The organism is Pontibacter rufus (genome assembly GCF_015694705.1).
Classification (GTDB): Bacteria; Bacteroidota; Bacteroidia; order Cytophagales; family Hymenobacteraceae; genus Pontibacter; species Pontibacter rufus.
The window spans coordinates 57,672-115,342 of the sequence record NZ_JADQDR010000011.1; the positions used below are offsets into that span (position 1 = coordinate 57,672).

38 protein-coding genes (2 of these 38 cut by a window edge) are annotated in these 57,671 nt (G+C 47.4%); 22 read left to right on the forward strand and 16 right to left on the reverse strand.

Going from position 1 to position 57,671, the window contains the following annotated elements:
* From I2I11_RS17350 to I2I11_RS17360, 3 genes are all read left to right on the forward strand, one after another.
* Nucleotides 1-1,162: the 3' portion of a glycoside hydrolase family 88/105 protein gene (locus tag I2I11_RS17350; RefSeq protein ID WP_230680392.1), read on the forward strand. It extends 161 nt beyond the left edge of the window; the window shows 1,162 of its 1,323 coding nt (coding positions 162-1,323); its start codon lies beyond the left edge, outside the window; its stop codon occupies nucleotides 1,160-1,162.
* A gap of 361 nt (nucleotides 1,163-1,523) precedes the next feature.
* Nucleotides 1,524-3,323: a rhamnogalacturonan lyase gene (locus I2I11_RS17355; protein WP_230680393.1), complete on the forward strand. Its 1,800-nt coding sequence runs from the start codon at nucleotides 1,524-1,526 to the stop codon at nucleotides 3,321-3,323.
* A 23-nt stretch (nucleotides 3,324-3,346) separates the two neighbouring features.
* Nucleotides 3,347-4,225, forward strand: coding sequence for a rhamnogalacturonan acetylesterase (locus tag I2I11_RS17360; RefSeq protein ID WP_230680394.1), 879 nt, complete (start codon nucleotides 3,347-3,349; stop codon nucleotides 4,223-4,225).
* 222 nt (nucleotides 4,226-4,447) lie between these two features.
* Here I2I11_RS17360 and I2I11_RS17365 read toward each other — a convergent pair whose 3' ends face one another.
* Together I2I11_RS17365 and I2I11_RS17370 are read right to left on the reverse strand one after the other, a co-directional pair.
* A complete protein-coding gene (locus tag I2I11_RS17365) occupies nucleotides 4,448-5,599 on the reverse strand; it encodes a glycoside hydrolase family 88/105 protein (RefSeq protein ID WP_196269006.1) in 1,152 nt (383 codons plus the stop codon).
* Nucleotides 5,600-5,667: 68 nt separating this feature from the next.
* Nucleotides 5,668-5,976 carry a hypothetical protein gene (locus I2I11_RS17370; RefSeq protein WP_196269007.1) on the reverse strand — a complete coding sequence of 103 codons (309 nt, stop codon included), beginning with the start codon at nucleotides 5,974-5,976 and terminating at the stop codon, nucleotides 5,668-5,670.
* 326 nt (nucleotides 5,977-6,302) lie between these two features.
* Here I2I11_RS17370 and I2I11_RS17375 point away from each other — a divergent pair, with 326 nt between their 5' ends.
* The 6 genes from I2I11_RS17375 to I2I11_RS17400 all read left to right on the forward strand — a co-directional run bounded on the left by I2I11_RS17375 (nucleotide 6,303) and on the right by I2I11_RS17400 (nucleotide 15,837).
* Nucleotides 6,303-9,392, forward strand: a complete 3,090-nt coding sequence (locus tag I2I11_RS17375) for a SusC/RagA family TonB-linked outer membrane protein (RefSeq protein ID WP_196269008.1) — start codon at nucleotides 6,303-6,305, stop codon at nucleotides 9,390-9,392.
* A 50-nt stretch (nucleotides 9,393-9,442) separates the two neighbouring features.
* Nucleotides 9,443-10,945 carry a RagB/SusD family nutrient uptake outer membrane protein gene (locus tag I2I11_RS17380; protein WP_196269009.1) on the forward strand — a complete coding sequence of 501 codons (1,503 nt, stop codon included), beginning with the start codon at nucleotides 9,443-9,445 and terminating at the stop codon, nucleotides 10,943-10,945.
* A 136-nt stretch (nucleotides 10,946-11,081) separates the two neighbouring features.
* The gene (locus tag I2I11_RS17385) at nucleotides 11,082-12,140 is read left to right on the forward strand and encodes an aldose 1-epimerase family protein (RefSeq protein WP_196269010.1); all 1,059 of its coding nucleotides are present in this window, start codon (nucleotides 11,082-11,084) and stop codon (nucleotides 12,138-12,140) included.
* A 19-nt stretch (nucleotides 12,141-12,159) separates the two neighbouring features.
* On the forward strand, nucleotides 12,160-13,383 hold the full coding sequence (locus I2I11_RS17390) for a cupin domain-containing protein (RefSeq protein WP_196269011.1): 1,224 nt from the start codon (nucleotides 12,160-12,162) through the stop codon (nucleotides 13,381-13,383).
* Between the two features lie 172 nt (nucleotides 13,384-13,555).
* Nucleotides 13,556-14,620, forward strand: coding sequence for a sugar phosphate isomerase/epimerase family protein (locus tag I2I11_RS17395; protein WP_196269012.1), 1,065 nt, complete (start codon nucleotides 13,556-13,558; stop codon nucleotides 14,618-14,620).
* A 17-nt stretch (nucleotides 14,621-14,637) separates the two neighbouring features.
* Nucleotides 14,638-15,837 (forward strand): Gfo/Idh/MocA family protein, encoded by a 1,200-nt coding sequence (locus I2I11_RS17400; RefSeq protein ID WP_196269013.1) that lies wholly within the window; start codon nucleotides 14,638-14,640, stop codon nucleotides 15,835-15,837.
* Between the two features lie 786 nt (nucleotides 15,838-16,623).
* On the opposite strand, the gene I2I11_RS17405 is transcribed toward I2I11_RS17400, so the two are convergent.
* The 9 genes from I2I11_RS17405 to I2I11_RS17445 form a co-directional block, all read right to left on the reverse strand.
* Nucleotides 16,624-17,862 carry an MFS transporter gene (locus I2I11_RS17405; RefSeq protein WP_196269014.1) on the reverse strand — a complete coding sequence of 413 codons (1,239 nt, stop codon included), beginning with the start codon at nucleotides 17,860-17,862 and terminating at the stop codon, nucleotides 16,624-16,626.
* Nucleotides 17,863-18,165: 303 nt separating this feature from the next.
* Nucleotides 18,166-18,969, reverse strand: a complete 804-nt coding sequence (locus I2I11_RS17410) for an alpha/beta fold hydrolase (protein WP_196269015.1) — start codon at nucleotides 18,967-18,969, stop codon at nucleotides 18,166-18,168.
* A 9-nt stretch (nucleotides 18,970-18,978) separates the two neighbouring features.
* Entirely contained in the window at nucleotides 18,979-19,806 is an 828-nt protein-coding gene (locus I2I11_RS17415; protein WP_196269016.1) for a sugar phosphate isomerase/epimerase family protein, read from the reverse strand.
* 32 nt (nucleotides 19,807-19,838) lie between these two features.
* Entirely contained in the window at nucleotides 19,839-20,720 is an 882-nt protein-coding gene (locus I2I11_RS17420; protein WP_196269017.1) for a sugar phosphate isomerase/epimerase family protein, read from the reverse strand.
* 14 nt (nucleotides 20,721-20,734) lie between these two features.
* Entirely contained in the window at nucleotides 20,735-21,745 is a 1,011-nt protein-coding gene (locus I2I11_RS17425; RefSeq protein WP_196269018.1) for a ThuA domain-containing protein, read from the reverse strand.
* Nucleotides 21,746-21,886: 141 nt separating this feature from the next.
* On the reverse strand, nucleotides 21,887-25,126 hold the full coding sequence (locus tag I2I11_RS17430; RefSeq protein ID WP_370583007.1) for a PVC-type heme-binding CxxCH protein: 3,240 nt from the start codon (nucleotides 25,124-25,126) through the stop codon (nucleotides 21,887-21,889).
* 335 nt (nucleotides 25,127-25,461) lie between these two features.
* On the reverse strand, nucleotides 25,462-26,970 hold the full coding sequence (locus tag I2I11_RS17435) for a RagB/SusD family nutrient uptake outer membrane protein (protein WP_196269020.1): 1,509 nt from the start codon (nucleotides 26,968-26,970) through the stop codon (nucleotides 25,462-25,464).
* Nucleotides 26,971-26,996: 26 nt separating this feature from the next.
* Entirely contained in the window at nucleotides 26,997-30,086 is a 3,090-nt protein-coding gene (locus I2I11_RS17440) for a SusC/RagA family TonB-linked outer membrane protein (protein ID WP_196269021.1), read from the reverse strand.
* A 962-nt stretch (nucleotides 30,087-31,048) separates the two neighbouring features.
* The gene (locus I2I11_RS17445) at nucleotides 31,049-33,748 is read right to left on the reverse strand and encodes a c-type cytochrome (protein WP_196269022.1); all 2,700 of its coding nucleotides are present in this window, start codon (nucleotides 33,746-33,748) and stop codon (nucleotides 31,049-31,051) included.
* Nucleotides 33,749-34,642: 894 nt separating this feature from the next.
* On the opposite strand from I2I11_RS17445, the gene I2I11_RS17450 reads away from it, so the two are divergent.
* The 8 genes from I2I11_RS17450 (at nucleotide 34,643) to I2I11_RS17485 (ending at nucleotide 45,733) form a co-directional block, all read left to right on the forward strand.
* Complete coding sequence (locus I2I11_RS17450; RefSeq protein WP_196269023.1) at nucleotides 34,643-35,455, forward strand: 3-keto-disaccharide hydrolase; 813 nt, start codon at nucleotides 34,643-34,645, stop codon at nucleotides 35,453-35,455.
* A gap of 344 nt (nucleotides 35,456-35,799) precedes the next feature.
* Nucleotides 35,800-36,540: a (Fe-S)-binding protein gene (locus tag I2I11_RS17455; protein WP_196269024.1), complete on the forward strand. Its 741-nt coding sequence runs from the start codon at nucleotides 35,800-35,802 to the stop codon at nucleotides 36,538-36,540.
* Nucleotides 36,533-37,927: a lactate utilization protein B gene (locus tag I2I11_RS17460; protein WP_196269025.1), complete on the forward strand. Its 1,395-nt coding sequence runs from the start codon at nucleotides 36,533-36,535 to the stop codon at nucleotides 37,925-37,927. Before I2I11_RS17455 ends, I2I11_RS17460 begins: the two co-directional genes overlap by 8 nt.
* Nucleotides 37,920-38,513, forward strand: coding sequence for a LutC/YkgG family protein (locus I2I11_RS17465; RefSeq protein WP_196269026.1), 594 nt, complete (start codon nucleotides 37,920-37,922; stop codon nucleotides 38,511-38,513). Before I2I11_RS17460 ends, I2I11_RS17465 begins: the two co-directional genes overlap by 8 nt.
* Before the next feature lie 347 nt (nucleotides 38,514-38,860).
* On the forward strand, nucleotides 38,861-40,282 hold the full coding sequence (locus I2I11_RS17470; protein ID WP_196269027.1) for a purine-cytosine permease family protein: 1,422 nt from the start codon (nucleotides 38,861-38,863) through the stop codon (nucleotides 40,280-40,282).
* 410 nt (nucleotides 40,283-40,692) lie between these two features.
* Nucleotides 40,693-42,819 carry a bifunctional aldolase/short-chain dehydrogenase gene (locus I2I11_RS17475; protein WP_196269028.1) on the forward strand — a complete coding sequence of 709 codons (2,127 nt, stop codon included), beginning with the start codon at nucleotides 40,693-40,695 and terminating at the stop codon, nucleotides 42,817-42,819.
* A 163-nt stretch (nucleotides 42,820-42,982) separates the two neighbouring features.
* Nucleotides 42,983-44,266: a sugar isomerase gene (locus tag I2I11_RS17480; protein ID WP_196269029.1), complete on the forward strand. Its 1,284-nt coding sequence runs from the start codon at nucleotides 42,983-42,985 to the stop codon at nucleotides 44,264-44,266.
* A 102-nt stretch (nucleotides 44,267-44,368) separates the two neighbouring features.
* Nucleotides 44,369-45,733: an FGGY-family carbohydrate kinase gene (locus I2I11_RS17485; RefSeq protein ID WP_196269030.1), complete on the forward strand. Its 1,365-nt coding sequence runs from the start codon at nucleotides 44,369-44,371 to the stop codon at nucleotides 45,731-45,733.
* A 172-nt stretch (nucleotides 45,734-45,905) separates the two neighbouring features.
* On the opposite strand, the gene I2I11_RS17490 is transcribed toward I2I11_RS17485, so the two are convergent.
* Both I2I11_RS17490 and I2I11_RS17495 read right to left on the reverse strand, forming a co-directional pair.
* On the reverse strand, nucleotides 45,906-46,922 hold the full coding sequence (locus I2I11_RS17490) for a GntR family transcriptional regulator (RefSeq protein WP_196269031.1): 1,017 nt from the start codon (nucleotides 46,920-46,922) through the stop codon (nucleotides 45,906-45,908).
* 828 nt (nucleotides 46,923-47,750) lie between these two features.
* The gene (locus I2I11_RS17495; RefSeq protein ID WP_196269032.1) at nucleotides 47,751-48,575 is read right to left on the reverse strand and encodes a DUF481 domain-containing protein; all 825 of its coding nucleotides are present in this window, start codon (nucleotides 48,573-48,575) and stop codon (nucleotides 47,751-47,753) included.
* A 311-nt stretch (nucleotides 48,576-48,886) separates the two neighbouring features.
* Between I2I11_RS17495 and I2I11_RS17500 the strand changes: the two genes are divergently transcribed.
* On the forward strand, nucleotides 48,887-50,101 hold the full coding sequence (locus I2I11_RS17500) for a sensor histidine kinase (RefSeq protein WP_196269033.1): 1,215 nt from the start codon (nucleotides 48,887-48,889) through the stop codon (nucleotides 50,099-50,101).
* A 71-nt stretch (nucleotides 50,102-50,172) separates the two neighbouring features.
* Here the strand turns inward: I2I11_RS17500 and I2I11_RS17505 are convergent, their stop codons facing one another.
* Complete coding sequence (locus tag I2I11_RS17505) at nucleotides 50,173-50,577, reverse strand: hypothetical protein (protein WP_196269034.1); 405 nt, start codon at nucleotides 50,575-50,577, stop codon at nucleotides 50,173-50,175.
* An 87-nt stretch (nucleotides 50,578-50,664) separates the two neighbouring features.
* A complete protein-coding gene (locus tag I2I11_RS17510) occupies nucleotides 50,665-50,976 on the reverse strand; it encodes a hypothetical protein (protein ID WP_196269035.1) in 312 nt (103 codons plus the stop codon).
* 137 nt (nucleotides 50,977-51,113) lie between these two features.
* Here I2I11_RS17510 and I2I11_RS17515 point away from each other — a divergent pair, with 137 nt between their 5' ends.
* Complete coding sequence (locus I2I11_RS17515) at nucleotides 51,114-54,401, forward strand: sensor histidine kinase (RefSeq protein ID WP_196269036.1); 3,288 nt, start codon at nucleotides 51,114-51,116, stop codon at nucleotides 54,399-54,401.
* 27 nt (nucleotides 54,402-54,428) lie between these two features.
* Here I2I11_RS17515 and I2I11_RS17520 read toward each other — a convergent pair whose 3' ends face one another.
* The gene (locus I2I11_RS17520) at nucleotides 54,429-54,614 is read right to left on the reverse strand and encodes a hypothetical protein (protein ID WP_196269037.1); all 186 of its coding nucleotides are present in this window, start codon (nucleotides 54,612-54,614) and stop codon (nucleotides 54,429-54,431) included.
* A gap of 417 nt (nucleotides 54,615-55,031) precedes the next feature.
* On the opposite strand from I2I11_RS17520, the gene I2I11_RS17525 reads away from it, so the two are divergent.
* From I2I11_RS17525 to I2I11_RS17535, 3 genes are all read left to right on the forward strand, one after another.
* Nucleotides 55,032-56,369 (forward strand): sensor histidine kinase, encoded by a 1,338-nt coding sequence (locus tag I2I11_RS17525; RefSeq protein ID WP_196269038.1) that lies wholly within the window; start codon nucleotides 55,032-55,034, stop codon nucleotides 56,367-56,369.
* Between the two features lie 116 nt (nucleotides 56,370-56,485).
* Complete coding sequence (locus I2I11_RS17530) at nucleotides 56,486-56,863, forward strand: response regulator (protein ID WP_196269039.1); 378 nt, start codon at nucleotides 56,486-56,488, stop codon at nucleotides 56,861-56,863.
* A protein-coding gene (locus I2I11_RS17535; protein WP_196269106.1) for an adenylate/guanylate cyclase domain-containing protein crosses the window boundary here: on the forward strand, nucleotides 56,860-57,671 show its 5' portion. The gene runs 235 nt beyond the window's last position; only the first 812 of its 1,047 coding nucleotides appear in the window; it begins with the start codon at nucleotides 56,860-56,862; the stop codon falls past the right edge of the window. The genes I2I11_RS17530 and I2I11_RS17535 overlap by 4 nt, the downstream gene beginning before the upstream one ends.

Sequence of the window (57,671 nt, forward strand, 5' to 3'; positions counted from 1 at the left end):
AGAGGCTACTACTCCTCCTGAATTAGTAGATAAGCAAACAGGACAGGAAATAAAGAATTATAAAAATCCCGGCGACAACGCCATTCTGAAGCCCGGCGATTACAGGCTTATCAGTTACGAGTGGGGTGTAACCTATGCTGGTATGTTGTCGGCAGGAGAGGCGACCGGCGATTCGCGCTTTACAGAATATACAGCCCGCAGACTCAAATTTATTGCCAGTCTGGCCCCCTACTACTGGGCACGAATGAAAGTTAAAGCGCTGGCCGAATCGCCGCTCCGCTCCGTGCTGGAGCCGCACGCCCTCGATGATGCCGGCGCTATGTGCGCTGCCATGATCAAAGCCGAGCGTGCCGGCGTTAAAGCAAATCTAGAACCACTCATCAACAACTACATCGACTATATCAGCAATAAACAACTGCGCTTATCCGGCGGCACCCTCGCCCGTAATCGTCCGCTGCCAAATACGCTTTGGCTCGATGACCTTTTCATGAGCGTACCGGCACTGGCCCAGATGGGAAAGCTGACAGGTGAGCGCCGCTACTATGATGACGCCGTGAAACAGGTGCTGCAATTTTCGGAGCGCATGTTCAATAAGGAAAAAGGCCTTTACATGCACGGCTGGGTGCAGGGCATGGAGCCGCACCCACAGTTTCACTGGGCCCGCGCCAATGGTTGGGCCGTGATGACGATGGTAGAATTGCTGGATGTGCTGCCGAAAGATCATCCGGGTTATAACAAAGTGATGACGCAGTTGCAGGCGCATGTGAAGGGATTGGCCGCTTACCAATCTGGCGAAGGCTTCTGGCACCAGCTGGTTGATCGGAACGATACCTATCTTGAAACATCCGCCACGGCTATTTATACTTACGCCATTACCCGTGCCATAAACCGGGGCTGGCTGGACAAGCAAGCTTATGGCCCAATGGCGCTGCTGGCCTGGAATGCAGTGGCCACAAAAGTAAACGACAAAGGCCAGGTAGAAGGGACCTGCGTGGGAACAGGAATGGGCTTTGATCCTGCCTTTTACTTCTACCGCCCGGTGAATGTGTACGCCGCCCATAGCTATGGCCCGGTGCTGCTGGCAGGTGCCGAAATGATTAACCTGCTGAAAGGAAACAAGTATAAAATTAACGACAGCTCTGTTCAGTTTCCGTCACGTTAGGACTTCTGCTTATGCCACTCTTCAGGCCTTTCTCCTATACCTGACTCTTAGCTCTGCCGTTGGTTTTTAGTATGAAGGTGGCAAGCATGGCACAGGGGAAACGCAGCTATAAATTTTTCGGTTTCCTTCTGAATACCTGCGGAACAATGTGCAGCCCTTCAGCCCGGTACACCCAAACCCTCTCGGAAACTGGCTGCTGCCATGAGAATTACAGTGTAACGCCCAGAGCAGCACCAACATTTTGAAATTTAAGAATGCAACATCAATCTAAAGCGTGATGAGAAAACCAGCCGCTTATACTATACTTCTTACAGGAGTTTTATTTCTCCTGAGTCATGTATCAGCTATAGCTCAACGGCAAATGGAGTACCTTGACCGTGGCGTGGTAGCCGTGCATACAGGAGGAAATTCTGTGTATGTAGGCTGGCGTATGCTCGGAACAGAACCGGACGGAATAGCCTTCAACCTGTACCGGAAAACGGGCAATAAAAAGCCTGTAAAGCTCAATCATAAGCCTGTCATCGGGAGCACAAACTTTGTAGATGCCAAAGCGGATCTAAGCCAGCCCACAATCTATTTTGTAAAGCCTGTGCTGCAGGGAAAAGAGCAGCGCGCTTCTAAACCGGCGCAAGTATGGGAACAGAATTATCTTTCTATCCCCCTGCAGACACCTGAAGGTTACACCCCAAACGACGCCTCAGTGGGTGATCTGGATGGTGATGGTGCCTATGAAATTATTGTGCATATGACCGGGCAAAGCCGTGATACACCTTCCAATGGCTTTACGGATGCACCTATTTTTCATGCCTATAAAATGGACGGAACATTACTCTGGCAAATTAACTTGGGCAAAAACATCCGCGAGGGAGCCCATTACACCCAATTTGTTGTCATCGATATGGACGGTGATGGCATAGCAGAGTTTGCCTGCAAAACCGCTGACGGTACTATAGACGGCAAAGGCATGGTAATTGGCGATACTCTAAAAGACTGGCGCAACGGCAACGGCAAAATTCTGGAGGGGCCGGAATACTTTACTGTATTTAATGGGGAAACGGGCGAAGCGATGGCCACAGCACCTTACATCCCTGCCAGAGGCGATCTGTGCGGCTGGGGTGGCGTGGGAGGCAATGGCGGCAACGACTGCAGCGGCAACCGGGTGGATCGCTTTCTGGCCGGTGCCGCCTACCTGGATGGCAAATTGCCCAGCGTGCTGATGTGCCGTGGATATTATGGCCGTACCGTCGTTGCTGCATGGGACTGGCGCGACAACAAGCTTACCTCCCGCTGGGTGTTCGACTCTAAAAACGGGGAAAATCTTTACTCGGGTATGGGCAACCATAGCCTCAGCATCAGCGATGTGGATAATGATGGCAAAGATGAGGTTGTGTATGGCGCTATGGTGGTGGATGATGATGGCACAGGGCTCTTCTCCACCGGCCTTCGCCACGGCGATGCTTTACATGTCAGTCACTTTGACCCGTCGAGCCCGGATATGCTGGCGTTTGGCATACACGAAAATGAAACCAATACAACGGGGTATGGAGTTGCTCTTTACGATGCCCGTACAGGCAAGGTGCTTTGGGGTGCCGAAGAAGGAAAGGATATTGGCCGTGGCATGGCCGCCGACATTAACCCTCATAGTCCCGGGGCAGAAATGTGGTGGAACGGGAGCGATGGTCTCTATAATGTGAAAGGCGAGCGCATCAGCAAGGGTCCTTCCTCCACCAACTTTGGCATCTGGTGGGATGGCGACCTGTTGCGGGAGCTCCTCGACAAAAACCACATCAATAAATGGGATTATACGAACGAAACAGAAGTCCGCTTGTTTACAGCAGAAGACTGCACCTCCAACAACGGCACAAAAGCTACACCTGCTTTAAGCGCGGATCTTTTCGGCGACTGGCGTGAGGAGGTCGTCTTCCGGACGAAAGACAATAAGAACCTGCGCATCTATACTACTACCATCCCTACCAAACACCGCGTTTATACTTTAATGCATAACCCGCAATATAGGCTGAGTATTGCCTGGCAGAATGTAGGCTATAACCAGCCACCACATACCAGCTTCTTCTTTGGTGAAGGTATGCAGCAACCCCCACGGCCAAACATCACGCTTGTTCAAAATCATCAGAATGATAAAGTAAAGGTTAATCAGTAGTAACTCTTTTAAAGATAAATTCTATGGCAACATCAAATTCGCCAGCAAAAGGCAGCAACCAGCCTTTGCTCTCTAAATTCAGAAAGAAGCATGCAATGAGCCTTTTGTGCCTTTTCCTGCTTTCCTGCCTGGCTGTTAGCAGCTTTACCAGCTACCACAAACCAGACAAAGCCACGCTATACATTATCGGGGACTCAACTGTGAAGAACGGGAGTGGCACAGGCGAGGGCGGCCTGTGGGGATGGGGCGACTTTATCTCGGCTTATTTCGATTCAACAAAACTTAACGTGGAAAACCATGCCATTGGAGGCCGCAGCAGCCGTACCTTCCTCACCGAAGGACGCTGGGACAAAGTACTGGATAAGCTACAACCGGGAGATTTCGTGCTGATGCAGTTTGGCCATAACGACGGTGGCCCCATGGCCACCGGCAGAGCCAGAGCCTCCATAAAAGGAAATGGCGATGAAACGCAGGAAGTAACCTTAGAGGCAACAGGCAAAAAAGAGGTTGTGCATTCTTACGGCTGGTACATGCGCAAGTATGTGCGGGAAGCCAGGGCAAAGGGCGCCATTCCGATTGTGCTTTCCCCGGTTCCAAGAAACATCTGGAAGGATAGCAAAGTAGTTCGTGCCGCCGAAGACTATGGCAAATGGGCTGCCGAAGCTGCCAAAGCAGAAGGCGGTTATTTCATCGACCTGAATGAAATTGTAGCCCAGCATTACGAAAAGCAGAAACCGGAAGAAGTAAAAGCAAACTACTTTCCCGGAGACCACACGCATACGAACCTGGCTGGCGCCGAGCTCAATGCTGCCGCCGTGATAGAAGGTCTGCTGGCAAACAAAGAGATTCCGTTAAACGATTACCTGGTTTCTGATGCCCGGAAAAAAGTATCCGCCTTTTAATCAGCTGGCGAAGCTTCTGTTTAAACGGCGACAGGCTGCTTATACCAGCGTCTTGCATTTTGCCTACGGGTGGTGAAAGAAAATACTGAAGAGAAGACAGAAGGTTAAAGCTACTCCTGCGGTGAAAAACCCTTTCTACCAGCAGGTAGATTTTACGTTACCTGATTAAAGTACAGCAGCAATGCCCGCACACTAAAGGACTAACATTGCTGCTGTATACTTTTATTTCATCTTGAGAATTTCTGTACCGGCAAGCAGGAAGCAGCCAAGGCCATAATCTTCGAAATCCGGTTGGCTGTTGTACGTTACCGGCTGCCCGTCTTTGGGTTCTTTACCCGTGCCTTGCAGGTAACCCAAAAAACCATCCGGATGCAAGGCGTCTGTTACCATGCCATTCCAGGCTTTTACAACGACAGGCTTATACTTCCCGGCATCCAGCAAGCCATTGTTTACACCCCAGGCCATACTATAAGTAAATAAAGCCGTTCCGGATGTTTCTTTGCCTCCGAAGTGGCCTGGGTCGTGTAAGCTAACATTCCAGAAACCGTCTTCCCGCTGAAGCGGCGCCAGCGCCTCCATCATCTCCAGATACGTTTTCTCGTACTCCTCGCGGTGAGGCGCATCTTTGGGCATAATATCCAGCACCCTTGCCAGTGCTGCCGCTACCCAGCCATTGCCCCTGGACCAGTAACTGTCTTCACCATTTGGTTCTGTATACGGGGGCACGAAATCAGCATCCCGCCACCACAAGCCATCCTCAGGATTGTATAAACCACCGCCTATCTCAGTTTTGGAAGCATGAAAGAGATCATACATCTTTTCATAATAGGCATTGTCGTTGTATAGGACGCCAAGCTTTGCATACACAGGCATCGCCATTTGCAAGGCATCTATCCAATCCCAATCATCGGCCTTCTCGCTGTTCACCATGTTATCAATGGAGGCTTTTATCGCCTGTATCCGCTCCGGCTTTTGCTCCATATTATACAAGTCGATGTACGTCTGGCCGGCAGCCTGATTGTCGGCATTCCGGGTTTCTACACCATCGCGAAGTCCCCAGTTGTGCTTTTCGCCCCATTCCACTGCATAATCATAGTACCGCTGCTGCGGATCGGCCTCATACAGCGCCATCAGGCCTTCGTAGTAAACGGCGCGGGTCCAGATGTTGCTGGGCCGGGTTTTGTTGGTGGTGATCGCTTTGCCCGGATCAGGCCACTTCTGCATAAAGTAGTTGTTGGCCAGGGTCAGGGTTTTCAGGATTTCCTCCTTCTCCGGCAAACGGCCCTTAACCTTAGATGCCGCACAGGAAACTCCGACGCAGGCCACGAGTCCAATCAAAAACACATTCCGAAGTAAAATTGCTCTATGTATCATTTTATACTTGTTGTTTAGTATGATATGCTTCTATAGGTGTTATACATGCATTTTAGTGATACCTGTTTTTACTTCTTCCCATACGTCCCGGGCGGCCAGGTATCGGCCTGAAAGGGTGATGCCGGCAGCCCGGCTTTGTTAAACAGGTTTGGCTCCGGTATCCACGTACGCCCGCGGGCCAGCGGCAACGGCATTGACATTGGCTTCTCTTCCTGCATACTGGTGCAAAACAGCGGCATCGACTGCTCAATAATAGCTTCTGTCTGAAAGCCGATGATTTGTGCAAACTGCCTACCGGGTACGTCCTTATTCGCGCCTGCATCTCGCGCAAAAGATGCGGTTTCATAACTAACGTTTAGCTGCGAAATCTCCGGCAATATCTGACACGCGCTGTCAAATAACCTGAAGGCAAAGGGAGCGCTATGATTTGATACAAAAATCCTATAAACCCTTCTATAGAATAAATTATTGTTTAAAAATTTTAAGGAAGATAGGGAATAACAGGACACAACAGGATAGGTCTGCTCATTTCATCTTATACATTAGCATATATCAAACAAATATTTGCCATCGCTATCAAAAAAACACCTTGTTAGCACCTAATAGGAAAAGAATAAGAGTGGTATGAATAAACCGCTAAAGGTAATAGATCACGTCGGTTTTGATTCTGATTAAATAAAATTAAAACATAAACTTAAGAGCAATGAAGGACTATTTACTTAAAAAGATGCGGTATTTGTTTATACTCCATCTCTGCTTTTTCTCTATTGCCAGCGCCTTGGCGCAAGGCATCACAGTGCAGGGCAAGGTTACGGATGCCAAAGGCACTGCCCTCCCTGGTGTGACAGTGGTTTTGAAAGGGACGTCCATCGCGGCGCCGACCGATGCCGAGGGTACCTACAGCATTAACGTGCCCGATGGCAATGGAACGCTTGTCTTCTCCTATATAGGTTTCGAAAATAAGGAAGTGCCTATAAACAACCGGACTACTGTAAACGTGCAGTTGGGCGCCAACACAGAAGCCCTGCAGGAAGTAGTGGTAGTGGGATACGGTAGCCAGCTGAAAGAGGAAGTGACCGGATCTGTTCAGACCATCAGCACCAAGGACATTAAAGACATACCGGTTTCGCAGGTAACACAAAAGTTACAGGGGAAGTTAGCTGGCGTTCAAATCAACCAGGCAACGGGTAAGCCCGGTCAGGGAATGTCCGTCAGGATTCGCGGGCAGCTATCGGTAACAGGCGGAAGTGACCCTTTGTATGTGGTGGACGGGTTCCCGATAACAGGCGGTATAGGTGCCATCAACCCGAATGAGATACAGGACATCACCATTCTGAAAGATGCGGCTTCCACCTCGCTCTATGGCTCCAGAGCGGCCAATGGAGTTGTATTGATTACCACTAAACAAGGGACGCCAGGCCAGACAAACGTCAGTTTCAGCGCCTATCGCGGCATACAGAAAGTACCTGAGCGCGGCAGAATTGATATGATGGAAGCTGTAGAGTTCGCCCAGTTCAAGAAGGAGTACTATGAGGATGCAGGGCAGCCTGTACCAGAGATCTTCCAGGATCCGTCAATATATGAGGGCAAAAACAACGACTGGTATGGTGCACTGCTCAGAACAGCCCCTATCCAGAGCTATGATTTATCCATCACCTCCAACAAAGACAAGCTGAACACCGCATTGGTTCTTGGCATCTTCGACCAGGAAGGGGTAGTGATAAACAATGAATACAAAAGATACTCGGCACGCCTGAATTCAGATTATAAAGTATCTGATAAAATAAGGATTGGGTTAAATATCGCACCTTCTTACGTGTTCGACAATACCCCGAGAACAGACGGAGACAGAGGAACAGGCATTCTCTTCAATGCGCTGCACACCTGGCCCATCATGCCTATTTACGATGACAATGGCGAGCTGACGTATTACAACAATTTCCCACCGGAAACAGGGAATATTTATGCCTATCCGAACTGGGTAAGATCAGCGCAGGAGCTGGTGAATGAAACCGAAACAATCAGCCTGCTTTCAAATGCTTATATCCAGTATGAGCCCATCGAGGGCTTGGTTCTAAAGTCCACTTTTAATGTGGAGACAGACAACTCCGAGTTCTTCTTTTTCAATCCCTCAACAGCCACCAGCAGTATCAACACGCCTATACCAACCACAGCGGTTTCCATCCGGGACAATTACAAATCCCTTACCTGGCTGAACGAAAATCTGGCCACTTATACCAAGAGCTTCGGCGATCACAATTTTGAGTTGTTGGGCGGCTTCACCAACCAGCGTTTCCGTTATGACAGAACCCGTATTCAGGCAGATACCTATGCCGACGACCGGCTGCCCACTGTGCAGGCAGGGCTTAACATCAACCGGGGCGGTACCTACAGCGGCGTGGAAGAGTGGAGCCTGACCTCCCTCCTGTCAAGGCTCACCTACAACTACAAAGGCAAGTATCTGTTCAGCGCTGCTGTCCGCAGCGACGGTTCTTCCCGCTTTGGGGAGGAAAACCGCTGGGGTGTTTTCCCCTCTGCTTCGGTAGGCTGGATTATGTCGGATGAGGATTTCCTGCAGGATATCCCGCAGCTGTCCTTTGCAAAAGTCAGGGCCAGCTATGGTGTGACAGGAAACAACAACATAGGTAATTATACCCAATACGCCTTGGTTAACAACACTGTAAATGCGGCCTTCGGCAGCACCGTTGCCCCTGGTGCAGTAGTAACCTCGCTGGCTAACAACAATCTGGGCTGGGAAACCACCAAGCAATTTGATGTTGGTTTGGACCTGGGCTTGTTCAACGACAGGATACAGTTTATATATGATTTCTATAAAAAGACAACTACCAATCTGCTTTATAGTGTGCAGGTTCCGCAGGAGTCTGGGTTCAGTAACTTTAACGACAACATTGGCGAGATTGATTTCTGGGGCCATGAGTTTGCCCTTACAACCAGAAACATGGTAGGGAAATTTAACTGGACAACCAATGCCAACATTTCATTCAACCGGAACAAGGTAGTGGCCCTGGCCGAAGGAATTGACAGGGTATATGGCACCTTCCATATAACCCAGGTGGGGCAGCCTTTCGGCCAATTTTATGGTCTTGTAAAAGAAGGATTCTATATGAATGAAGAAGACCTTAATAATTCTCCGCAGGTTCCGGGCCGTTCAACGGTGGGTAGTATAAAGTTTAAGGACATAAACGGTGATGGTATTATCACCTACGGCGGCGATAACGACGACCGGACTATCATCGGAAGCCCTTTCCCTGATTTCATTTATGGAATTACTAATAACTTCCAGTACGGCAAATTTGATCTCAGTATTGTAGGTTCCGGCTCGTATGACAACCAGCTCCTGGTTCGCCACCTGTACAGCACAGCCAACCTCGACGGTGTTTTCAATATGGTGGAGGGTGTTAAGTACCGTTTCAGATCAGAAGAAAACCCGGGCGCAGGAATGTTCGGTACAACCGTAGGCGGAGGTAACGTGACTGGTATTGAAAGAGACTGGATGAGCAGCCACTTTATAGAAGACGCCTCTTATTTCACTATCAAAAACATTACCCTGGGGTATACATTTGATGAAATCACCAAGTTCATCAAATCAGCCCGACTTTACGCCTCTATTCAGCAGGCCTATATCTTCACCAATTATGAGGGCGGCCCTAACCCCGAGACAAGTGGTAACGGGGCAGGAAACGGCGATGGTGGAAACCTAAGCCAGGGGATAGACCTTTCGAACTATCCGGTGCCACGCACCTATACCCTTGGCGTAAATGTGAATTTTTAAGTGACAAAATGTAGCTGAATTATATTTTAACATCTTTATTACAGAAGATAATGAAAAAAGGAATTATATTAACCTGCCTATTCGTCGCTATGCTGACGGGCTGCAAGGATGATTTTCTGGAGATTGTGCCGGAGACATCGCTGAGCTCGGCGACCTTTTTCACAAAGCCGGCCGATTTCCAGCAGGCAATTAATGCCGCGTATGTTCCGCTGCGAAGCATTGTAAACGATCATGCCTGGCTTTTAGGCGAGATGCATTCCGATAATACCTACTATGCTCGTAACCCTAATTTCGGGGCTACTGAGCAGCAGGAAGACATCGCTGACTTTGCTATTCCTACTGCCAATGGCGTAACGTCCAACACGCATGTACGCGACCAATACCGTCTGGACTACCAGATTATAGCGCGCACTAATCAGATTCTGGCGTCTATAGACGAGGTGGAGTTTAGTGATGAAGCATTAAAAAATAATATCATGGGGCAGGCCCTGTTCCTAAGAGCCTATGCTTATTTTGAACTGGTGCGTTACTTCGGAAGCGTTCCCCTGCACTTAATCCCTGTACCTAACCGCCAGGAAGCAGCCTTGCCATTGGCGTCTGAAGAAGAAATTTATGCCCAGATTATAGATGATGCCAGCAGGGCCATCGATTTGTTGCCGCCCAAATCAGTGCAGGAGCCTGGAAGGGCAACATCGGGAGCGGCAAGGACATTGCTGGCCAATGTGTATATGGTGCAGAAAAAGTGGGCAGAGGCCGAAACGCTTCTTCAGGAAGTTGTTAGCAGCGGTGAATACGCCTTGGTACCTGAATACGCCGACGCCTTCTCTAACTCAACGGGCAACAAGAACAACATAGAGTCAGTTTTTGAGGTGCAGTTCCTGGAAGGCTCAGCAGGCCTTAGTGGAAACTTTCTATACAGTTTTTTGCCACGCCCGATGACTGCAGAAGAATTGGTAACTATCACCGGCACCTCCAATCCGCAGCCGCTTAGTGAAGAGGGGAATAACACGCCTACCCCTGATCTTATTGCCGCCTATGAAGAAGGGGACGAAAGAGAAGATGCTTCTATTGGCTATATTACATTGAGTGGAAGTTCCTGGAAGGATGGCGTGTATCCATATATTAAAAAGTATGCCAAAACCCATGCCCTGCATGGCAACCATGGTATGAACTGGCCTGTATACCGTTACTCCGAAGTTTTGCTGTTCCTGGCGGAAGCGTTGGCCCAGCAAGGCAAAGATGCTGAAGCTATCACATACCTGAACATGGTGCGCAACCGCGCCGGCCTGCCCGACTATTCGGGAGGTGACCTGCTGGAGGCGATATACCACGAAAGAAGAGTAGAACTGGCTTTCGAGAACAAGCGCTGGTTCGATTTAGTAAGAACAGGCAGAGCAATGGATGTGATTACAGCATACGGAGAAAGAATCAAAGCAAATCCCCAGGATTATTATTATCCCGAAGGGTTTGGGCCTCGCAGCCATGCCTTCTCCAACATAAGCTTGTATTATGCGCTTCCGGCAGATGAGGCTGCTTTAAGCCCTTATTTCTAATCTTACGGGAAGTGTGCAAGCCGCTGAAAGGCTACCCGGCACACTAACGGAAAGAGCAATAGCTCTGTCCGTTAGTGTGTTATTGGTCTGAGATGACTATATTTATACATGACATTCTGAAATAGCAAAAAACGATTTGGATCACGCAACCTGGAAAGACAAAATCTGCAACCCTGCCCAGTTGGGAGGTATAGAAACCGCCGTGCTCGACAATGGACCCGGACGCGGTACCCGCATTGCCTGGATAAACACCGGCATAGGCCTGCGCTACAAGGTGGTGCTCGACCGTGCGATGGACATTGCAGACGCTTTTTACAACCAGCACAGCCTGGCCTGGCTAAGCCATTTGGGCGTTACCCCTCCCCAGCCGTTCTCGGACAAAGGAACAGATTGGATCCGGACATTCGGGGGCGGCCTGCTGACCACCTGCGGCCTGACGCATGTGGGAGGCCCCGAGGCAGATGCCTACGGAGAGCGCGGCCTGCACGGGCAAATCAGCAACACACCCGCCGAAATCGAATCGATTATGCAGCCTGACCCCCTGGCCGGCAAAATGGAGATGCGCATCACCGGGAAAATCAGGCAAACCCAGCTATTCGGGCCTAACCTGGAACTCAGGCGGACCATATCCGGAAAGCTCGGGCAGGCAACCATCCGCATTCAGGATGAAGTGGTGAACCGCAGCAACACACCGGTACCCCATATGCTTTTGTATCATTTCAATTTCGGCTGGCCGCTGGTAGACGAGGGCACTGACATCGTGTGGCAGGGGAAATGGACATCGCGGGAAGGCGAGCCGAATAACAGGATTTTCCGCGAAGGGAATAACTTCCGGAAGGGTTCCGCTCCCTTAGACGAGCACAGCGGCGGTGGCGAAGAAGCAGCGTTCATCGATGCGGCGGCTGACAGCTCGGGGCAGTGTACGTGCGGGCTGTACAATTCGCAGCTTAACCTGGCCGTTGCCCTGCGTTTTCAGAAGGCACAACTGCCCTGGCTTACCAACTGGCAGCACTGGGGGAAGGGCGAGTATATAACAGGCCTTGAGCCCGGCACGAACCCGCCTATCGGACAGGCAAAGGCAAGGGCCCAGAACAACCTGATACACCTGGAGCCGGGGGAGAGCAGGACATATGATTTGGAGATAGAAGTGCTGACCGATGAAGCAAGAATAAATGATTTTTTGAATAATAAATAAGCTAAAGTAATCGGATACAATGGAAACAGTAGAAAAAGTGAGTTTAGCTGAAAAGGCATTAGAGCAGGGAAAGGGCATCTTGCGTTTGGCCCCCACCTGGGTACCGCGTTCGTTTTGTGTGCCGGGGCGAAGAATAAAATTACACCCGGATGATTATTACGTGCTGGGAGGAGAGCGTGGTGGCATTGACGAGCGCTGGTTTTCTTCCACCACGCCAGCAAAAAATGGCCCTTTAACGGGAGAAAATGAGGGCCTGAGTGCCATAGTTGTCAAAGATGGGGATAAAGAAGAGCAGATCTTGCTGAAGGACGCGGTTGATGAACTGAAGGGCAAACTGATTGGCGACCGCCTGTGGAATGAGCACGGCGGCTGGCCAATGTACTCCAAGTTCTTCGACAACATGGGCCCGCTGCCGCACCACGTGCACCACAACGACGAGAAAGCCGCCCTAATCGGCCAGATGGGAAAGCCCGAGGCTTATTACTTCCCGCCGCAGCTGAATAACCACGGCGGCGATTTCCCCTACACCTTTTTCGGCATTACGCCGGGAACACCAAAAGAGAAAATTAAGGAGTGCCTGGAGAACTTCACCAAAGGCGACAACAAGATAACGAATTACTCACAGGCCTACCGCCTGGAGCCGGGCACCGGCTGGGACGTGCCGCCGGGGCTGCTGCATGCGCCTGGAAGCATGTGTACCTACGAGCCTCAGAAGGCCTCCGACGTTTTCGCGATGTACCAGTCGCTGGTGAACGAAGCCATCATCCCGGAAGAGCTGTTGTGGAACGGCACCCCGGAGGACAGAAAAGGCGATTACAACGAGCTGCTGGAGGTGCTCGACTGGGATCTGAACGTTGACCCCAATATGATGGAAAACCGCTTTATGGCTCCCAAGCCCGTAAAGGCTGTGGAAGAAATGGAGGCCGAAGGCTATATAGAGAACTGGGTGTGCTACAAATCGGATGCTTTCAGCGCGAAGGAGCTTACCGTGTTTCCGGGGGCAACGGTCACCATCAAAGACAGCGCCGCCTACGGCATGATCATGATGCAGGGCCACGGCAAAATGGGCGAATGGGATGTCGAGACACCGGCTCTGATTCGCTACGGACAGCTGACCAACGATGAGTTCTTCGTGAGCGAGAAGGCCGCCATGGAGGGAGTTAAGATCGTCAATATGTCGGCTACCGACCCGATTGTGATGCTGAAGCACTTCGGCCCCGGAAACCCTGATCTGGCGCTGTAGGCAAGAGTCGCATTGTCAGTAAGACCGCTGGCTATATATAGATTGGGCCTTCCAAGCTGTGAAACCTATTGAGGGAGCATATATAGAACGGACTTTCCGGCTGCGGCTGATCAGCTAAAGCGCTATATAAAACTTATAACCTGTTGTTTAATCCTGATTTAAAAATTGGCTTATGAACAAGAACAATTATCCGAAACTGCACAATGCCACCTGGCCTGGTATTGTGGGGAAAGGCCCTGATTCGGAGCCGCCCATTCCTTTTGACACCATGCTGAAGATGACCGCCGCTGCGGAAGTGGACGGGGTGAAGTTCGACGGTGTAGACATCGGTCTGCTCGATCCTCATGTCGATATTGACAGCGGGGAGGATGGCATCAAAAGGCTGGCAGATAAAATGTCTTCCTATAACCTGGAGATTGGCTCGCTTGTGGCGCCTATATGGGGCGGCCCCGCTATGGGCAGCAAAGAAGATCGGGTCCAGTTTGTGGAGCAGGTGCGGAAGGCCTGCGAGTTCGGGAGCAGGCTGCGCGAAATGGGTATTCGTCCCAACGGCGTTATCCGCATCGACTCCGCCAGCACCCCGGAAGACTGGGCAAAGGACCCTGTGAACAACACGAAGCTGATCGCCCAGACTTTCCGGGAGGCCTGCGACGTTGCCGCCGACTACGGTGAGAAGCTGGCTGCAGAGGGCGAAATCTGCTGGGGAGGCATGCACAGCTGGAGAACGATGGTCGATACCCTGGAGGCAGTGGACCGACCCAACATCGGTTTTCAGGCCGACATGTCCCATACCCTGCTGTACCTGTTGGGCTATAACAGACCGGAAGACCGCATCCTGCCCCAGGATTTCGACTGGAATGACCGGGAAACACTAAAGCAAGGGCTGATAACGGTAACCAACGCCCTCCGCCCCTGGACAATTGATTTCCATGTTGCCCAGAACGATGGCACCGTTCACGGAACAGGTTCTCATGATAAAACCGGGCGGCACTGCCAGGCGCTTGATCCAAATGGAAAACTGGACATTGCCCACGATGCCGGCTACTGGCTGCGCGATGAGAACGGGGAGCTTACAAAGGCGTTCAGGCATATATGCTGGGACGGCTGCATGTTCTCGAACGAAGTGATGACGCAGCAGCAGACCTGGAACGATATCCTGGCCACCATGATAAAGGTGCGCCAGATGCATGGCTGGTACGAGCCGGAGAAAAAGCTGGCTGTTGATACTGCTCGATAATTTATTGAAAGATGGATATGGGAAAAACGAAAGAACTAAGAATCGGTTTGATTGGAACCGGCCTGATGGGGCGCATCCATAGCAATGGCTACAAGCGCGCAAACGACTTCTTTCCTGAATTGAAGTATAGGCCGGTACTGAAGGTGGCCTGTGCGCGGAATGAAGAGAAAGTGCGGGCATTTGCCGAACAGTGGGGCTATGAGTCAGTAGAGACAGACTGGAGAGCCGTTATTGCGCGGGATGATGTGGATGCGGTGGATATTTGCACGCCGAACGACATGCATGCGGAGATTGCCATAGCCGCCGCTGCGGCGGGCAAAATGATTCTCTGCGAGAAGCCCCTCGCCCGCACGCTGGCTGAAGGACAGAACATGGTGGCTGCTGTTGAAAAGGCCGGGGTTAACAATACCGTCTGGTACAACTATCGTCGCGTTCCGGCCGTAGCATTAGCCAAACAAATCATTGCCTCAGGAAAACTGGGGCGGATCTTTCATTACCGGGCCAACTTTCTGCAGGATTGGACCATCAATGCCAATGTGCCGCAGGGCGGTGCGGCAACATGGCGGTTAGACGCCGCCGCCGCCGGATCCGGCGTTACAGGCGATCTGCTCGCCCACTGCATTGACACGGCCATGTGGCTGAATGGGGGTATAAAAGATGTGTCTGCTGTAACCGAAACCTTTATCAAGGAGCGCGTGCATCAGGACACGGGACAGGTGCAGAAGGTGGGCATCGACGATGCCTGCATTTTTCACTGCCATTTCGATAACGGATCATTGGGCCTCTTTGAGGCTACCCGCTATGCGCGTGGCCACAAGGCCCTATATACTTTAGAGATCAACGGGGAGCATGCTTCCATCCGCTGGGACCTGCACGACATGAACCGCCTCGAGTTCTTCGATCATGCGGACGAGTCCGTTGTGCGCGGCTGGCGCTCCATCCATGTTTCCGACAGCGATCAACCCTATATGGACAGGTGGTGGATACCCGGAACAAGCATTGGCTACGAGCATACTTTCCTGCACCAGGTAGCTGAATTCCTGAAGAGCGTGGAAACAGGCGAACCCTGCTCCCCGACCTTTAAGGAGGCGCTCGAAACGCAGAAGGTCTGTGAGGCAGTCCTTGACTCAGCCGCTTCAGGAAGTTGGAAGAATACAGATGTGAAGTGGGATGAAAAGCAGGGAGCCGGAAAGGTGCCAGTGGCAGGAGAAGTGTAGACTAAATCATGCAATCATTGAGCTGTTGAAGTATGAAATACCCGAAGAGGGCCGGTCATATTTCAACAGCTTTTCTTTTTCAATGATTTTTATTTCGGCTGTGGTATAGAATGTATGATTGTATAAGATGAGGGAGACTTATAGCTTTAGCAGGAACCACATCTTTGTTTCATATGATTTAGAAGCTCCTCGCCTTCACCTTTTACATCTTGTTCTTATAATTGATGACCCATCATACATTGTGTACCACCACCCAATTTTATTAGCTGAATCGGAACAAAGTAATTTCAGGTCTTTCCATGAGGCGCATTGAGTGTTTCCGGTGACGAGCTTTAGCGAGGCAGCCCGAGGTACGAGGGTAGGAAAGGAAAGCAGCGCCGAATGGGAAAACGAGTCCTCGCGGATTTGGAGCGCACATAAGCAACTATAAATCCAGCTGGGATTTAAACGCAGGATAAACAGAAGCTATCCGGAGAAGCAACTTTAACCATGATAATTATCGAGTTCACGGTAGCTTACAAAATGAAAAGCTCCTGCCTTAAGCAGCATCTGCTGAATCTCCCTTCAATCAGGATCTTTTCAGTATAAGTATGAGCTTGGGCTAAGCTTATTTCGCACGCCTGCCTAATTGTAACTAAATAGTCTATGCACTTATGGTGCATAGACTATTTAGTTACTCAGAATTCAATCTTTTAGCGGATGCCTGTACAGCATACAAGAAGAGTGGTGGGCCCTGCTATGCAGGCCCCACCACTTTAAATATTTATATTGAGTACTGTAAGCCCTTTAATGTGTCACCGGCTGTGGTATTTTCTCGGTGTTCTTAGGATTTTTCTGCCAGAAGAACAGGATAGTGAACAGCACAATCAGGATGACCGGGAAAGCAATCATTTTCTCCAGCGTGTCCTGGCCTGCGGCCAGTTCCAAGGCGTTTCCAGTAAGGCCCTTGGTCATGCTTTCTGCTCTGGCATCGTCAATCCAGTCTCCGATGATGGGCTGGAAAATAGAGGAAGAAAACATACCTACTGCGCCGATAATGGACATACCCAGGGCACTGCTCAAAGGCACGCGCTGTGCCACAGCACCCACCATCACCGGCCAGAAATAGCCGTATCCGAGGGCAAAAATAATAGCTGCCACATAAGCGGTCGCTCCGGTTACAGTGCTAAACATATAAATGCCTATTGCTGCAAGAATCGACCCTCCAAGCAAAACACCCGTCTGACCCAGCGCCGCGACAACAGGACCTGCAAAGAACCTGATTACAGCCACCAACCCGGCGGTCAGTGCCAGGATCAACATCGGATCGGCTCCGCTGCTACCCAGGATGATGCTCACCCACTGGCCAGGGCCAAACTCTGTAATAGCAGTAAGAGCCATACAGATAATCAGGAAGATATACAACGGACTTACCATCGCCTTGAAGTTGGCTCCAAGAGAAGTAACTCCCTCCACCTGGGGCTTTGGAAAGGTTTTTCCAAAAAATAAGAAAGCATAGATGATGGCCGGCACCACGATAACCCACATCTGTGCTTGCCAGGAAAAACCTAAGCTGGTCATAAGAGCGGAGATAAGAGACCCAACAAATATTCCCCCCGGAAACCACATATGGAACCTGTTCAGCATTTTGTTCATCTTCACGCCGGAGTACATGTCTGCAATCATGGGGTTACAGGCAGCCTCCGTACACCCGTTGGCAATACCAATCAAAAGCGTGGAAACAAGCAGGGTGGCATATCCTCCCGCATATATGGTTAACAGTATTCCCAAAGCGTGGCATACGAAGGCCACAGTCATAATAATTTTAGGCCCCACCGTGTGATAGACCAATCCTCCGATGACCATGGCAATGGGGAAGCCCAAAAACCACATGGAGTTGATGAACCCCAGTTGTTCGGCCGACAGACCAAATTCTGCACCTAATTGGGGGAGAATTCCCGCTCTGATGGAAAAGGTGAAGCCCGTTGTGATGAGTGCAAAGCAGCTCCCCAGGAACAAGGCGCTTCTGTTAACGTTTTCGTTCATTGTGTTTAGTTTATTTTAAATGCGGATGTAAAAAGATGAATTAAGATAAAAACAATATATGACTTTATTTTTAATCGCTATCTAATAACTGACCTGGAGATGTTAACTGAGTTAAGTAACAGGCAGTTAAATTATACCCGCCAATAGGTCTTGTCTGTGCATCAAACAGGTGCCGTATGTACGGCTAAACTCAACCTTACATTTTGCAGTATGGGCGATCCTATACTTTTCTGATGGTAATATAACAAATAAGGCATAAAACACATAAACTTTTGCCTACATTATATCAGCTCTATATAGGGATCAATTAGCCATCAGCCAATTCCTGACCAAGGGGTTGAAATCTTCTATATTTTCCCAATGAAAAGCATGCCCGGATTTTTCATATAGGTGCAACTTTGCGTTGGGGATAGCCCCAACCACTTCTTCTGCCATCCAGGGCGGAGTAAAAATATCTTCCCGTCCGCCAATCACCAAGGTGGGGATCCTGATTTCGCCAAGTTCGCGAAGCACACTGTGCGTCATGCACGCGGCTGCCTGCCCTTCCAGCGCATGCAGCGGCTGCGGTTGGGGATCAGTGGCGGCCTGCAGGCGCGCCTCTTCCAGTTCGGCAAATAGTAACGGGTTGTCCCAGGAAGATTTGGAGTAAATCAGCATCTGGATGTATAAGCTGAACTCTTCGGGCCGGAGCCGGGCTTTGCAGTGCATCATGTGCTGAAATACGGCGCCGGCTTTATTATCGCAACGGGCCCAAGTGCACATCAGCACCAATGATTTCACCTTCCCCGGGTGCCGTATCGCCAGCTGCTGGGCAATGGTGCTGCCCATGGAGCAGCCAACCACCCGTGCTTTTAGAATTTGAAGTGCATCCAGTAAACCTGCATAATCATCAGCCATCTGTGCTGTAGTATAAGGTCCGGCAGGCTTGTCTGACAGGCCCACTCCCCGGTTATCAGCGATAATACACCTGAAGTCCTTCTCCCAGTACGCCGCATGCTTCTCCCAGACAGACCCGGGGGCCGTGATGCCCATTATCAGCAAGAGCGGATCTCCGGACCCGCGCTCCTCATAGTACAGGTTTATTCCATTAGTATATATATAGGGCATCGGCTTCAATTACTTTATTCGTGGTACCAGTTCTTTTTTAATCCAGCGGCCATCGTGCAGCGTTACGGCATCCGGGTCCTGCAGGGCTTCCTTTCCTTCGTCTTCGCACACAATCCAACCATTGTAGCCCCTGTCTTTCAGCCACTGGGTTATCGAAAGCAAATCGATCTTGCCCTTTCCCATCAGCGCAAACTCCGGTTCTCCGTCCCAATCCTTGTAATGCACGTGGTTTATCAGGGAAGCGTATTCCTCCATCTTCGCGAGCGGGTTCATGCCGCCGTTTATGATATGGCCGACATCGGGTGTCCAGCCGGTGGCGGCGCTGTCCAATGCTTCCAGTATCACGCTGTAATCTTCCTCGGTGCGGGTGATGGAGGTATGGGGAGAGTTTGGGTGGAAGCTGCACGGCACTCCTTTCTCCATTGCCCTTCTCGATACGCTGTTCACGATATTCACCAGGTTGCGGCGGCGGGCGTTTAAATCATGCCGGCCGCTCGGTTTCTGCACCGTGCAGAGGATAGCGCCCGGAAAGCGCTGCAGCAAACGTATAGCCTGGTCTGCTTCCTCACGCTCCTTTTCCGATTCTTCCGTTCCGTTCCAGTCCATCGCCAGGGAAAGAGCTGCCAGTTCTATCCCCTGCTCTTTCAGCTTTGCCTCCAGCCGGTCCGCATCCTGTAAATCCCCCATCCAGGAGTAGATAGGCTGAATGCCGGTAAACCCAGCTTCGGCAATCACTTCAACCATGTGCCCTAACTGGTTATGATAGGTTTGCCCATCGTTGTTCATGAACCAGGTATATACTTCGGAGCCAAAACGAAAAGGAAGTTGCTGTGCCATATGTGGATGTTATATTTTTACTATAGAAAGAATTAATGCGTATGGTTTGCGGTCGCGGGTGTGGCAAGCCCATACTTGCCGCACATTTGCCGGATAAGCTTCAGGCCGTTTTCCGCTATATCCCAGGGGTCAGAGTATTCGCGCCATACCCCTATGGAATTGGCAAAGTCTGGATCATTGCGTGAGAAGGCCTCGATGGTGAGCCAGCCGGAGTAGCCAACGCCAGCTAAGGCTGAAAATACCTCATCAAAGTCTATATGCCCGTCGCCGGGGGTGCCGCGGTCGTTCTCGCTGATGTGGACGTGCGCCAGCACAGGCGCTATGGTTTGAATGGCGGCGGCAGTCTTCTTTTCCTCAACGTTGGCGTGGTGCGTATCAAACATGGCCCGCACGTTCGGGTGGGCCGCTTCTTTTACCAGCCTTGTCAGCTGGCCCATGGTATTGCACAGATAGCACTCAAACCGGTTCAGCGCCTCCAGGGCCAGCACAACGTTTGCCTGCGCGGCATACTCACCGGCAGCGTGCAGCACTTCGGCACCCCAGGCGTACTCCCGGTCCTCCGGTGCGTGGTGGGCAAATACCGCATGGGCCGAGTGGAAAGGGCCGCATAGTATGCTGGACTGCATGTCGTGCGCGCGGTCTATCGCCCATTTAATACGATCCAGCGCTTTGGCCCTTACTGCCGCTACCTCACTGATGGGGTTTTCGTCTTTGCCTACCACAAAAACGCTGGTTGCCTCCAGGCCAATATCGCGCACATGGTCGCCAAATCGCTTGTAGGCCGTTGCATCCGGTGAGCCAATAAAACATTCGACCCCGTCATAGCCCATTGTTTTTAACCTCTCCGTAATCGGCATCAGTTCATCCGAAACGACAGCCGTCCATGCCAATACGTTAAACCCGATTTTATTCATCGCTTTATCAGTTCTTATTTATAATCTGAAGGAGTTAGCCCCTTTTTATAATCATCGACCCCGAACATGGTAGGATGGTATTCCCCCACAATGTCCACATTGCTTTTTTCAGGAATCTGCTCTTCCATATGCATGGCCCAGTAACAGGCATTCACCAGCAGCCTTCGCAAGTCTTCGCTTTTCAGATCTATTGCTGCTCCCATAGTGGTGCCGAACACTCTGCCTGTATTTCCGCTTTCGCTGGTATACTGCTTAATCCAGGCTACAGGCATCACAGATTTTCTCCAGTTCAGTTCTGCATCCGGCGTCATTCCACTCGTAGGCAGGCCCCACACCAGCACCTCAGGATCACCTTCAAGCTCCCGGGTTGTATACACGTCAGTAGCACACCAGATATCGTTCACTCCGTTAAGAACAGCGTTTTTCTGCTCCATAACGCCATTGATTAAACCTCTTGTACCCTCATGCCCGTGGTCGCCATGATGGCTAATCCAGGTTTCTCCCAGAATCTGCCTCCCAAATCCGCCTTCCCATCCCTTCACTTTGCTGCTGAAATCATACTTTGCGTATGGGCTACCCGTGTTTTTCTGATACCTGAATGCATGTGTAGCGGTACGCATGCCTATTACCGGTTTACCAGCCTTTATATAGTCATCAATGTATTTCATTTGTTCGTCGGGCAACTCCCTGAAGCGGGTGAAAATCACCATCAGGTCTGCTGTCCGCAGCTGCTCCAAGCCAGGAATGTTGGTCAGATTATTAGGATTAATCTCACCCGTGCGGGGATCAATGGCAAACAGGACGGTAGTTTTGAAACCATGGTGCTCGGCTAAAATTTTAGCGAGCATCGGCAATGCCTCTTCAGAACGATATTCTTCATCCCCACTCACAAAAACGATGTGCTTCCCATTTCCCGGCCCTTTACCAGGTTTATAGGTAATCCACTGCTGGCTTTGTTGCTGCGCGCACGCAAACGGAGCGCCCAAAATACAGCTAAGGACAAAAAAGCAAAAGTATTTTACCATGCTATACATGCGAGTTCTTATATTCTTACTTATTTCCATTAAAAAAACAGATAAAGTTTAAACATTATTAAATATAACATCACAGAAGCTACGCACAAGGTTTATACTATCAAATCCCCTTTTGCATAATCCTTATAATCATTATTTTGCTTCTTTCTCAGGCGGGTATTGCCTGAGTAGTTCTTCAGGTGTATAGAACCCTGTTTTGTCTTTAGTGGCCGCCCGTACTTTTTTCACCTCATCCGGAGAAACAGCAGGTGCTTTATTTCCAAAGGAATTCCGCACGTAGGTTAGTACGGCTGCTACTTCCTCGTCATTAAGCATCCCTTCAAAAGAAGTCATAGGCACCTGTCCGGGATATCTTTTGCCAAGCACTTCAATAGGGCCATACAGTCCCTTTAGCACAATCTTAATCAGGCGGTCTTTGTTGCCTAGCACATACTTGGTACCGGTAAGTGGGGGAAAGCCAGACGCGGGAAGGCCTTTGCCATCAGGCTGATGACAGGTTTGACAGAATCCTTCCCGCGAAAATATTGCTTTCCCCTTTTTAAAGAGGGCAAGCTCCTTTCCTTTAAGATCGGTTTCCGCAACCTCCTCTTTTTCCTGCTTCACATCATGTCCATTAAGGTGCGCCAGTGCTGTTTCATAAGCAGGCTTCATCCATGCATCGAGCGGCTTCTTACCGGCTTCCAGCACAATAGGCAGGCCTTTCTCCTTGTCCAGCCAGGAGGCCGCTACTATCGCCTCCAGACGCACGCGGCCATGCTCGTCTCTGGCTGCCTCCATCAACAGGTCTGCCTGATCTGCTACCTGATGGCCCGTATGCCGCAGCACTTGCACGCCAGCAGCCCGGGCGTGATAATCTTTTGAATTCAGCACCTGCCGAAGCAGCGATTCGTCCACCTGGTCAAGTCCCCAGCTTACCCACAGCGCTTCAAGCACATTGTGCTCGTAGTTGGGATCATTCTTATCCAAATTGGCAACCCAGGTTGTAAGATGAGAAAGCACCTCAGATGCCTTACGTTCCCGGAGCTCCCGCCGGGTGCGGTAGCGCGTTCTGTATTCCGGAAGCTTCAGGTTATTCAAAAGCTCATCTATACTTGCCCCTGCCACCCTGGCTGGTTTAACCAGTGGCCGCGACGGATAAGTGATGCGATAGATCCGGCCGTGCACGTGATCCCGGAGTGGGTCTCGGGCATTGTGTTGCATGTGACCGATCAGCACGTTATGCCAATCAATAACATAAAGGGAGCCATCAGGCGCGAACTCCATATCTACCGGACGGAAATTCTTGTCGTCTGACCACAAAAGGTCTTGCCGGAATCTACTCTTGAAGCCAGTACCATCATCTGTTAACGTGTGCTGTTTGATGCCTAAAAAGCCTATTGTATTGCCTAAAAGCATGTCGCCCTGCACCTCATCCGGGAAATGGCGGCTGGAAACAAACTCTAAACCAGAAGTAGGACGAACCATCTGATCCTCCTGGATTAAGTTAAATGATTTGTCAGTAACTTCGCCATATCTTGACTTAACCGTTCCAGGCATCATCCAATGAGCCATCGGGCCGGAGGTTTCTATAAAAAAGTTCTGTCCCCATTCATCAAATGCGATGCCCCACGGATTTGGGATTTCAAGCTGGGCGATGCGCTGCAGTTTGCGCCGCTGCGGATTGTACCGGTAGAAGCCCCCGTTGGTTGCATGAACAGGCCCATAAGAAGTTTCTACATTGGTACGCAGGAAAGTACCCTCGCCCATAAATATGGCACCCGACGGATCTGCACAATACGCACTGTGTGCATGGTGCGTGTCATGATCATCAAACCCGCTCAAAACGATCTGCTTTTTATCCGCCTTGTCGTCACCGTCAGTGTCGGTATAGAGCATCAGGTTGGTACCCTGCGAAACATAAACGCCCTCCGGTGCAAACTCAAAACCAATAGGGAGGTGCAAACCCTCCGCAAAAATTGTCTGTTTGTCAGCTTTTCCGTCACCATTCGTATCTTCAAATATGATGAGTTTATCGTCAGGTTTCTTATCACCAGGCTTCCAGTGTGGGTAAGTTGGCATACAAGACACCCAGAGACGCCCTTTATTATCGAAAGATAATTGATCCGGATTCTCTAAATCAGGAAATTCCTGTTCAGAAGCGAACAGTTCGATCTTATAACCTTTCGGAACGTGAAGTTTGTCTAAGGCATCTTGTCCATACAGGTATTCCAGGGTGCCGTTTTTCTCACTTGGCTCATAATTGGTTTTTACTGGCGGCAGCTTGCTGGTTTTTGCATCGGCCGCGGCTATATCCATCTTCTCTCCTTTCGCCGCACGCCAGATAGCCTCGTCTCTAATCGCCGTCATTTCACGAATTTTAGCAATTTCGGCAGGATAGTTGTCTGGCCCGTAGGGATTGTAGCGGCGGCCGTAAGCATGAACGCCATTGGGGATCTTAAAATCCTTAAGCCACATCCAGTTCTTCTCCAGCACAGCAGCATTTACCAAACCACGATGTTCATCGGCCTTGGCGTCGGCCTCCCCGAAAGTCTTGTCGGCGAGTAGTACGGAGAACTTTCTATAGCCTTCATCATTCAACTGAGAGCCATCAATCGTCAGTTGCCCATCACTATCGTCATACCATTCTTTTGTTGGTGTATAGGCATCTATAAAATGGACATTGTTTTCGGCTGCTATTTCTTTCATCGCCTCCGTATACAGGGCAAGGTTTTCATTTACCTGTTTGCCATCCGGAAGGTCATATGTTCCGAAAGAATTATTGGAGACCGTTGGGTCATACTTTCCGGAAAGATTCTCGAAAGCAATTGGAGATACAATCGCGAGCTGAACAGTTGAATCCCCATTGTAGTTCTGACTTAGGGTATGCTTGATAAAAGCGTTAAGCTCGGCTTTATAGTTTTCGAGCCCTTGTTTTCCCCGAAACGATTCGTCATACCCAAAGAATGCTATAATAATATCTGGCTTGAGCTTAGCAAGCCACTGGTCTTCCGTCGGGAAATGACCTTCGCTATCTGAATTTAAAAAAGCTTCCTTGCCCGAAATTTTAGAGAGGTCGCTGTTGGCATAGAACTTTTCAGCGCCAGGAAATGCCCATCTTGTATTGCGGGCCGCATGAGGCCTGAACCCGGGCGTATTTCCCGGATCACACATGTTGCGAATATATAACAAACTATCAGGGTAGCGCAGTTGCAACTCCGTTTCAAAATGTCCAAAGTTAGTCATCCTGGAGCCAAGATTATTCCCTATCAAAACAATGTGAGAGCCTTTTTTAATCTTTAGTGCGCCTTCTTCTGAATGCGTACACCGGAATGCACCTAATGCAATGAGTGCTATGCCAAAGATTATGAACGCCCCTTTTATGCTATTCCTCATACTTAATTCCATCTAAATATCTATTTTGGAAATACTGAATGTAAAAGGTTAAATGAAGCAAGTCATCCTGTACTGTCCTGCTTTTAATAAAATGTTGATTGTGGCTTACAAATGTATAATGTTTGGTTTTGTTGCTCCGCAGCTTTAAACTGATAAGCGATCTGGGCATAAGAAGTATTCCCCTCTTTTATAAAAACTGTATGCTTGCCATTACTTATTTTGCAGCAAAGCAGGTTCTTAGCTGAAGCTTAGAAACAGACGCATCATCTTTAGCAAGATAATACTTATATTTTTAGATACTTATCTCATTATACATTTGTAGACCACAACGACAACTAATAGCCCGGATTTTGAGTAAGCTTCTCGTTATTCCTGATTTCTGCCGTTGGAATCGGGAACAGCAACTCTCTCTCTGTCAATGTAGGCCCATAGGAGAACTGGTGCCCTACAAAGTCCTCAAACTCACCGGTGGTCACGTTGTACGCTTTCCGGAGCCGGGCCATATCGAACCAGGTTTTGTTTTCATAGCTCAGCTCATGAAATTTTTCTCTCCAGATTGCTTCTCTGAACTCCTGCTGACTTAATCCCTCCAGTTCGGGAAGTTCGGCTCTTCTCCTGATTGCATTTATGGCTTCGTATGCCTGCGGGGTCGGGCCAGATATTTCGTTCATTGCCTCCGCATATACAAGCAATACCTCTGCATAGCGCATTAATGTCCAGTTAAGGCCGCTGCTCGTTGTCTGAAGGTGGGCTATCGGATCAAAAAGCTTGTAAATGTAATAGCCTCCCAGATCAACGGTATCAGTTCTGTCGCTACTCAGGGAATACTCTGTGTAATAAAACTCTTTTTCTCTCGTCCGCTTATCCCCAGGCTCATAAGACTTCACAAAATCTGTATTGGCATAGATGGCCCCGGTCTCGTCAGAGTACTGCGAGATGCCCTTGTTGTAGGGGATGATCGACGTCTGCCAGTTAGAGGGCATGATGAATGGTTCGAACTGCACCATGAAGATGTTCTCTCCCAGGTTCTCCTTCGCCTCACTGTGCAGATCATCGTACGACTCGAACAGGCCGTACTCGCCGGACGCGATCACCTCCCCCGCTTTGTCTGCAGCTTTCTGGTAATACTCGTTGCCTTTCTGCAAAGGATATCCCGCCATGGTAAGATACACGCTGGACAACAGCGATTTTACCGCGCCTAAAGTAACCCTTCCGGTCTCATCTGTAAAAGGGAGACCGGAGGCTTCTGCCGTAGTCAGATCCTCGACAATTACGTTGTATATCTCCTCCTGTGAGGCTTCTTCCGGGTAAAGCTCCGGAGAAGTCAGGTCCACAGGCTCCGTAATTAAAGGAACCTCTCCGAAAATTCTCACTAAGTTATAATAGTAATAAGCTCGGAGGAATCTTGCCTCACCCAGCAGTTGCTGCTTTCGGCTCTCATCCATAGTGATCCCCGGGATTTTAGCAATGGCGAGGTTCGCGTTCGCTATGCCGCGGTAGCTGCTGGTCCAGTATGCAGCGCCATAGTCGTTGTCAGAGCTGTTGGTCAGGTTGCGGACATTGATGCTATTCTGTGCCTGCCCCAGGTCGGTGTTGGCAAGCCCGGTGGCAAACTCCAGCATCATCCAGGGGGCCCCGTTAAATCCGCCACCAGTGGTTGATCTCAAACTCTCATAGATGGAGTTCACAACGCTTTCAGCGTCTTCAGGCTTTGTGAAATAATTTTCCAGAGTAAAATTTGAACGATCAGGCTCTACAAGGAAATCGTCACAACTTGATCCGCAAAGCATTAGTGCTCCCCAGATTAATGAATGGCTGATGGTTTTCTTTATCTTGATTTTCATAACAGTTGTTTTTAAAACTTGATGAATTAAAAGCCAATATTCAGGCCTATCATAAATACCCTTGGCTTTGGATAGTCATACAATGCTACTCCCTGGTCGAATGGTGCACCAGAGGTAGAAACCTCAGGATCATACCCTTCATACTTTGTGATCAGGAAGAAATTCTGCATGGAAGTATATAATCTTAACCTATTAAGGTGTAGCCTTTCTGTGATCCCTGGAGAGAAGTTATAACCGAGCAGGAGGTTTCTGCCTCTGATAAAATCGCCATCCTGTACCCTGTGGCTGTCATCGAACGTGTCGTATCCGGCAGGTATCGGCCTCCATTGTGCAATGGATGTATTCTGATTTTCCGGAGTCCAGGCATTCAATACAGTTGCTAAACTATTTGCTATTCCTTGCCTGTCTTCAGCAGAGTGCTGGCTGGCAAAAGAGACGTCATTACCGTACATAAACTGCAGGTCTAAAGACAGATCAAAGTTTTTATAGTTGAAGGTGTTTATAAGGGATCCAAATCCATCCGGAATTCCTTTCCCGATAATAACCCGGTCCCGGTCGTTGATCTGCCCGTCATTGTTTACATCCTGGTACTTCACATCGCCCGGTAGTCTTAAATATCTGGATGCTTCATCTGCTTCATCAGTTCCCCAAGTTCCTAATCGGACATAGCCGAAGAACGACCCCACTGGTTCTCCCTCGCGTATTACACCACGTCCGGAAAAGATATCAGCGCCTCCCGTTAATGCTATGACTTTGTTTTTATTAATAGAAATGTTAAAGTCGGTGCTCCATGTAAAATCATTTGAGGTGATATTCACAGTGTTCAGTGCAAATTCAACCCCACGGTTCTCCATGCTGCCGACATTTCTGGTAACTGTTGTATAACCGCTGCTTGAGGGTACGGGCGCACTTAACAGCATGTCGGTGGTTAATTTGCGATAAACATCCAGCTCTATGGACACCCTCCCTCTAAATAGCCCTAACTCAAGGCCGGCGTCTACCTGATGTGTTTTTTCCCATCGCAAATCTGGATTGGCTAATCTGCTTATACCTACACCGATTGTTCTTGCTCCATCAAAAATGACCGAGTAATTCCCAAGCCCCGCAAGAGCCTGATAGGCTGTAATTTCAGAGTTGCCCGTTACACCATAGCTGGTGCGCAATTTCAGGTTAGAAATAGCCGGGATATTTTTGATGAAGTCCTCTTCCGAAACTCTCCATGCTACGGCTGCAGACGGGAAGAAGGCATACCTGTTCTCCGATCCAAACTTAGAAGAGCCGTCCGCCCTTCCTGTGAGCGTAAACAGATATTTCTCTTTCAGATTATAATTTATCCTGCCAAAGTAAGAGTTCAGTCCATATGCGCTGGTTCCCGAACTTGGGGCTACAGGATTAGCTCCAGCACCTAAATTATTAAATTTAAAATAATCATCCTGAAAGTTCTGGGATCTTGCCATTACATTAAAGGCGTCTACATGTTGCCATGACAAGCCTAATAAACCTGTGAATGAATGATCCTCAGAGATTTTCTTATTATAGGTAAGATAATTTTCGAACTGCCAGGAATTATGCCGCTGGTTCTGTACATACGCATCTCCCCCTTGGTTACGGGAGATATAGTTCAGGGTACGGCCACCGTAGTAGTCAATCTCTTGATTTATAATGTTAGTACCAAGGGTTGTCCTTAGCTCTAAGCCCTCAGCCAAATTAATATTAGAATACAGGTTACCAAGCATGGTTTGCGTCTTCAATCGGTAAATGCGATCAGTTACAACATTTATAGGATTGCCACCCCCTTCCATACCCGGATAATCTTCATTACCGCCCCAGGTTCCATCCGGATATTTTACCGGAATTATGGGCAGTGCTTCCAGCACTTGCCTCATGGCTGTTATACCACCTTCCCCTAACAAGTCTATCTGCCTTTCATTTTGATCATTATAACTTAATGTGCCGCCCACTCTTAACCAATCCTTAACCTGGCTGTCTAAAACGAAACGGCCCGAAAACCGCTTCAGCGACGATTCCTTGATCAAACCTTCTTCATCCCTATAACCCAGGTAAGCTCCATAACTACCATTAGTATTTCCACCGGTAAAAGATAATTGATGGCTTTGAGTAAAAGCGTTTTGAGTTGCTTCCTCCTGCCAGTCTGTATCGTACAACGGATTGCCATTCTCATCGAAAAGCAAGGGGTTAGTTCTTTTTGTTTTGGGGTCTACATACTTACCAGCAGCCCAACCCTCCGGATCATACTTTTCAGCATTTTCATAGGCTACATCTTCTACATGTAAAAATTCCTCAGAATTTAATAAGTCAAGTTTCCGAGCAAGTGTCCCTACGCTGAAGTAAGTATCATAATTAACTTTCCCTCCATCCTGACTTCCACGTTTGGTAGTCACCAGGATAACCCCATTAGCGCCCCTTGCTCCATAAATGGCCGTTGCAGAAGCATCTTTAAGTACTTCAATCGAAGCTATATCATTAGGATTTAAATAATCAATAGGTGTGCTTCCATTAGCTAAACCTACAACATTTAAAATAACCCCATCAATTACATAAAGCGGGTTATTTGAAACGCTTACCGATGTATTTCCCCTGATCCTGATATTTGCTCTTCCTCCCGGGCGGCCTGAGTTTACAGACACGTTGGCCCCAGGTACTCTGCCCGCTAAAGCCTGGGTAAGAGAAGCCGCAGGGCGCTTCTGGAGTTCTTCGGATTTTACGGATGTAACCGCACCTGTCAAGTCAGATTTCTTTTGTGTACCATATCCTACCACGACTATTTCCTCTAAAGCTTTAGTATCAGTAGCCAAAGCTATATTAACTGAGCTTCTGTTATTAATAGGTACATCCTGTGTTTTAAAGCCTACATAAGAAACGACCAGTGTTCCATTGCCATCTGGCACACTCAGAGAGAAGTTACCTGTTGCGTCTGTGGCCGTACCGTTCTGGGTACCTTTTAGCAGTACTGTTACGCCGGGTAGACCCACTCCTTCCTCATCCGTCACTTTTCCTGTAATCGAAGTACCCTGGGCCTGTGCTCCCTCCATCGAAAGAAAGAAAAGACAAAGTATAAATCCATACCTCATCTTAGTAAGTAGATAGTTCTTCATTATTTTTTGGTTTAAGTTTTTAATGGGGTGAATTAAAGCTGGTATAATTTTTAAGCTAAGTGCGCTATTTTAATAGCGCCTTTGGCTTCTTATATCTTAAGGATTGCTTTCCATTCAAGTGTACCTAACACCCGTTTTATATATGCTAAATTTATAAACTTAAACAAAGTAGACTATCCTGTACTATCCTGGTTACTAGCTATTTATTTAATAATGGCACACAATGTATGATGGGTCATTAATCACAAGAACAAGATGTAAAAGACGAAAGCGAGGAGTCTCTAAATCATATGAAATAAAGCTGTGGTTCCTGTTAAAGCTATTAAGTCTCCCTCATCTTATACCTTCATTCATTCTATACCATAGCCCACAATCCGTAGGCGGAAGATTTCAAGGAACTGAAGTCTTCTAAAAGAAAGGCTTATGTGATTTTTAGCTTAATGTTGGCAATTCATCTGACTACATGCATTCTGACCGGTTTCGATAAGAAGTACATATGGATTTTCACTCCGGTCCTGTTAATTACTATTGGTGCCATCTTGATCGAACACATAAAAATACTGATAGCCAAGACTAAAGAGCCTGAATGAGTGCCTAACTCAATCTATTACTCCGATTTGTAGCTAATAAGTATGCACCTTGTATGAGCGCAGGCATCCAAAATAAGGCCGTGCTTCAGATTTGAAGATATTGTGCTTGGCCTCTCCTCCATGCAGAGAAAGAAACAGCCTGTTTTGAAAATGCGGTATAATCCTTTTGAGAGTTCGCGCAGTTAAGTGTCGTTAGGCTGTTTAGCAGAAGCGCCCCATGTACCTGCTGTTGCCTTTATTTGTTTCTGCCAGTTCCACCGCCTCCTTGATCCGAACGAAAAAAAGACCTCCAGAGCAGATGCCCTGGAGGTCAAATAAACAACCTAGTATGAAAATGTATGCTAATTCAGTTGCTGATCTTTCTATAAGATGTTACTTCGCTTCGCTGTTAGCCTTAGCGGATGCTGTGTATACTTTATGATCTTTATTTCCGGCAGAGATAAGGTAAGCCATTAAATCTTTCAGTTCCTCCGGATTCAGGCTATTAATTAAGTGTGGCAGCATTACAGAAACCTTGGAAATTTTAGTTTTTGTGACTTCATTCTTAGGGATTTTCCGAATGGTTTGTGGTGCAAAGGGATTCTGAGAAATATAATAGGTGTTATCGTCCTCATTAGTGAGCCTTCCTACTACTGAACTGCCATCCTGAAGGTAAAATACAGTTGCCGCATACTGATCAGATATAACGCTATCCGGGTAGATAATCGCTTCCAGAATATCTTTAGGCGTGAACCGGCTTCCTAACTGTGTCAAATCAGGACCGATGGTACCTCCTTCACTTCCCATAGTATGGCAGGATTTGCAGAGGACTGCTGCAAAGATTGCTTTTCCCTGTTCCAGGTTCCGGTTCGTTAAACTATCATCTACAAAGGGCAAGGCTTCTTCAACTGTCCAGTCTCTTCCGGGTCCTTTTGGTTTATAAGCCGAGGTAACTATTTCTAATCCGCCGCCGCTCAGCAGAGAGTCTCCTGAAATGGTATTATAATGGGCATACTGGCTCTTGGGAACATGGCTTAAAGCCATCTGCCGGGCTTTGTCAATAAAACCAACATAGCTTCGGCCTCCCTTATATTTAAAGGCGTTGTACATCCACTTGAAATATTTTTCGCGGAGTTCCGTAGTCCATCCGGTTTCGGCCTCGCTCAATGCTGTGGCTAAATAGGTCTGCTGGGCAGGAGGAACGTCCGCCAGCATGCCGGCGATGTCCATCCCATACTGCGGATTCCGAAGAATGAGGTCAGATGACGCCGTAGCAGTTTCTGTCTTCTCATCTTTTGCTTTTTCAAGTAGTGCAAGAGTCTTGGGCACTACCTGGGGAGCCTCCAAAGCAACAAGTATCTTGCTGAGAGAACGGTTCAGTTCATTTTTTTCGGCGGGATAATGTCCGTCTAAATAGGCTATTACTCTTTTTTTCAGGGCAGGTTCCGGGGTACCATTTCTGAAGAGAACCAGTTCAAAAGCGCGAAGCAGGTTTAGCTTTTCCTGCTCCGGCAGTTGGGCGTAATCTGTCTTCATAAGTGACTCCAGCATATCATCGCTCAGTGCCTTGTTGCCGTGTCGTGCCAGCGCAATGATGGCCTCCGTCCTCTTCTCAGGATCCTGCTCCTGTAGCGCCCTGTCCTGCCACTCATTTACGGGCTGGTGTTCCACGGCAATGCGTGCGGCATATTGCACAAAGCGATCTTTATGATCCAGGTAAGGCCAGGCGAAATCAACGGCGCCTGCTTTTGGCTCTCCATGATATTTTTCTAGCTGCTCCCTGATTTTGTGCTCCTTTGTTATTACAGGCGCATTTTTGCTGGCTACCTGTTGCGGGTCTATGTCTTCATAGTCATTATAGTATACCCGGTACAGGTCTGACTCCAGTCTGCGGCCTCCTGTGAGAAAGTAAATGGCTCCGTCAGGGCCTATAACACCATCGGTTAAAGGCAAAGGCGAACCGGACAGGAATTCCTCGGCAGTTGCGCTATAGGAAGAGCCTTCTGGTTTAAGATGAATGGCATAAATAATTCCAAAACTCCAGTCAAAGCCAAACAGCGCATCACGGTATTTCTCCGGGAACCTGGCTTTTTCCCCGTACATCAGGTTGGTAGGAGATCCCTGGCCGATGTTGAGGACAGGCGGCAGGTTGTCGGGGTATAAGGGAGACCATTTGCCGTTACCTGTTCGCCACCCGTATTCGCTGCCGCTCGTTACGTGGCAGATGCGCGTAGGCCTGTACCAGGGCATCCCGAAATCCCATTCCATATCCGAATCATACGTAAACAGATCTCCCGCCTCATTGAAAGCAATATCAAAAGGATTCCTGTAACCGGCGCTTATCAGTTCCCAGTGCTCACCCAAGGAATCTATCTTTGCAATCCAGCCGCCAGGCGCTTTGCGGTCGTTTGCATGCCCGCGCGGATCTTTTATCAACGGAAACAGGTTATCCCGCTGCCAGACCGGCGGAAGCCGGTATGCATCCATTTCGGGCAAATCTGTATGGTTGCCGGCGCATATATAAAGTGATTTTTTATCGGGCGCCAGAATTATACTATGTGGCCCATGCTCGCCTGGTTCGCCTGCCAGCGATTTAATCAATGTTATTTTATCAAACTGATCGTCGCCGTCTGTATCCTGCAGGCGGTAAAGACCGGTGCCTTTGTTAAACTCTTCATCACTGGTATGGTTCACCACCACATACAAACTGTTGAAGGCGTATAGCAAACCCTGGGCGTAACCCATTCCTATTTCGGAATTAACAGTATCTTCCGGGGAGACATCGCCTATTACCAGTTTTTCTACTTTAGGACTAACTGAATCAGCACCAATCGGAGATAGTTCCAGCCGGTACAAAGCGCCGTACTGGTCAGATGTTATCAATCTGCCTTTATCATCGAAGGTCATGGCCACCCAGGAACCCTGCTCATGTTCACCAGGGCTGTACAAGTGTTCTGCCTGAAAGCCGTCTGGCAACCTTAACTTATCTACTTTAGGGTTAACCGGTTTCGTAATTTCAGTTTCTGGTTCCTTTAATCTGCTGCAGGAGGTGCCAATCAGAATGGAAACGGACACTGCTAGCAGGCTTCTCATGGAGGGGAAGTTTCGATACATGATGATTCTAATTTATTTTTTATTTAAATATCCAACTGTGTTTAATAAGTATAAATTTAGTTGTTTACCGACATAAAGAATTATTCCTCCTAAGCTTATCAAGGGTTAGGCACATTCTCCATTCATGCTGAAGATAATTTACCAAGCTTATTATTCGCTCATTAATTTTTGAATTTACAAACTTCGGGAATATTATCTATCCTGTGGTATCCTGTTTATAGGCTGCTTTTATAAAATCTTAATGGCAGCACTCCTGCCACCCTATAGTTTTGAGCTGCTGTAGAGCAAAAGATTTAGCAGATGGAAGAGGTTGAATTTACTGGCCTCGTAAAAACGGATAATAGTTGAAATGCAACTTATACTCTATAAACAAAAACAGATTGTTCATCCAAAATTAAAATCAAGACACATATCAAAACGTTAAAGAACAATTGAATCTGCAGCCAGTAACCAGAAAACGACAACCACACCGATCAGATATTCACATGTAAAGGACTTTCCAAAATCCTCCACTCTCCTGCTGATACCTCTTGCTCAATTTATTATGCTGAGTTTCTCTATTATTTTTTTGTAAATCCGATGATTTTAAATGGAGTTGGTGATTTGGATTAAAGAAGACATTAAATATACATTTATACAAAGAACCCGGAATAAGACTTTGTGTAACCTTATCTGGTCAGGCCCTGCTTAACCAATGGAGCAAGTATGCTATAAAAGTAGTCGGACAGGATACAACAGGATGGACAGGCTTCTTTTGTTTTATATTTTAGCAATTATTCAAAATTCCGGTATGCCTCGAAAGCAAGGGTGAAACGCTCTTCAATTGTTGCGATTATTAAGTGATTTATTCAAAAACTTTTATTTAAAACTCAAATGCTAAATAAAACTCATCTAAAATTTGCTCAAACGGGAATAGTACTGTTGGCGTTAATGGTTGGCAGTTGCAATTCATCGAATAAAAGCAATCCTGAAGAAGATAGCTCTGCACAAGTAAAAGATATCTCTGATGAAGACAGTGATTTTGTGCAGATTTTCGATGGTAAAACGCTGGAAGGTTGGGAGGGAGATACCACCTACTGGAAAGTAGAAAACGGCAGTTTGGTCGGAGAAGTTACTCCTGCTACGCCGCCTCTGAAGCACAATACATTTATTATATGGAGAGGTGGGCAGCCGGCAGATTTTGAGTTAAAAGCAGATTTCCGCGTTACCGCAGATGGCAACACCGGCATTAATTACCGGAGTATAGAATTGGACAGCATCCCTTTCGCACTAAAAGGATACCAGGCTGATATAGATGGAAAGAACCGTTACACAGGGCAGAACTATGAAGAACGCGGGCGAACGACTTTGGCATACCGCGGGCAAAAAGTAACGATAAATACACAGGAGAACCCAACAGAATTACAGGATAACATTGAGAATAACGCATGGAAAGGCTCAACTGTAACAGCATCATTGGGAAGTTCAGACTCATTACAGACTTTAATTAAAAGCGAGGATTGGAATGAGATCTATTTAGTAGTAAAGGGCAATAGACTGCAGCATTATGTTAATGGCGTTTTAATGAGTGATGTTACAGATAACGATACCATAAACCGGAAACTTTCAGGGCTACTTGGGTTGCAGGTACATGTTGGCGGGCCAATGAAGGTCGAGTACCGCAATATCCGGCTAAAGCAACTATAGGAATAACCGCCCTGCATTTATTGTATCAAAAATACCCGGTTAAGATGGAAGATATAAGCTACTCTCCGACAGGCAGTGACTTCATGGTGATGCACCCGATACACTCTTAGCCTATACTTCAGCTGCTCTGATAAATCTGCAGATTCTGAAAGCATTAGCTCATACTACCAAAGTAAACTATAAAGCAGCGCATTGTCTTATACATCTTTTTAGTAGCTGAGGTGAAGGAGTTTTATGGCTTATTTATGCTGCCGGGGCAATCGGTTGCCACAATTCTGTTGACATCTTTTATAATAGTGAGTTTCGTATTGCATTAGCCGAAACTCAAACAAGCAAGTATAGTTATGAAAGTGGGCCTGTTTATACCTTGTTACATTGACCAGTTTTATCCGCAGGTTGCTGTAGCGACACTCCAATTGTTAGAGAAGTTTGGTTTAGACGTTGAGTATCCTATGCAACAAACCTGTTGTGGCCAGCCCATGGCCAACTCTGGCTTTGGAGCCGCTTCTGCAGGTTGTGATACCCTCTTTGTACAGAATTTCGCGGCTTATGATTATATAGTCGCTCCGTCAGGTAGTTGTGTGCTCCATATCAAAGAACACCTGCACGTTGATAAAGATCCGGAAGCGGTCAGCCACATACGGAACAGGATTTACGAGCTATGCGAGTTTCTGACGGATGTGGTGCAGGTAAAAGAGCTGGTGGCAAACTTCCCGCACAAGGTCGGATTTCATATTGGTTGCCACGGCCAGCGGGGGCTGCACCTGGCCCAGATGTCGGAACTGGTAGCTCCTGATTTCTCCAAGCCTGGCTACCTGCTCGGGTTGGTGCAAGGGATAGAGCTGATAGAATTGAGCAGAAAGGATGAGTGCTGCGGCTTTGGCGGTACTTTTTGCGTGTCGGAAGCAGCTGTATCGGCCAAGATGGGCCAGGACCGGGTACAGGACCATGTGGAGCACGGCGCAGAATACATTACCGGAACCGACACGTCGTGCCTCATGCACCTGGAAGGCATTCTCAGGCGACAAAAAAGACCGGTTAAAGTAGTGCACATTGCAGAAATATTAAACGGACAATATGAGTAAAGCACATAATTCAGTGCCCGATCATGCCGAAGCGGCTGCAAAATTTCTGCAGGATCAAGAACGTGCAAACTGGCATGACAAGGCGCTGTGGTTTAACCGGCAGAAACGGGATGTATCGGCTAACCTGATTCCTGACTGGGAACTGTTGCGCGAGACAGCATCTCAGATAAAAGACAATGTGCTGGCTAACTTGGATGAGTACTTGGTGCAATTCGAGCAAAACGCCTTGCAAAATGGGATACACGTGCATTGGGCCGCCGATGCCGCCGAGCATAACGAGATTGTGTTACAAATCATTCAGGAGCATGGTGTCGGCAAGTTGGTCAAGAGCAAATCGATGCTGACAGAGGAGTGCCATCTGAATGAGTTCCTGGCTACTCAGGGCATCGACATAATTGACACTGATTTAGGTGAACGCATTGTGCAACTGGCCAAAGAGCCGCCAAGCCACATTGTGCTGCCCAGTATACACAAGCGCAAAGAAGAAGTTGGGGAGCTTTTCCACCAGCACCTGGGCACAGAGAAAGGCGCGTCTGACCCGGCTTACCTTACAGAAGCGGCCCGCGTGCATTTGCGCGAAAAATTTTTAACAGCCGACATTGCTATCACAGGGGTAAACTTCGCTATAGCCGAAACGGGCGGCTTTGTGGTATGTACCAACGAGGGGAATGCTGATATGGGCGTGCATCTGGCCAAAGTGCATATTGCCTGTATGGGTATCGAAAAAATTATTCCGAAAGCCGAACACCTGGGCGTGTTCCTGCGCCTGCTGGCCCGGAGCGCTACCGGCCAGCCCATCACGACCTACTCCAGCCATTTTCACAGGCCGAGAGCGGGACAGGAAATGCACCTGGTGCTGGTAGACAATGGCCGCAGCGCGCATTTGGGCCGGAAAGACTTCTATAACTCCCTTAAGTGCATCCGCTGCGGCGCCTGCATCAACACCTGCCCCGTTTACCGTCGTAGCGGCGGGCATAGTTATCATTATGCCATCTCCGGACCCATTGGGGCTATTCTGGCTCCTAACCGGGACATGCGCGAATACGCTGATCTGCCTTTTGCATCTACCTTATGCGGTTCCTGTTCTAATGTATGCCCGGTAAAAATTGACATTCATAACCAGCTTTACCAATGGCGCCAGGTGCTGGCTGCAGAAGACTATGTGCCCAAAACCAAGAAGGACGGAATACAGGTAATGGCAAAAGTACTTTCCAGCCCTACTTTATACCGTGTAGCAGGCAAGTCGGGCCGGTTGATGATGCGCTTATTGCCAGGCCTTGCCAATAATAAAGCACTAAATCCATGGGCGCGGCAACGCGAAATGCCACAACCGCCCAAAGAAACTTTCAGAGACTGGTATAAAAAGAACAGACCTAAAGATGAGTAGCAGGGAAAAGATATTACAACAGGTAAAGGCCAACAAGCCACCCATGTCTCCATTGCCAACGCAAACCACATTTGCCTCTATTCCACCCGAAGAGCGATTGACAGCATTCATAAAAAGCAATGAAAACGCTGGCGGGATTGTTTGCTTAGTGCCTGATGTAGCAATTATAGGCAATTACCTCAAAGTCAATTTCACATCACCGGAACGTATACTGAACACGGTGCAGGGCGTAGGCTTTGGTTTGGAGGCAGATGCACCCATCACAGATGGCCGTGCCTTCGGCAATCTGGAAATAGCTGTCGTGGAATCCCTTCTGGGTGTAGCCGAAAACGGCGCCGCCTGGGTGACAGAGGATAATCTCCCCACAAGGGTGCTTCCGTTTATTTGCGAGCATCTGGCGCTGGTTATACATGCGGATAATATAGTAGGCACCATGCATGAGGCATATGCTGCGCTAAATGTAGCTGCCACAGGCTATGGCACCTTTATCGCCGGCCCCTCCCGGACTGCTGACATAGAGCAATCGCTGGTGATAGGCGCGCACGGGCCTAAAAGGATGCATGTTTTTATTGTGCAGCCATTCTAATCCGAACTCGGATATCGCATTTTTTCAGGTTGAATTATACCTGAAGAAGCAGGAAAGCCGCTGAGCTGTATGCTGGTCAGCGGCAACATCCCTTTGCTTAAAAGTATAAATATCTGCCGGAAGTATAGCTATACTTCCGGCAGATATTTATAGCTACATTTCAAGATTTTGACAGATGTTAAAATTTCGCCGGATACAGGACACTACCGGATGCTTTTCTTTTTCATTCTTCCTATTTTTCACAATCTATTTCTTTAACTACCTGATTCAGCCTGCTGTTGAGCAGAAGGTTTTAATCAGTTTGCCGCTTTGTTAGCGAATACAACTTTTAAATTTATACTTAGAGCATGAAGAAGAAGCTTACCCAGCAGTTAGACTCCATCGACGAGTATGAACGTGAACCAATTCCGCAGAGCAAACTTAAAGGGATAAAGAGCTTTGTGGGCATGTATGCCGGAGAGCACGTAGCTGGAACCGAATTTGTAATCGGCCCCTTGTTTGTTATTCATGGAGTAAGCGCATCAGATCTTTTCATGGGCCTTTTGGCAGGCAATCTGCTCGCTATCTTAAGCTGGGCACTGCTTTGTGCGCCCATAGCTGTTAAAGCGCGGCTTACGCTTTATTACCAGCTCGAGAAGATTTGCGGCAGGTACCTGGTGTCGGGCTACAATATTGTAAATGCCCTAATGTTTTGCTTCCTGGCTGGTTCTATGATCGCCGTTTCTGCTACGGCGGTCGGAATTCCGTTTGATATTGCCATGCCGGACCTCAACGACTGGTACCCGAACAGCGCAGGCTGGATTATAACCGTTCTTTGTGTTGGAATAGTTATCACCGCTGTTGCCATTTTAGGGTATGAGCAGATATCCAGGTTCGCCAACGTTTGTGCACCCTGGATGGTCCTGGTCTTTATAGCGGCGGCCTTTGCTGTGATGCCCCGCTTAGGCATTACCTCTTTGGGTAATTTCTGGGAGGTTGCGCAAGCCAAAATCTGGACGGGTGTTCCGGCAGAAGGCTACAGTAAATTTACCTTCTGTCATGTCATGTTTTTTGCCTGGTTTGCCAACATGGCCATGCACATTGGCATGGCAGACTTGTCCATCCTGCGATACGCGAAAAAGTGGCAGTATGGCTTTTCTTCCGCTACCGGCATGTTTGTTGGCCACTTTATGGCCTGGATTGCCTCAGGCATTCTTTGTGCTGCCGCAAACGGTGATGTAGCGCCCGGTCCAATTGCTTACAACAGTGCCGGCATTGCAGGCGTAATTTGTGTAATAATTGCCGGTTGGACAACTGCCAACCCAACTATATACAGAGCTGGCCTCGCTATTCAATCTATTATCCCGCAGGTCAGGAGATGGAAAGTTACACTGATGGTTGGGCTGGTTACTACCATTGCCGCTTTTTTCCCTGCCTTGGTCATGCGGTTATTGGATTTTGTCGCTTTATATGGACTGGTGCTGATGCCCATGGGCGCTATCATCTTCATTGACTTCTATATTATTCCGAAACTGGGGCTCAGGAGCAATTATGCCAGCGAAACCAACTCTCCATTTAATATAGCAGCAGCCGTAACCTGGATTGCGACCCTGTTCTTCTGTTTGTTCCTTAATTTTTACCAGGGAGTAGATATTTTCTTCCTCGGTTTACCAGGATGGTTTATTGCCGCTGCTTTGTACATCATCATGAGTAAATTGTACCAGCGGAAAACGACAGTGCAGCCTCAAACTGAACTTTCAGCAGACACATTAAACAGCGTTAAATACTAACAATTAGAAGTCCAGATATGCTATCTATATTAAAGCTTATTTCCTTCATCGGATTACTCATGACCGTTGTGCCTTCCTTTCTGGTGTTCTCAGGGCTGATGGAGTTAAATTTTCATAAAACACTTATGCTTATAGGTACCCTGCTGTGGTTCTTTACCGCACCCTTTTGGATGAACAGGCAGGAACAGCCGCAAAACTGACTTTGTTTTGCACAGCATTCGTTCTAAGGGGTTTTCTAAAGAGAACATTTTAATAAATTTATTAAAAATAAGCCGTATTCAGGATAGTACAGGATAGACGGGGCAACGCAAAATGGTATCTTTAGTTATGATAACCATAAAAAGCCTTTTTCCTTTTCGATATTCAGAAGATATAACATTTTAATCAGGAACAATAATACATTCTTTAACATGGGAAACACAGTAGCTACAACTGATTATAAGTATGTAAGTTACCTCTGGGACGAGGAGGTTGCCAGTTCGTTTGGCGATGATCAGGTTGCTCTTTTAATATATCGCTCTAACCTGCTGGGCGCTGACTTGCGCTTAACTAATTATGCCGGTGGTAATACGAGCTGTAAAACCGTAGAGAAAGATCCGCTTACAGGCCAGAATGTTGACGTGATGTGGGTGAAAGGCTCCGGCGGAGATTTGGGTACCTTAAAAAAGAGTGGCCTGGCTGGCCTGTACCTCGACAAATTGCACAGCCTGAAGAATGTATACCGAGGGCTGGAGTTTGAGGATGAAATGGTGGCGCTATTTAATCGCTGCATCTATGATTTGGACTCCAAAGCACCTTCCATTGATACACCATTGCACGCATTTCTGCCATTTAAACATATCGACCACCTGCACCCGGACGCTATCATTGCCATTGCCGCAGCCAAAGACGGCGAACAAATTACGAAAGAACTTTTTGATGGAAAGCTGGCCTGGGTGCCCTGGCAGCGGCCAGGCTTCGACTTAGGCCTGATTCTGGAAAAAACTGTTCGCGAGAACCCCGGCATTACAGGATTGATACTCGGCAGCCATGGTTTGTTTACATGGGGCGACACAGCATACGAAAGTTATATCAATACGCTGGAAACAATTGAAAAAGCTTCTGAATATCTAAACAAGAACTTCGGCAAGAAGCATGCGGTTTTCGGGGGTGCAAAAATAGATTCGCTGCCTAAAGACAAGCGGGAAGATAAAGCCAGCGCCTTGATACCGCTGCTGCGTGGCATGTGCTCCAGCCAAAACCGTATGATCGGGCATTTTACGGACGACGAACGGGTGCTGGAGTACATCAACAGCAACGACCTGGATAAGCTGGCTCCCCTTGGCACCAGCTGCCCCGACCATTTTCTGCGTACCAAAATCCGGCCCCTGGTACTAAACTTAGCGCCGGATGCTGATTTGTCGGACACGGAAGCAATTAGAGCAGAGCTCTCGGAACAATTTGAGGATTACAGGGCCGGTTATATTTCCTACTATGAGCGCTCCAGGCATAACAACAGCCCCGCCGTCCGCGACCCTAATCCGGTTATTATTATTTATCCGGGTGTGGGTATGTTCTCTTTTGCAAAAGACAAGCAAACGGCACGCGTATCCAGCGAGTTCTACATCAATGCCATCAATGTAATGAAAGGCGCCGAGGCTATTTCCGAATACCAGGGATTGCCGGAGCAGGAAGCATTCGATATTGAATACTGGCTGCTGGAGGAAGCCAAGCTGCAGCGCATGCCAAAAGAGAAACCACTCTCCCGCAAAATAGCGCTTATCACAGGCGCATCCGGGGGCATCGGCAAAGCTATTGCCGAAAAGCTGGCGCAGGAAGGTGCCTGTGTAGTGCTAACCGATATGAATAAAGAAGCCCTGCAGGAGGCTGACGCAGAACTCAAAAGCCAAATCAGCAAAGACAATGTTACCGCCGCGCCACTAAACGTAACAGATATCGACGCCATCGAAAAAGCCTTCAAAAAAGCAAATTTGTCTTTCGGAGGTGTAGATATTGTGGTGAACTGTGCCGGACTTTCTATCTCCAAGCCACTCATGGAAACCACCGAGGTCGACTATGATATCTTACAGGATGTGTTGGTAAAAGGCCAATTTCTGGTGTCGCAGCAGGGCGTGGGCATTTTAAGGAAACAACAGCAAGGGGGCGATATCGTGAACATTGTGAGCAAGAATGCTTTGGTATCCGGGCCCAACAACGTAGCCTATGGAACGGCCAAAGCCGCCCAATTGCACATGTCGCGCTTGATGGCAGCCGAGCTCGGCCCTGATAAGATCAGGGTAAACGTGGTGAACCCGGATGCCGTGATACGCGGCAGCAAGATATGGGAGAGCGGCTGGGCGGCTGGCCGCGCCAAAGCTTATGGCATCTCGATAGAAGAACTGCCGGCCTATTACGCCAAAAGAACAGTGCTGAACGAGGAAATATTAGCCGAAGACATTGCAAACGCTGTTTTCCTGTGTGTAGGAGGTTTGCTGAACAAAAGTACGGGCAACGTCATCAACGTGGATGGCGGTGTACCAGCGGCTTTTGTTCGTTAAAAAACAATAAAATAGATGGCAGCGGATATTAAGCATCGTTATTAAGATTGGTTGAATTGGTTAGAATCACTTGTAAGATGCCAGCTTTTGGTGAAGCATCTTATTATCATAGTATCCGGTGCCACTATTTTATTTTCAGTTACAGCTCCATTTTATTTAAAGCATGAGAATAGACAAACATCTGCTTGAGCAACATAGTGAAAAGCATCTGCCATCACACCAAAAAAAATTCAAAGCATTAAGCAGCATTCTTTCTGATGAGGGCCATGATGTAGAAGCTATACTAGACAGGGTTGCTGCTTTCCAGGTTGCCATACCGAGTTGGGCGCTGGGTACGGGAGGCACCCGCTTTGGCCGTTTTGCAGGAGGCGGTGAGCCCCGCAGCCTGGAAGAGAAAATTGAAGATGTAGGATTGCTGCATACTATAAATCAATCAAGTGGTGCCATCTCCTTACATATCCCCTGGGACGTACCACAGGATTATAAAGCCATACGCCAGTTGGCGGCCTCCTTCGAATTAAAGTTTGACGCTGTCAATTCAAACACCTTTCAGGACCAGCCCGACCAGGAACAGTCGTATAAGTCCGGCTCCCTCTCCCACACCAATAAAAGCGTGCGCGACCAGGCAATTGCCCATAATGTGGAAGTGATCCGGCACGGAGTAGAATTGGGCTCAAAAGCTTTAACGGTATGGCTGTCTGATGGCACCGATTTTCCTGGCCAGCAGAACTTCCGGCGTATGTTTGAACGTACGCTCGACTCACTCCGGCAAGTATACGCTGAACTGCCTGATGACTGGCAAGTGCTGATAGAGTATAAACCTTACGAGCCGCACTTTTATTCTACTGTGATAGCAGACTGGGGCAGCTCACTGCTTTTCTGCCAGAAGTTGGGGAAAAAGGCACTCGGCCTGGTAGACCTAGGCCATCATTTGCCCAACACCAATATTGAGCAAATTGTGTCGCGCTTTTTGATGGAAGGTAAGCTGGGCGGGTTCCACTTCAATGATTCCAAGTATGGCGATGATGATTTAACTGTAGGATCGATAAAGCCATATCAGCTATTCCTGATTTTTAATGAATTGATTGAAGGCATGACCAGCCCGGAAGTGAAAAATCCGGAACTCAGCTGGATGATTGATGCCAGCCATAACATAAAAGATCCGCTGGAGGACTTGCTGCAGTCTGTTGAAGCGATAAAAATTGCCTACACCCAGGCGCTCCTCATCGACCGGAAAGCGCTGGAAAAAGCACAGGAAGAAAACGATGCAACCCAGGCACAGGAAATTATCCAGAATGCTTTCCGCACCGACGTGCGTCCTCTATTAGCACAGGCCCGTTTGCAGGCCAGTGCGGCGTTAAACCCTGTCTCCTTTTTCAGAGAAATGAAAATAAGAGAAGAACTTATCAGGCAACGCGGGGCGAAAGCCTTTGCGACAGGTTTATAAGCAGCAACAGATTCGTACCGGTTGTGAGTGTTGCAGCAGTTGCCAAAACAAGTATGCTTGGTTAAAATACAATCGATTTTAAATTCTTCCTTTTAAGAACTTATGGTGCCTTGTATCGCAATTTTTGATATCGGTAAAACGAACAAGAAATTCTTACTTTTTGATCAGCAGTATAAGATCATTAAAGAAGAAGAAGTATACATTGATGAGATTATTGATGATGACGGCGAAAAAGGAGAAGACCTGGAGACCCTGACGAACTGGTTACATACCACCTGGAAAGTCCTTGAGGCTGACTATACGTATGATGTGTTAGCCGTGAATTTTACGGCTTATGGCGCCAGCCTTGTGCATGTGGATGAGAACGGGAAACCTGTAACCCCCTTATACAATTATTTAAAGCCTTTTCCGGCAGCGCTTGAGAAAAAGTTTTATGACACGTATGGCGATAAGCTTACGCTTGCAGCCCAGACTTCGTCTCCTCCGCTCGGCATGCTTAACTCAGGCCTGCAGCTCTATTGGCTAAAATATGAAAAGCCTGAGTTATTTAAACAAATAAAGTATACTTTGCACCTGCCGCAATACGTCTCGTCGTTGTTTACAGGTCAGTTTGTAACAGAGTATACGGGCGTTGGCTGCCATACAGCGCTTTGGGATTTTCAGAAAAAGGACTACCACACCTGGGTTTATGCAGAGGGATTTGATAAGCTTTTTCCTCCTATGCAATCACATTACAGGGCGCTGAAGACAACTTTCAGGTATAAAAAAATACCTGCAGGAATAGGCCTGCATGACAGCTCTTCTGCCCTGATTCCATACTTAAAGCAGTTTAGCGATCCATTTCTGTTGCTTTCCACTGGTACCTGGGGCATTACACTAAACGCTTTTGCCAAAAAGCCACTAACGCCTTCAGACTTACAGCATGATTGCCTGCAATACCTGACTTATCACGGCAATCCTGTCAAAGCTTCAAGAAAGTTTATAGGAAATATACATGAGGAACAGGTAAGGCTTTTGGCGGATTACTATCAGAAGCCTGCCCTATACTATAAAACTGTGCGCTACGATGAAGGGCTGCTCCAGGACTCATCTGGTTTGGCGCACCACCAAAGTCATATTCCTGTAACAGATAAACCGATAATATCCGCGAAAATTAACTTAGATCTGGATTTATATCCCTCCTATGAAGCAGCCTACCATGAATTGATTGTACAGCTTTTCCGGCTGCAGTTGGATTCTATTTATTTAGCGGCTGAGGATGATATTAACAATTTTCAAACTTTACTGGTTGACGGGGGATTTAGTAAGAACCACATTTTCATGACGCTGCTGGGAAAAGCCTTCCCTGGTCTGGAAATAAAAGCTGCTCTATCAGCTCAGGGTACTGCATTGGGTGCAGCATTAGTGATGAACATCTGGCTATACTTTATATCGAAAAAAGGCCCCGCAGAATCGGCTATCAAATGAACCATAAGTTCATGCGCCCTCCTATAGCAGGTAAACTTCGCTTTTAAAGCACTCCTCTCCCTCAAGGTTGCTTGCTTTTTAGCTTAAGATGCCGGGAGCAGAACAGCAGTTGGGGGTGTAGGCTCTAAAACAGAAGTATGGCTTCCATTATTTTTTGCTGAAAAATTGCAAATTACAGCGAGTTGCGGCGGATAAGTATAAAAGGATTTCTGATCTTTTCCTTTAATTTATGCCTGATCATATAAGCCGTTGTTTCTCCCATCTTTTCGTGCTCGGTAGAAATCACGGTTATTCCATCTGCTAAAACCTCTTTCAGCGGCGTATCATTATAAGAGATGATACCAAAGTCCTGGCCCAGAACCAACCGCTGGTTCCGGCCTTGTTTAATTAAAGCCGTCAGATCAGACTCCTCCAGTACCACATAAGCGGTTTTCTCCACTATCTGCTCATCAACAATTCCATTGATGATGGAATGATCAATAGCGTTTTCTCTGCAAAAGTGACGGAATCCCTTCACAATTTCTATGGGATAGAACACATCTTCAGGATATACCAGTGTGAGTTTATCATACTTGCTCAACAGATCTCTTCCACTGTGCAGCGCATTTCTGATGTCCCGCTCAAAGTCCTGGTAAACAGCAGCACATTCACCTGAATATCCCTCCAGCTTTTTGTCGAGCAGGACTAATTTATCAACAGGAATCTTTTTTATGGCTTGCAAAGCAATATCTGAGTTCTCGTTGAAGTGGGGCATAATTACATAATAGTTATACTTACCCAAGCTCTCTTCAATCAGGTTATTGCATATTTTACCATTAAAATGATGTATATGCAGATCTATAATGGCATCGTCGCCCAACGTTTTTAAGAGTGAATAATAAACTGCTTTTTTGTACACGCTCAGCTTATTAAAAAGCAGCAGAATACGCATCTTATTTACAGTTGCAGTCTCAGATATATAGCAGCCTTTTCCTTTTACAGAGTAAACAACACCTCTTTTGCGCAGCTCTCTATAAGCTTTCTCTATTGTATCGCGGGAAAGATAATACATTTCACTGGTTTCGTTGATCGATGGTACTTTTTGCCCATGTTTCAGAATACCATCTTCTATATCAGCAATTACAGCATTTACAACCTGTAAATATTTGGGAATAGCAGACGTTGCATCAATTCTATCTAAAAGTTCCATACTAAAGATACCTATTTATATTATACTTATTATATTAACTATAAATAATCCTAATCCTGCATGAAATATTGAGGGAATTACTGAGGATATCCCCTGAAAATAAAGTGCTAAGATGTATCCTGAAGTAGAGACACTTTATGCTATTATGTCATCAATGATTTTAGCAAAGCTTTCTGCCGACTAAAGTGTTAATGAAAACAGGATAAAATGATTCTTAATCCATTTAAGAGCTTCTGGCCCCCTGCCCAATTAAGCAAATGCTCCCGGTACTTTTGTAAACTTAAACCATTGCTGTCTAAACACTGATTAAGTAAAAAGTAAGCTAAATATGCATTTATTTGCTTACATAAGCAAGCACTCACTATAAAATATATCCAAATAGAATTTCAAAAATTATTCCGGGGTACTATTAGCTTGTGCTGGCAGTAAGAGGCGGGGTTTATAGTTATGGCAGTATCTGAAGGGCTGATAAAAGCCAAACTATGCAAAAGCTGGCGGCACATTTGTTTTAGATTTTATGATGCAATGGAGTATGGTTTGCTAAAGTTTATATAACGGATTTTAAACAGCTAATCGCGATTTCAAAACCATCCCTTTTAAAACTTCAGACGCCTGTCCCGGCTCGTTCCTCCTGCTTCTGAACAAATCTTCTAAGGACGAAAGCTCGCTGAAACGGCCATGGGCTTAACGGCGGGGCAGCAGCAAACACGCAGTAAAGTATGAAGTTCAGGAGAGGTTATTATACCAGGCAACCTGGTGTGAACGGCGAATCCATACCAGTCCTATACTTTATCCTTCGCTACAGGAGCCGTAATTTTGTGAGCCGGCTTATGGCTGCCTGCCCAGAGCTACACCAAAAGTTATCTGAGAGTCATTGTGCCTGCGTGTAGCTTCCACTTCGCTCTCATAGGTGTTGGCGAAGCTGGTGCGAATGGAAACCCAGCTGGTCAGGGGCATTTCCAGAGAGAGAAGCGTATTCCAGCGCAGGTTTGAAAAGTCTCTCAGCGAGGGTTGTACAAAGGTAACATGAGCAAATCTTATTCTATCATCCAGGAACTTATGGCTGCCTTTTACCCGAAAAGAGTTTCGCTGCGTGACCAGGGTGGGGCGTTCCGCGAAGTTAGTGGACTCGTGGATAATGGCATCGGTCAGTGTCAGCATATTGCGCTCGGTCTGCAGCAGGCGGTAGCCAACGCCTGCTCCGGCCAATTGCCGCAGATCAATACCCCGCAGATGGCTTATCTCCACAGTAGCCAGGCCGAAAACATACGTCTTCCTCTTCTTAAAAACATCTATAAATAAGTCCACATAGGTATCGCGCTCGGCCAGCACGCCGTTCTGCTTTCCGTAACTGAAGCGCGGATTGGTGGCGATAGTGAGCACCGGCCCGGCCAGTGTTACCTCTGCCCGCAGTACCATGAGGCTGCGGTTAACATTGCCCCGCGTAAAATTACCATCGCCGAATAAACGGTAACTCAGGCTGTCAAGTAAAATGAATGAGGTCTTTGACAGGCTGTCTGCATGAATATGAAGAAGGGCATCTGCCTGCGGAAGTATACCAGCAGGCGCTTGCCGCGCGAAAGCAGGCTTGCCGGTTAGGAATAAAATAAGAGCAGGCAGTATTAAGAGGCTGAGGCAGGCAGTTTTTCTCATTGCCCAAAAATAAAGCAAAAAGCCGGGCGAAAGAAGAGGAAAGTCTAAAATCCGGATAAGCCGGCCTCAGGGTATGGTAAATGGTAAAGGACGGCAGGTACCATATACAGGGCCGGTGCAAGGATATCCGGAACACAGCATACCCGAAAGCAGGTGCCTCCTGATGTTCAGGAAAAAGCTTGTACAATCCCCTAGAAACACTTCTCTATTCAAGTTTTTATTTTAGCATTAATATTTTTCAATTAAATTAGAGCTACGGCAGGCAGCCCTAATTTAGCAGTTCATCTAAAAGCCAATTTACATTTCCATAAATGATTGATATTCAAGATAGCCTCTTTAAAGATATAGAAGCGGTAAGGCAGATCTCGATTATACCTACCATGCTTGAAGTTATTTGCCAAACAACAGGCATGGGGTTTGCCGCCATTGCACGTGTCACAAACGACAAGTGGCTGGCTTGCAGTGTGTGGGATGAAGTGCAGTTCGGGTTGGAGGAAGGCGGTGAGTTACAAGTAGAGACAACCCTTTGTAATGAAATAAGAGACAGCCGCAAACCTATAATCATTGATCATGTTGATAAAGATCCGCACTACTGCAATCACCACACTCCTAAAATTTATGGGCTTCAAAGCTATATATCTTTCCCCATTATCCTGAAAGACGGAACATTTTTCGGTACCCTTTGCGCAATCGATTCCAAGCCCGCAGATGTGAACAATAGTAAAATTATCGGCATGTTTACCATGTTTACAGATTTGCTGGCTTTTCATTTACAAAGTCAGGATTTACTGGAGCGCAGCTATAATGCTAATATCAAGCTGCAGGACAAAAACAAAATCCTTTCCAATACTAATTTCGATCTCGACACCTTTGTGTATACAGTATCTCACGATTTGAAGGCACCAATATCCAATATAGAGGGCCTAATCGATGCTCTTTCTGACACTGTTAGCAAAGAGAATCTGGACAGAGGCGAGATCAAAAAAATCGTTGGGCTGATGAAGTCATCTCTCAAGCGCTTTGCGGTTACTATCAGAAATCTTACAACAGTTGTTGAATCCGAAGCAAATAGCGATGGTGAAATACATGAAGCAGTAAACATCCCGGCGTTGGTGGAAGAAGTAAAACAGGATCTGAATCAGCAGATAGCAGTGTGTAATGCCCGCATTGAGGTAATCTGCGAAGACAACCTCCTGGTGAACTTCTCAAAAAAGAACCTCAAAAGTATACTATACAACCTTGTAAGCAATGCAATAAAATACCGTTCACCCGAGAGGCCGGCAGAGATACTGGTGAAGGTGGATAAAGTTGATGAAAAAACACAACTTACAGTTAAAGATAATGGGCTGGGAATCCCTCATCACCAGCAAAACAAGGTGTTCACCATGTTCAAACGTTTACACGACCATGTAGAAGGAAGCGGCATTGGCCTGTACATAGTAAAAAGAATTATAGATAACATGAATGGGCAAATTCGGGTGGATAGTACTTTAAACCAGGGCACAACTTTTACCGTCATTTTTTAGAGGTCTTCTATAACCAATTCGCGCAGGCGGTAAAAGGGGATATGATCAGAACAGGTATACACAAGTACCTGCTATCTTTCCTTATCCAGCACAACTGTGAAAAATAAAACTACAGAAGCCAGCAGCACCACCTTCGATAGCAGATCACCTGGCACACGTAGTTTGCTCTTGTCTAACTTTATTACGTTTTCTGCCCCCTCAATAGGCCTTGTTTTGCCATTATTGATTTTGAATTTAACATAATCCCCCTCCTCTAGCTGGCATGTGATATCGTTATACCAGACTACCGTTTCCACTTTTTTCGGAACTCTGATGCGCTTATCTTTTTTGTATACTTCAATGTAGACCAGGTTTCCCTCTTTCTCATTGCCATTGCCGGCACCAGAGCCGCCGGCCTGTCCTGAACGGGCGTACATCAGAGCAGACTGACTTACAAAACCCAGCGGTTTTACCGCAATAACTTTTCCCTGAGGCATAGCTTTATGTCTTTATTTTGTTTTGTATTTATATAAATCTTGCCGCTGACAAATACAAAGGTTCAGTATTCAGCCAATTAGGTTACATTACACCTTTTTTACGTCATATGCATACTTGAAGGGCTTTTTCTCAATTTTAAACTTAACTCTGGTAGCTTTAGGTGTATCACAACTGCCTTCTAAGATTCCATCAGGAAAATCAGCTTCAGGTATAATAAAAAGGAGCTTATCTTGTCTGTTTATGCTTGTATCACCATCCTCTAGTTCACAGGTTTCAATTACCCCTATCTTCATATCTATACCATAGTTTTTCTTTATAAATTCTATGAGATTCTTTATCCATTCATACTCAGGGCTAAGCGGATCAGGTCTTACAGCTTGTATGGTTCCTTGTGGCATAATACAAATATTTTAATTGTTTGAACTTTGATTATCAGGCTTATATGCTTAAAAAACTTAAATAAATATACGGAAAGTTCTTCATACAAGTATACATTATTCGTATATTTAATATTACTTCACCACAACATAATGCAATGTTTAAACATCTAATAATTACCGTTGCTTTCCTGATGGGTAGTTTTAGATTGCCGGCTCAACCTGGTAACCCTTTTATTCAATCCTTCCCTCCTGCTGCGTATCAAAGTAATGCTTACATTTCCAGTCCGCAGAACTGGGGAATCATACAGGATAACAGGGGAATCATGTATGTCAGTAACACGAGTGGCGTGTTAGAATATGATGGAATCTCCTGGCGCCTGGTGAATGGAACAGGTTATGAAGGCCACTTCCGGCTTGCTAAAAACAGCGATGGCAGAATATTTGTCGGGAGCAACAACAATTTCGGCTTTTTAGCACCTGATTCGGTCGGGAAAATACAGTTTGTTTCCCTGTTACCACACCTGAAAGCAAAATACCCGGAATTAACCGCTACCAAGATAGCTGCCGTAGGCCGTAATGTGTATTTCAGTAGCGGACAGCATATTTTCCGCTGGTCCGGGAAAAATTTTAAAGTATGGAACAGCAAAGCAGGCTTTGCACATATATTCTCCTGCCATAACCAATTATATGCCATTGACAAAGCAAAAGGGCTGTGTGTACTGGAACAGGAACAGTTTAAGGCTCTGCCCGGCACCAAAGGTTTTGATACCCTGGAAGTGACAGCCCTGCTTCCTGTTCCAGCCACCAGCGCGCCCGGCCATAATCTCCTGGTGGTCACTTATGGGCATGGCTTGTTTAAGTATAAAGACCAGGCACTGCAAAGGCTGCCCATTAGCCCTGCCGGAGCGCTCGATCGGGAAGCTTTTATGCACGGCATAAGCCTGGCAGACGGTACCATTGCGCTGGCTACTGTTAGCAGAGGTGTTGTGATTATAAACCCTGAAGGAGCGGTAAAAAAAGTAATAGACAAGAAAAGCGGCTTAAATGACAATACAGTTATCCAGCTTTATAAAGACCGGGAAGGCGGTATATGGGCTGCCTTAAACAAAGGCATCAGCCGCCTTGCTTACCCGTCGCCACTATCTTACCTGAACGAAACGTCAGGACTGGAGGGGATTGTACTCTCTATGCTAAAGGTAGGCAACCGCTTATACGCAGGTACTACTTCCGGTTTATACGTAGCAGACGAAGAGGCCATTACAACAGAGTTTCATAAAGTGCCGCAACTGCAAAATGAGGTATGGAAACTGCTGAACCAGGGAGACACGCTTCTGATTGTGAGTTCGCCGGGGGTATATGTGCTGGCCAACCGGGTATTAAAGCGGGTATCTCCACCCAGGGATGAGCGCGTTTACAAGACGGTGTACCGTTCCAAAAGGGACCCTGGCAAGTTCTATATAGGATCATCTGATGGTTTAGCTGTCATCACCCGCCACAAGGGCAGGTGGAAATGGGAAGGTAACATTAAGGGTGTTAACCACGATGTCGTCTGGCTGTCAGAGGACAAGACGCATACCCTCTGGGCATCCTGCAGCAACAACATCTCCGCCATTAACGATTCGCACGAGTATGGCCTGCATCCACCTGTCCGGAACTACAAGCCTCCGGCTGCTTTATCTGAAAAGCTGAACAGGTTTGAAGTTTATAGTATAAACGGCAACATATACTTCGGAACCAGCAAAGGCTTATACAGTTTCCGGAAGCAGGGCAAGCGCCTGCTGTTAAAGCCGGATAGTACATTCGGGGCTATATTCGCAAGAGGCACGCGCGAGGTCATCAACCTGACAGCAGATCCGCATGGCCAAATATGGCTGACCTCCGAGTTTAAAACCGGGCCTTTGCGAAAGAGCCTGGAAAACAAGTATACCTGGGACACCATACCCCTGAGCAAGGTACCGAGGGTAGATGTCTGGAAGATATATGCAGACCCGGAAGGCGTAGTATGGCTGGGCACCACCGAAGGCATATTCAGGTATAACCCCGCCATACCTAAAAACTACAAAACGCAGCCCCAGACTGTTATCAGAAAGATAAAATTATCAGGTGATTCCACTGTTTTCCTGGGCGCCTTTCCCGGCAGCCGTGCTGTCAGCCTCACACAATCGCCACAGTTTAAATTCACGCTGCCGCATGCCGTCAGGTCCATCAGCTTTGAGTTTGCGGCCACTTCCTACGAAGCTCCCGACCAGTTGTTATACAGCTACATGCTGGAGGGCGAAGATAACAGCTGGTCGCGTTGGACTACCGAAACAAAGAAAGAATACACCGGCATTGATGAGGGAGATTATGTATTCAAGGTAAAATCAAAGAACATCTATGGCGCTGAGAGCCTGGCCTCCACTTTTCAGCTCAGTTCCCTGCCACCTCTATACAGGTCTTGGTGGGCTTATGCCTTCTATGGCCTATGCTTTTTAACGGGCTTAATTGTTATAGATCGTTTTCAGCGCCGCCGCCTGATTCAGAAAGAGCGAAAAAAGGCACGCACACGGGAACTGGAACAGGCGCGGGAGATTAAAAAGGCTTACATTGAATTAAAGCAAACCCAGATGCAGCTGATACAAAAAGAGAGAATGGCTTCTCTGGGAGAACTTACTGCCGGCATTGCCCATGAAATCCAGAATCCGCTCAACTTCGTCAACAACTTCTCGGAAGTAAGCAAAGAATTGATTGAAGAACTGCTGGAGGTAAAGAAGAATGAGACGGCGGATTCCAGGCTTGAAGAAGAACTACTGGCAGATATCGAGCATAACCTCTCCAAAATCAGGCATCATGGCCAGAGGGCCGAAGTTATCGTCAAAAGCATGCTCCTGCTCTCCCGCGACAGCCTGGGCGAGCGGCAGCTGACGGATATCAATGCGCTAGTGGATGAGTACCTGCGCCTGACATACGCTGCCACAAAAGCCAGAAACGAGAACTTCACCTGTTCCTTCGACACGCTTTATGATCCGAAGCTAAAGAAAATAGAGGTGGTGCCACAGGAGGTGGGCAATGTGCTGCACAACCTCTTCAGCAACGCCTTTTATGCCGTGCAGCAGAAACAAAAGCTCAACCCTCATGGGTATGAGCCCAAAGTAAGGGTAAGCACCGAAGGCTACAGCGAAAGAGCAGAGATAAAGGTATGGGACAACGGCACAGGTATACCTGAAAGTCTGAAGCAAAAGATATTTCAACCTTTCTTCACCACAAAACCTGCCGGGCAGGGAACAGGTTTGGGCCTCTCACTCAGTTATTATATCGCGAAAGGGCACGATGGTGAGTTACTTGTGGCTACAGAGGAAGGCAGCTGGACAGAATTTACGATTATACTTCCTTATGTTTCTGTAGCCAAACACCGGCCGGAAACCTCTGTTTCACCTCCACCACCTGCAGGCACTTTTACATAGACATCAAAGCCCGCGGGGCAAAGATTCCTACAGCCGGCTGTTTTCTTCCTGCTTTCTCCATTTCTGACTCAAACTCAGCCAGCCAATCACGCTACGGGCGTATTTAGGCAAACTTGAATCAATATTAGTATAAATCCAGAAGCCTATTATCGAAAGGTAAAGCACTAAATTAGGAATAATCCATATCCAGTCGTGCCATGCAAATTGCTCCATATACCTGTTCTTAAAATTAAATTAATTAAACAATTACTATATATACTTACACAAGTATGAAAGGTTTCAGTAGCAGGCTGAAAAAATGCAGCCAAACAGCAATCTATACTTGGGCCTGACTGACCGGAATTAACGAAGGGATACAGACAGGTTGTATGTTGAAGCCGGGGCCTGTGGAATTATGAAATTCATTACAGAATTGCCGGAAGGATCTGAAGCTATATATAGTTTAAATAATTACCTTTAGCTTATACTTACCTTATACTGTAGCAGGCACAAAAGTCGGGGCTATCAAAATACAGGCAAGACGCATTACTGAAAAGCAGCCCAAACCAGGTTCCGGAAGAGTTGCTTTTCAGCCCAAAGTATAAAGTGCACCACACCCTTGATCATTTGTACAGGATAACAGCATAACGTATGCACTTCTTTTCTTTTCTGGCAGCTTTTCTACTCGCAAGGCGATTAAGAAGCCTACTGAAAGAGTCTTATTTATACCCCAAATGGAATAACCTGCTTAATGTTTCGAGTTGGATTATACTCATACTCTTTTTTGTAGCAGGATCTTTTTTTGAAGAGGTAACCAGTGGATTTATAGGTAGTATGCTACTGCTGGGTATGTTGGTATACCTGGATAAGGAACCGGATTTTAAGATATACCGCCCTCTAATAGAGGCGAACTATCCGCTGCTGGCCGTGGGGCTGTTACGAAGCCTTGTACAGGCTATTGCGCCTGAGTTCTACGAAAACTGGGATGAGTATTTCGAGTTTGCACTGGTGGGTGCTTTTATCTGGATATTTGCCCGGTGGGCGAATTCCAAAAAGCAGTTGCAGGAGCTGAGAATTGCCGAAGACCGGAAAGCAGAACTTGAGGTGCTCGTTGCCGAACGAACCACAGAACTGACGCAGCAGCAGGAAACACTGCAGGCGACCATAAAGGAACTCCAGGCCATGCAGGCCCAGCTGGTGCAACAGGAAAAGCTGGCTTCACTCGGCGAACTTACCGCTGGTATTGCCCATGAGATTCAGAACCCGCTAAATTTTGTAAATAATTTTTCGGAGTTGAGTACCGAGTTACTGGATGAACTGAAGGCCGGGCCCTGGCAAACATTACAGGAGTCAGAAAAAGAATATGCTGCCGACATTATGCAGGATCTGACCAAAAATCTTCAGAAAATATCTTTTCATGGCAAACGGGCAGAATCTATCGTGAAAGGAATGCTGCAACACTCCCGCGCCAGTACCGGCCAGAAAGAGCTAACTGATCTGAATGCTTTGGCCGATGAGTATCTGCGACTGAGTTATCACGGCCTGCGGGCTAAAGACAATACCTTTAACGCCAAACTGGAAACCAGCTTTGATGTTAACTTGCCCAGGCTGGAGGTTGTGCCGCAGGATATTGGCAGGGTGCTGCTCAACCTCTTCAACAATGCCTTTTATGCCGTGCAGCAAAAAAAAGCCGCAAGGAGGCACGACGACAGTTACCAGCCGCTGGTGCGGGCCAGCACAGCCTGCCTGGGAGACACACTGGAACTGCGCATCCGCGACAATGGCTGCGGAATACCTGAAAGCATCCGCCATAAAATACTTCAACCCTTTTTCACTACCAAGCCTACCGGACAGGGTACAGGCCTCGGACTATCGCTCAGTTACGACATCATCACCAAAGGGCACCATGGCGAGATGCTGATTGAATCTGAGGATGGGGAATTCTCTGAATTTATCATCAGGTTGCCTGTAAAGGCATCAAATACATAGCCCTAAGGATAGTTCTGCATTCATCCGAAAAACTTATATTTAAATTTAGTGTATTGTTAACAGGGCCTCCATACATTTAGCTATCTTGTATCAGACCATTATTTTGTTTCACTCCTATGAAAATCCTGGTTGTAGATGACGAGGCGGACGTACAGCCGCTTTTTGAACAACGCTTTAGAAAGGAAATCCGAAGCGGCGCTTTAACCTTTAATTATGCGCTCTCCGGCGAGGAAGCCCTGGCCTACTTAACCGAGCATCATTCGGAAGTGGTGCTCATCCTTTCCGACATTAACATGCCGGGTATGAGCGGCCTGAGCCTGTTGCAGCAGATACGGCAGCAGTATGACACCCTCCCTCCTTTTGTTATGATGATTACGGCTTACGGAGACGAGGAAAACTATACACAGGCAATGCAGTTTGGTGCAAACGGCTTCCTGACAAAGCCCCTTGATTTTAATGACCTGAAGCAGAAACTGAAGACACTGGAGGTATAATGGCCAAAATACTCGTAGTTGATGATGAGGTAGATCTGGAGGTGCTGGTCAGACAGAAATTCAGGCGCAAGATACGCGAGAACGCCTATGAATTTATTTTTGCCCACAATGGCCTGGAGGCGCTGGAAAAACTGAAAGAGCATCCGGATCTGGATATTATCCTGAGTGACATCAACATGCCCGAAATGGACGGGCTGACCTTGCTAAGCAAGCTCCCGGAAACCAATCCCATCATCAAAGCGGTAATGGTGTCAGCATACGGCGATATGGAGAATATCCGAACGGCCATGAACAGGGGCGCCTTTGACTTCGTGTGCAAGCCCGTCAATTTCGAGGACCTGGAAAAAACGATGGAGAAAACCATGCAACACGTCAGGCAAACACGCGAAACATTGCAGGCTATCAAAGAAAACAACATCCTGAAGATGTACGTGGACGAGCACGTGCTCAACTTTATGACCCATCAGCAGTTTGAAAGCAGCCTGCTCGTAAACGAAACCGTAGAAGCCACAGCTTTATTCATTGATCTCTGCGGCTTCACTTCCATCACCGAAAAAGTACCGGCAAACACCGTTGTCAGCCTGATAAATAAGTTCTTCGACCTGATGGTAAAAGACATTATAGCACACGATGGCCATGTAGACAAATTTATGGGAGATGCGGTAATGGCCGTATTTCGCGGCGAATACCACCTGGACAAGGCCATAGATGCCGCCCTGGCTGTGAAGGAACACTTTGCAAACGAAGATGAAGTTATTTTAGATTCCTTTTCATTTAAACCGCAGGTAACCATCGGTATAAATTCAGG

Excerpts from the sequence above, each read along its gene's own strand:
- I2I11_RS17355 (WP_230680393.1), top strand. The coding sequence starts at position 1,524 with ATGGAGTACCTTGACCGTGGCGTGGTAGCCGTGCATACAGGAGGAAAT.
- I2I11_RS17360 (WP_230680394.1), top strand. The coding sequence starts at position 3,347 with ATGGCAACATCAAATTCGCCAGCAAAAGGCAGCAACCAGCCTTTGCTC.
- I2I11_RS17365 (WP_196269006.1), bottom strand. The coding sequence starts at position 5,599 with ATGATACATAGAGCAATTTTACTTCGGAATGTGTTTTTGATTGGACTC.
- I2I11_RS17375 (WP_196269008.1), top strand. The coding sequence starts at position 6,303 with ATGAAGGACTATTTACTTAAAAAGATGCGGTATTTGTTTATACTCCAT.
- I2I11_RS17380 (WP_196269009.1), top strand. The coding sequence starts at position 9,443 with ATGAAAAAAGGAATTATATTAACCTGCCTATTCGTCGCTATGCTGACG.
- I2I11_RS17390 (WP_196269011.1), top strand. The coding sequence starts at position 12,160 with ATGGAAACAGTAGAAAAAGTGAGTTTAGCTGAAAAGGCATTAGAGCAG.
- I2I11_RS17395 (WP_196269012.1), top strand. The coding sequence starts at position 13,556 with ATGAACAAGAACAATTATCCGAAACTGCACAATGCCACCTGGCCTGGT.
- I2I11_RS17400 (WP_196269013.1), top strand. The coding sequence starts at position 14,638 with ATGGGAAAAACGAAAGAACTAAGAATCGGTTTGATTGGAACCGGCCTG.
- I2I11_RS17405 (WP_196269014.1), bottom strand. The coding sequence starts at position 17,862 with ATGAACGAAAACGTTAACAGAAGCGCCTTGTTCCTGGGGAGCTGCTTT.
- I2I11_RS17410 (WP_196269015.1), bottom strand. The coding sequence starts at position 18,969 with ATGCCCTATATATATACTAATGGAATAAACCTGTACTATGAGGAGCGC.
- I2I11_RS17415 (WP_196269016.1), bottom strand. The coding sequence starts at position 19,806 with ATGGCACAGCAACTTCCTTTTCGTTTTGGCTCCGAAGTATATACCTGG.
- I2I11_RS17420 (WP_196269017.1), bottom strand. The coding sequence starts at position 20,720 with ATGAATAAAATCGGGTTTAACGTATTGGCATGGACGGCTGTCGTTTCG.
- I2I11_RS17425 (WP_196269018.1), bottom strand. The coding sequence starts at position 21,745 with ATGGTAAAATACTTTTGCTTTTTTGTCCTTAGCTGTATTTTGGGCGCT.
- I2I11_RS17430 (WP_370583007.1), bottom strand. The coding sequence starts at position 25,126 with ATGAGGAATAGCATAAAAGGGGCGTTCATAATCTTTGGCATAGCACTC.
- I2I11_RS17435 (WP_196269020.1), bottom strand. The coding sequence starts at position 26,970 with ATGAAAATCAAGATAAAGAAAACCATCAGCCATTCATTAATCTGGGGA.
- I2I11_RS17440 (WP_196269021.1), bottom strand. The coding sequence starts at position 30,086 with ATGAAGAACTATCTACTTACTAAGATGAGGTATGGATTTATACTTTGT.
- I2I11_RS17445 (WP_196269022.1), bottom strand. The coding sequence starts at position 33,748 with ATGAGAAGCCTGCTAGCAGTGTCCGTTTCCATTCTGATTGGCACCTCC.
- I2I11_RS17450 (WP_196269023.1), top strand. The coding sequence starts at position 34,643 with ATGCTAAATAAAACTCATCTAAAATTTGCTCAAACGGGAATAGTACTG.
- I2I11_RS17455 (WP_196269024.1), top strand. The coding sequence starts at position 35,800 with ATGAAAGTGGGCCTGTTTATACCTTGTTACATTGACCAGTTTTATCCG.
- I2I11_RS17460 (WP_196269025.1), top strand. The coding sequence starts at position 36,533 with ATGAGTAAAGCACATAATTCAGTGCCCGATCATGCCGAAGCGGCTGCA.
- I2I11_RS17465 (WP_196269026.1), top strand. The coding sequence starts at position 37,920 with ATGAGTAGCAGGGAAAAGATATTACAACAGGTAAAGGCCAACAAGCCA.
- I2I11_RS17470 (WP_196269027.1), top strand. The coding sequence starts at position 38,861 with ATGAAGAAGAAGCTTACCCAGCAGTTAGACTCCATCGACGAGTATGAA.
- I2I11_RS17475 (WP_196269028.1), top strand. The coding sequence starts at position 40,693 with ATGGGAAACACAGTAGCTACAACTGATTATAAGTATGTAAGTTACCTC.
- I2I11_RS17480 (WP_196269029.1), top strand. The coding sequence starts at position 42,983 with ATGAGAATAGACAAACATCTGCTTGAGCAACATAGTGAAAAGCATCTG.
- I2I11_RS17485 (WP_196269030.1), top strand. The coding sequence starts at position 44,369 with ATGGTGCCTTGTATCGCAATTTTTGATATCGGTAAAACGAACAAGAAA.
- I2I11_RS17490 (WP_196269031.1), bottom strand. The coding sequence starts at position 46,922 with ATGGAACTTTTAGATAGAATTGATGCAACGTCTGCTATTCCCAAATAT.
- I2I11_RS17495 (WP_196269032.1), bottom strand. The coding sequence starts at position 48,575 with ATGAGAAAAACTGCCTGCCTCAGCCTCTTAATACTGCCTGCTCTTATT.
- I2I11_RS17500 (WP_196269033.1), top strand. The coding sequence starts at position 48,887 with ATGATTGATATTCAAGATAGCCTCTTTAAAGATATAGAAGCGGTAAGG.
- I2I11_RS17505 (WP_196269034.1), bottom strand. The coding sequence starts at position 50,577 with ATGCCTCAGGGAAAAGTTATTGCGGTAAAACCGCTGGGTTTTGTAAGT.
- I2I11_RS17510 (WP_196269035.1), bottom strand. The coding sequence starts at position 50,976 with ATGCCACAAGGAACCATACAAGCTGTAAGACCTGATCCGCTTAGCCCT.
- I2I11_RS17515 (WP_196269036.1), top strand. The coding sequence starts at position 51,114 with ATGTTTAAACATCTAATAATTACCGTTGCTTTCCTGATGGGTAGTTTT.
- I2I11_RS17520 (WP_196269037.1), bottom strand. The coding sequence starts at position 54,614 with ATGGAGCAATTTGCATGGCACGACTGGATATGGATTATTCCTAATTTA.
- I2I11_RS17525 (WP_196269038.1), top strand. The coding sequence starts at position 55,032 with ATGCACTTCTTTTCTTTTCTGGCAGCTTTTCTACTCGCAAGGCGATTA.
- I2I11_RS17530 (WP_196269039.1), top strand. The coding sequence starts at position 56,486 with ATGAAAATCCTGGTTGTAGATGACGAGGCGGACGTACAGCCGCTTTTT.